Source organism: Streptomyces triticirhizae (assembly GCF_003696235.1).
In the GTDB taxonomy this organism is placed as follows: domain Bacteria; phylum Actinomycetota; class Actinomycetes; order Streptomycetales; family Streptomycetaceae; genus Streptomyces; species Streptomyces triticirhizae.
Genome location: NZ_RFFJ01000004.1, coordinates 56323 through 101280 on the forward strand (window position 1 = coordinate 56323; position 44958 = coordinate 101280).

General features: G+C 72.5%; 41 protein-coding genes (1 of these 41 only partly in view). 14 read left to right on the top strand and 27 right to left on the bottom strand.

Annotation, left to right across the window (positions count from 1 at the left end):
• The 6 genes from EBN88_RS01785 to EBN88_RS01810 all read left to right on the top strand — a co-directional run.
• Positions 1–860, top strand: partial view of a glycoside hydrolase family 5 protein gene (locus EBN88_RS01785; RefSeq protein ID WP_122181993.1) — the 3' portion only. 247 nt of this gene lie to the left of the window's left edge; only the last 860 of its 1107 coding nucleotides appear in the window; its start codon lies off the left edge, out of view; it ends in the stop codon at positions 858–860.
• Between the two features lie 510 nt (positions 861–1370).
• Positions 1371–3245 carry a coagulation factor 5/8 type domain-containing protein gene (locus tag EBN88_RS01790; protein WP_199742218.1) on the top strand — a complete coding sequence of 625 codons (1875 nt, stop codon included), beginning with the start codon at positions 1371–1373 and terminating at the stop codon, positions 3243–3245.
• A 365-nt stretch (positions 3246–3610) separates the two neighbouring features.
• Positions 3611–4405 (top strand): ABC transporter permease, encoded by a 795-nt coding sequence (locus tag EBN88_RS01795; RefSeq protein ID WP_233580382.1) that lies wholly within the window; start codon positions 3611–3613, stop codon positions 4403–4405.
• Positions 4402–5298 (top strand): ABC transporter permease, encoded by an 897-nt coding sequence (locus EBN88_RS01800; RefSeq protein ID WP_233580383.1) that lies wholly within the window; start codon positions 4402–4404, stop codon positions 5296–5298. Before EBN88_RS01795 ends, EBN88_RS01800 begins: the two co-directional genes overlap by 4 nt.
• Positions 5298–6065, top strand: a complete 768-nt coding sequence (locus EBN88_RS01805) for an ABC transporter ATP-binding protein (RefSeq protein ID WP_122181995.1) — start codon at positions 5298–5300, stop codon at positions 6063–6065. Before EBN88_RS01800 ends, EBN88_RS01805 begins: the two co-directional genes overlap by 1 nt.
• Positions 6062–7072 carry an ABC transporter substrate-binding protein gene (locus EBN88_RS01810; RefSeq protein WP_122181996.1) on the top strand — a complete coding sequence of 337 codons (1011 nt, stop codon included), beginning with the start codon at positions 6062–6064 and terminating at the stop codon, positions 7070–7072. The genes EBN88_RS01805 and EBN88_RS01810 overlap by 4 nt, the downstream gene beginning before the upstream one ends.
• 14 nt (positions 7073–7086) lie before the next feature.
• On the opposite strand, the gene EBN88_RS01815 is transcribed toward EBN88_RS01810, so the two are convergent.
• Positions 7087–9972 carry a tetratricopeptide repeat protein gene (locus EBN88_RS01815; protein WP_122181997.1) on the bottom strand — a complete coding sequence of 962 codons (2886 nt, stop codon included), beginning with the start codon at positions 9970–9972 and terminating at the stop codon, positions 7087–7089.
• Between the two features lie 164 nt (positions 9973–10136).
• On the opposite strand from EBN88_RS01815, the gene EBN88_RS01820 reads away from it, so the two are divergent.
• The gene (locus tag EBN88_RS01820) at positions 10137–11525 is read left to right on the top strand and encodes a GntP family permease (protein ID WP_122181998.1); all 1389 of its coding nucleotides are present in this window, start codon (positions 10137–10139) and stop codon (positions 11523–11525) included.
• A 22-nt stretch (positions 11526–11547) separates the two neighbouring features.
• Here the strand turns inward: EBN88_RS01820 and EBN88_RS01825 are convergent, their stop codons facing one another.
• From EBN88_RS01825 to EBN88_RS01840, 4 genes are all read right to left on the bottom strand, one after another.
• Positions 11548–12324 (bottom strand): IclR family transcriptional regulator, encoded by a 777-nt coding sequence (locus tag EBN88_RS01825; RefSeq protein WP_122181999.1) that lies wholly within the window; start codon positions 12322–12324, stop codon positions 11548–11550.
• A gap of 127 nt (positions 12325–12451) precedes the next feature.
• Positions 12452–13336 (bottom strand): fumarylacetoacetate hydrolase family protein, encoded by an 885-nt coding sequence (locus tag EBN88_RS01830; protein ID WP_122182000.1) that lies wholly within the window; start codon positions 13334–13336, stop codon positions 12452–12454.
• An 89-nt stretch (positions 13337–13425) separates the two neighbouring features.
• Positions 13426–14568 carry a cupin domain-containing protein gene (locus EBN88_RS01835; RefSeq protein WP_122182001.1) on the bottom strand — a complete coding sequence of 381 codons (1143 nt, stop codon included), beginning with the start codon at positions 14566–14568 and terminating at the stop codon, positions 13426–13428.
• A 113-nt stretch (positions 14569–14681) separates the two neighbouring features.
• A complete protein-coding gene (locus EBN88_RS01840; protein WP_122182002.1) occupies positions 14682–15947 on the bottom strand; it encodes an FAD-dependent oxidoreductase in 1266 nt (421 codons plus the stop codon).
• Positions 15948–16233: 286 nt separating this feature from the next.
• On the opposite strand from EBN88_RS01840, the gene EBN88_RS01845 reads away from it, so the two are divergent.
• Both EBN88_RS01845 and EBN88_RS01850 read left to right on the top strand, forming a co-directional pair.
• Positions 16234–17262, top strand: a complete 1029-nt coding sequence (locus tag EBN88_RS01845; RefSeq protein WP_122182003.1) for a lactonase family protein — start codon at positions 16234–16236, stop codon at positions 17260–17262.
• A 143-nt stretch (positions 17263–17405) separates the two neighbouring features.
• Entirely contained in the window at positions 17406–18422 is a 1017-nt protein-coding gene (locus EBN88_RS01850) for a hypothetical protein (RefSeq protein WP_147472622.1), read from the top strand.
• Positions 18423–18455: 33 nt separating this feature from the next.
• Here the strand turns inward: EBN88_RS01850 and EBN88_RS01855 are convergent, their stop codons facing one another.
• The 9 genes from EBN88_RS01855 to EBN88_RS01895 all read right to left on the bottom strand — a co-directional run bounded on the left by EBN88_RS01855 (position 18456) and on the right by EBN88_RS01895 (position 26972).
• A complete protein-coding gene (locus EBN88_RS01855; RefSeq protein ID WP_122182005.1) occupies positions 18456–19325 on the bottom strand; it encodes an aldo/keto reductase in 870 nt (289 codons plus the stop codon).
• A 130-nt stretch (positions 19326–19455) separates the two neighbouring features.
• A complete protein-coding gene (locus EBN88_RS01860; RefSeq protein WP_122182006.1) occupies positions 19456–19830 on the bottom strand; it encodes a VOC family protein in 375 nt (124 codons plus the stop codon).
• Positions 19827–20477, bottom strand: a complete 651-nt coding sequence (locus tag EBN88_RS01865) for a TetR/AcrR family transcriptional regulator (protein WP_233580384.1) — start codon at positions 20475–20477, stop codon at positions 19827–19829. The genes EBN88_RS01860 and EBN88_RS01865 overlap by 4 nt, the downstream gene beginning before the upstream one ends.
• 98 nt (positions 20478–20575) lie before the next feature.
• Positions 20576–21376 carry a polysaccharide deacetylase family protein gene (locus EBN88_RS01870; protein WP_407703363.1) on the bottom strand — a complete coding sequence of 267 codons (801 nt, stop codon included), beginning with the start codon at positions 21374–21376 and terminating at the stop codon, positions 20576–20578.
• 213 nt (positions 21377–21589) lie between these two features.
• On the bottom strand, positions 21590–23779 hold the full coding sequence (locus EBN88_RS01875) for a GMC family oxidoreductase (RefSeq protein WP_199742219.1): 2190 nt from the start codon (positions 23777–23779) through the stop codon (positions 21590–21592).
• Between the two features lie 215 nt (positions 23780–23994).
• Positions 23995–24333 carry a YnfA family protein gene (locus EBN88_RS01880; RefSeq protein WP_122182009.1) on the bottom strand — a complete coding sequence of 113 codons (339 nt, stop codon included), beginning with the start codon at positions 24331–24333 and terminating at the stop codon, positions 23995–23997.
• A 45-nt stretch (positions 24334–24378) separates the two neighbouring features.
• Complete coding sequence (locus EBN88_RS01885; protein ID WP_122182010.1) at positions 24379–25137, bottom strand: MerR family transcriptional regulator; 759 nt, start codon at positions 25135–25137, stop codon at positions 24379–24381.
• A 138-nt stretch (positions 25138–25275) separates the two neighbouring features.
• Complete coding sequence (locus EBN88_RS01890) at positions 25276–25791, bottom strand: hypothetical protein (protein WP_147472623.1); 516 nt, start codon at positions 25789–25791, stop codon at positions 25276–25278.
• Positions 25792–26024: 233 nt separating this feature from the next.
• Positions 26025–26972 carry an LLM class flavin-dependent oxidoreductase gene (locus EBN88_RS01895; protein WP_325052710.1) on the bottom strand — a complete coding sequence of 316 codons (948 nt, stop codon included), beginning with the start codon at positions 26970–26972 and terminating at the stop codon, positions 26025–26027.
• A gap of 173 nt (positions 26973–27145) precedes the next feature.
• On the opposite strand from EBN88_RS01895, the gene EBN88_RS01900 reads away from it, so the two are divergent.
• Positions 27146–27739 (top strand): GNAT family N-acetyltransferase, encoded by a 594-nt coding sequence (locus EBN88_RS01900; RefSeq protein ID WP_122182012.1) that lies wholly within the window; start codon positions 27146–27148, stop codon positions 27737–27739.
• A 79-nt stretch (positions 27740–27818) separates the two neighbouring features.
• Here the strand turns inward: EBN88_RS01900 and EBN88_RS01905 are convergent, their stop codons facing one another.
• From EBN88_RS01905 to mgrA, 4 genes are all read right to left on the bottom strand, one after another.
• Positions 27819–28361, bottom strand: coding sequence for a snapalysin family zinc-dependent metalloprotease (locus tag EBN88_RS01905; protein WP_122182013.1), 543 nt, complete (start codon positions 28359–28361; stop codon positions 27819–27821).
• A gap of 161 nt (positions 28362–28522) precedes the next feature.
• Positions 28523–29149: a DJ-1/PfpI family protein gene (locus EBN88_RS01910; RefSeq protein ID WP_122182014.1), complete on the bottom strand. Its 627-nt coding sequence runs from the start codon at positions 29147–29149 to the stop codon at positions 28523–28525.
• 269 nt (positions 29150–29418) lie between these two features.
• On the bottom strand, positions 29419–30396 hold the full coding sequence (locus EBN88_RS01915; protein ID WP_199742220.1) for a GlxA family transcriptional regulator: 978 nt from the start codon (positions 30394–30396) through the stop codon (positions 29419–29421).
• A gap of 184 nt (positions 30397–30580) precedes the next feature.
• Complete coding sequence (mgrA, locus tag EBN88_RS01920) at positions 30581–31570, bottom strand: L-glyceraldehyde 3-phosphate reductase (RefSeq protein WP_122182016.1); 990 nt, start codon at positions 31568–31570, stop codon at positions 30581–30583.
• A gap of 236 nt (positions 31571–31806) precedes the next feature.
• On the opposite strand from mgrA, the gene EBN88_RS01925 reads away from it, so the two are divergent.
• A complete protein-coding gene (locus EBN88_RS01925) occupies positions 31807–32442 on the top strand; it encodes a GNAT family N-acetyltransferase (protein ID WP_233580385.1) in 636 nt (211 codons plus the stop codon).
• Here the strand turns inward: EBN88_RS01925 and EBN88_RS01930 are convergent.
• The 4 genes from EBN88_RS01930 to EBN88_RS01945 form a co-directional block, all read right to left on the bottom strand.
• Complete coding sequence (locus EBN88_RS01930; RefSeq protein WP_199742221.1) at positions 32368–33192, bottom strand: ABC transporter permease; 825 nt, start codon at positions 33190–33192, stop codon at positions 32368–32370. The genes EBN88_RS01925 and EBN88_RS01930 overlap by 75 nt on opposite strands.
• Positions 33189–34196, bottom strand: a complete 1008-nt coding sequence (locus EBN88_RS01935; RefSeq protein ID WP_122182017.1) for an ATP-binding cassette domain-containing protein — start codon at positions 34194–34196, stop codon at positions 33189–33191. The genes EBN88_RS01930 and EBN88_RS01935 overlap by 4 nt, the downstream gene beginning before the upstream one ends.
• Before the next feature lie 61 nt (positions 34197–34257).
• Positions 34258–34902 carry a LysE family translocator gene (locus tag EBN88_RS01940; RefSeq protein ID WP_122182018.1) on the bottom strand — a complete coding sequence of 215 codons (645 nt, stop codon included), beginning with the start codon at positions 34900–34902 and terminating at the stop codon, positions 34258–34260.
• The gene (locus EBN88_RS01945; protein WP_122182034.1) at positions 34899–35642 is read right to left on the bottom strand and encodes a metallophosphoesterase; all 744 of its coding nucleotides are present in this window, start codon (positions 35640–35642) and stop codon (positions 34899–34901) included. Before EBN88_RS01945 ends, EBN88_RS01940 begins: the two co-directional genes overlap by 4 nt.
• Before the next feature lie 180 nt (positions 35643–35822).
• On the opposite strand from EBN88_RS01945, the gene EBN88_RS01950 reads away from it, so the two are divergent.
• Complete coding sequence (locus EBN88_RS01950) at positions 35823–36446, top strand: CGNR zinc finger domain-containing protein (protein ID WP_122182019.1); 624 nt, start codon at positions 35823–35825, stop codon at positions 36444–36446.
• A gap of 134 nt (positions 36447–36580) precedes the next feature.
• Here the strand turns inward: EBN88_RS01950 and EBN88_RS01955 are convergent, their stop codons facing one another.
• The 4 genes from EBN88_RS01955 to EBN88_RS01970 all read right to left on the bottom strand — a co-directional run bounded on the left by EBN88_RS01955 (position 36581) and on the right by EBN88_RS01970 (position 41976).
• Positions 36581–38629 (bottom strand): beta-galactosidase, encoded by a 2049-nt coding sequence (locus EBN88_RS01955; RefSeq protein ID WP_122182020.1) that lies wholly within the window; start codon positions 38627–38629, stop codon positions 36581–36583.
• Between the two features lie 71 nt (positions 38630–38700).
• Positions 38701–40038, bottom strand: coding sequence for an ABC transporter substrate-binding protein (locus EBN88_RS01960; RefSeq protein WP_122182021.1), 1338 nt, complete (start codon positions 40036–40038; stop codon positions 38701–38703).
• Positions 40039–40119: 81 nt separating this feature from the next.
• Positions 40120–41040, bottom strand: coding sequence for a carbohydrate ABC transporter permease (locus EBN88_RS01965; RefSeq protein WP_122182022.1), 921 nt, complete (start codon positions 41038–41040; stop codon positions 40120–40122).
• A gap of 3 nt (positions 41041–41043) precedes the next feature.
• Positions 41044–41976 (bottom strand): carbohydrate ABC transporter permease, encoded by a 933-nt coding sequence (locus tag EBN88_RS01970; protein WP_122182023.1) that lies wholly within the window; start codon positions 41974–41976, stop codon positions 41044–41046.
• Between the two features lie 201 nt (positions 41977–42177).
• Here EBN88_RS01970 and EBN88_RS01975 point away from each other — a divergent pair, with 201 nt between their 5' ends.
• A complete protein-coding gene (locus EBN88_RS01975; protein WP_233580387.1) occupies positions 42178–43257 on the top strand; it encodes a LacI family DNA-binding transcriptional regulator in 1080 nt (359 codons plus the stop codon).
• Between the two features lie 88 nt (positions 43258–43345).
• Here EBN88_RS01975 and EBN88_RS01980 read toward each other — a convergent pair whose 3' ends face one another.
• A complete protein-coding gene (locus tag EBN88_RS01980) occupies positions 43346–44044 on the bottom strand; it encodes a cysteine hydrolase family protein (protein ID WP_199742222.1) in 699 nt (232 codons plus the stop codon).
• Positions 44045–44125: 81 nt separating this feature from the next.
• On the opposite strand from EBN88_RS01980, the gene EBN88_RS01985 reads away from it, so the two are divergent.
• Positions 44126–44743 carry a TetR/AcrR family transcriptional regulator gene (locus EBN88_RS01985; protein WP_158621301.1) on the top strand — a complete coding sequence of 206 codons (618 nt, stop codon included), beginning with the start codon at positions 44126–44128 and terminating at the stop codon, positions 44741–44743.
• Positions 44744–44958: the final 215 nt, after the last annotated feature.

Genomic DNA, 44958 nt, shown 5'->3' on the forward strand with positions numbered 1-44958 from the left:
AGAACGGCGAGCCGGTCCAGCTGCGCGGCATGAGCACCCACGGCACCCAGTGGTTCGAGCACTGCGTCACCGAGGAGTCCCTCGACGTCCTGGCCAACGACTGGGGCGCCGACGTGATCCGGGTCTCGACCTATGTCCAGGAGGACGGCTACGAGACCGACCCGGCCTACTTCACCGACGTGGCCAGCCGGATCATCGACCAGGCGACCGAGCGCGGCATGTACGTGGTGGTCGACTGGCACATGCTGACCCCGGGCGACCCCAACGTCAACACCGAGCTGGCCAAGCGGTTCTTCACCGAGATCACCGCGCGCCACGGCGACCAGGACAACCTGATCTACGAGATCGCCAACGAGCCCAACGGCGTGAGCTGGTCGGCGATCCGGAGCTACGCGGAGGAGGTCATCCCCGTGGTGCGGGCCGGCGACCCGGACTCGGTGGTGATCGTCGGTACCCGGGGCTGGTCCTCGCTGGGGGTCTCGGACGGCTCGGACGAGTCCGAGATCGTCGCCGACCCGGTGAACGCGGAGAACGTGATGTACACCTTCCACTTCTACGCGGCCTCCCACCAGGAGGGCTACATCGACACGTTGGAGCGCGCCGCCGACCAACTGCCGATCTTCGTCACGGAGTTCGGCGCCGAGGAGTACACCGGCGACGGCGGGCACGACTTCGAGTTCGCGGACCGGTACCTCGACCTGCTGGCCGAGAAGAACATCAGCTGGACCAACTGGAACTACTCCGACGACTTCCGCAGCGGTGCCGTCTTCGAGCCGGGCACCTGCGACGCGGGCTCCTGGGCCGATCCGGGCTCGCTGAAGGAGTCCGGCGTCTGGATCAGCGAGCGCATCAGGGGCTGAGCCCCGGGGCCGGTTCCCCGGCCCGCCTCCGGTCCGGCCTCCGGGTCAACCCGGGCCGGCCGCCGCGAGGTTGGCGCGTTCCCAGCGGTGCCGCGTTCCCCTGCCGGGGGGCGCGGCACCGCCGTTTCCGGCGCCCGCCCGTCGTTTCCGAACGGTTCCCGAGCGTCGCCCCTGGGGTCCAACGGGGCGGAGAACGGCCGGCGTTGAGGCCCGACCAGAGAGCGCTCTCTGAGGGAACCCGCGCGTGGGCCGGCCACAACAGCGGTCTTCCGTGGGCACGTTGATCCTGGTCAGCGCGTTGGAATCGGTTCCGGATCACGCGACGTCTTGACATGCCATCCGGGCGCCAAGAGACTCGGCGCGAAGGATCTGAGAGCGCTCTCTGAGATGCCGGGCGCGTGGTGGGACGCCATGGCCCGGGCGACCGCACCAGCCGATGACGCGACCGCGTCGAGCGCCGTCCCCGCCCGTCGCGGTCGCGCCCTCACCTCCCCCCACCAGGAGTTCTTCATGAGAGCAAGCAAGGCGGGGCCGCGCGGACACCGCCGGCTGCCGCTGTCCCGCAGGGGCCTGGCCACCCTCGGTGCCGTCACCCTGGTGTCGGCCGGGCTGTTGGCCGGGCCGCTGCCCGGCGCCCTGGCCGGCGAGGACGACGGCGGCGAGGCCGCCCCGACGGCGGTGCCGGAGACGGACCCGTTCGCCCCCGACCTGGGGCCCAACGTGCACGTCTACGACCCGTCGATGTCGGCCGACCAGATCCAGAGCGAGCTGGACGCGATCTACGAGCAGCAGCACACCAACCAGTTCGGCACCGAGCGCCATGCCGCGCTCTTCAAGCCGGGCGAGTACCCGTTGGACATCAAGGTCGGCTTCTACACCCAGATCGCCGGGCTGGGCCTGATGCCGGACGACGTCAACGTCAACGGCCACGTCCGGGTCGAGGCCGACTGGCTCCAGCAGGGCGACGACCCGAACAACTTGGGCAACGCCACCCAGAACTTCTGGCGCGGGGCCGAGAACCTCTCGGTGACGATCCCCGAGGGCCAGATCGAGCGCTGGGCCGTCTCCCAGGCGGCGCCGTACCGGCGGATGCACCTGGACACGCTGGGAGTTCAGCTGTGGAACGGCTATGACGGCTGGGCCAGCGGCGGGCTCTACGCGGACACCAAGATCAGCGGTTGGGTCCAGTCGGGTTCCCAGCAGCAGTGGTTGACCCGCAACACGGAGCTGGACGGCGGCTGGGACGGCTCCGTCTGGAACATGGTGTTCGTGGGCTCGACCGGCACCCCGGCGGCCAACTTCCCGAACCCCTCGCACACCGTGGTCGACGAGACCCCGGTGATCCGCGAGAAGCCGTTCCTCTACATCGACGACGCGGGCGAGTACCAGGTGTTCGTCCCGGCGCTGCGGGAGAACGCGGTCGGCACCAGCTGGTCCAGCGGCGCGGCGGCGGGCTCGTCGATCTCGCTGGCCGACTTCCTGGTGGTGCACCCCGACACCCCGACCGCCACGATCAACGAGGCGCTGGCGGAGGGCAAGCACCTGCTGTTCACGCCGGGCGTGCACCATCTGGACTCGGCGATCGAGGTGAACAACCCGGACACCGTGGTGCTGGGCCTGGGCCTGGCCACGCTGGTGCCCGACACCGGCGAGGAGGCGATCAGGGTCGCCGACGTGGACGGCGTCAAGCTGGCCGGCATCCTGATCGACGCGGGCGCGGAGAGCAGCCCGACGCTGATCGAGGTGGGCCCGGAGGGCTCCTCGGCCGACCACTCGGAGAACCCGACCTCGCTGCACGACGTGTTCTTCCGGATCGGCGGCTCGCACCTGGGCCGGGCGGACAACAGCCTCACCGTCAACAGCGGCCATGTGATCGGCGACCACCTGTGGGTGTGGCGGGCCGACCACGGCGAGGACGGCACCTGGGGCTGGGACGTGAACACGGCCGCCAACGGCGTGATCGTCAACGGTGACGACGTCACCATGTACGGGCTGTTCGTGGAGCACTACCAGGAGTACCAGGTCATCTGGAACGGCGAGCGGGGCCGGACGTACTTCTTCCAGAACGAGATGCCCTACGACCCGCCGACCCAGGAGGCGTGGGGCAGCAGCGGGGACGGCTCGCTGGGCTGGGCCTCCTACAAGGTGGCCGACGACGTCGCCGAGCACGAGGCGTGGGGCGTGGGCGCCTACTCGTTCTTCAACGTGAACCCGGACATCCACGCCAGCCGGGGCTTCGAGGTCCCGGAGGCGCCGGGGGTGCGGTTCCACAACCTGGTCACGGTCTCGCTGGGCGGGGTCGGCACCATCGACCGGGTCATCAACGACGCGGGCGATCCGGCCCATCTGGACAGTCAGCAGTCGTACCTGACCAACTACCCGTGATCATGCGCCGATCGGCCGCTGATCGCTGACTGATCACCTGCCGATCGGCCTCGATCCACCTCTCGAACCCGGGCCGGCCGGGTGGGGCGCTCTCCCCACCCGGCCGGCCCTTTCGTGTGCCTCCGGACCGCCATGTACCCCGCGCGGACCGGCAGTTTTTCTTATAGAGGGAACTTCCAGCGAATGTATTGCTGTAGGCGGAATGAGGTCGTAGCTTGCAGGACACCCACGTTCAAGCACAAAGGAGTCGCCATGAGCTGGTCCGAACCTACCCCTGTCACATCATGAGCCTCGAAGGGGCCGCAACGGTCACACGCGCTCCGCAGGGGACAGCTCGGGCAAACCTGGCGGACGCTTCCGGTCGTTTGGGGCATCTGCTCGGGCGGCGCTGGGTGCGGGACCTCGGGCTGAAGGTCTCCGGCGTGCTGGTGGTGCTGCTCGCCCTGGAGCTGTGCTCGCGCACCGGGCTGCTCTCCCGTGACTGGTTTCCGCCGGTCACCGAGACCTATGCGGAACTCTTCAAGCTCGCGGCAGGACACCCGCTGTGGACCGAGATAGGCCGCACGCTCAGCGGCTGGGCCCTGGGCATCGCGCTGGCCACCGTGCTGGCCGTGCCCTGCGGCATCCTGCTGGGCTCGAACCAGACCGCGTACCGGATGACCCGGGTCGTCATCGAGTTCTGCCGGCCGGTGCCCTCCGTGGCGCTGATCCCGCTGGCGGTGCTGGTCTACGGCGTCGGCCTGGAGATGAAGGTCTTCCTGATCGTCTTTGTCACCTTCTGGCCGATCCTGCTTCAGGTGATCTACGGCGTGCAGGACGTGGACCCGGTGGTGCGGGACACCGCGCGCGCCTACGGACTGCCGCCGCTGGCCCGCTTCTTCCGGGTCACCCTGCCGAGCGCCGCCCCCTACATCGCCACAGGGCTGCGGATCGCCTCGGCCATCGCGCTGGTGCTGGCGGTCACCGCCGAGCTGGTGGTGGGCGCGCCCGGGCTCGGCCAGTCGATCGTGGTCGCCCAGTCCAACGCCAACCTGCCGCGCATGTACGCGCTGATCATCGTCACCGGGCTGGTCGGCTGGGTGCTCAACCTCGCCTTCCAGGCCATCGAACGCCGGCTGCTGAGGTGGCACCCCTCGCAGCGTCAGGAGGTCGCCCAGTGAGTCGCACGACGAACGGCGCGGCAAGCCGCGGGCTGAACCGCCGTGCTCTCGGGCTTCTGCTGGAACTCGCCCTGCCCGTGGCCGTGTTGGTCGGCTACGGCGTGTGGGCCTCGCGCGCCCAGAGCTTCTACTTCCCGCCGCTCGACGAGATCGGCCGGTACTTCAACGAGCTGTGGCTCTTCGACCGGGTCGGCAGCGACCTGGTGCCCTCGCTGGTGCGGATGGGCGCCGGCTACCTCGCCTCGGTCGTGGTCGGGGTCAGCCTGGGCCTGCTGCTGGGCATGTCCCGGGTGCTGCGCACCGCCGCCGAGCCGGTGGTCGAGTTCCTGCGGGCGCTTCCCGCGCCGGCGCTGATCCCGTTCTCCCTGCTGCTCTTCGGCTCGGGGGACAGCTCCAAGATCTTCGTGATCGTGCTGGGCGCGGTCTGGCCGATCCTGCTCAACTCCATCGACGGCGTGCGTGGCGTGGACGCGCAACAGCTCGACATGGCGCGCGCCTACCGCATCCCGCTGGCCGCCCGCGTCACCCGGATCATCCTGCCGGCGGCCGCGCCCCGGATCTTCGCCGGGATGCGCACCTCGCTGGCCATAGCGATCATCCTGATGGTGGTCTCCGAGATGGTGGCCAGCAGCGACGGCCTGGGCTACTTCGTGCTGGAGCAGCAGCGCTCGTTCGCCATCCCGGAGATGTGGACCGGGATCATCCTGCTCGGCGTGCTCGGCTACGTCCTCAACTGGCTCTTCCTGCGCCTCGAACGCCGGGTGCTCGCCTGGCACTTCGGCCTCAAGGGGCTGGCCGGCCCGGCCGCGCCCCGCAAGCAGTCCGGTCGCGCCGCGCGGCGGTCCGCCCGGGCCTCCTCCCCTTCCGCCCCCTCGTCCGACGGAGAAGTCTGATGCTCGAAGTTTCCCATCTGCGGAAGGTCTACGGCCCCGACCCGACCGCGGCCCCCGCCGTCGCCGACCTCGACTTCACCGTCGCCGACCAGGAGTTCGTCTGCGTCCTCGGCTCCTCGGGCTGCGGCAAGACGACCATGCTGCGCTGTCTGTCCGGCCTGATCCCGTTCACCTCGGGCGAGATCACGCTGCGCGGAAAGCCCGTCACCGGGCCGCCGGAGGACATGGCGTTCGTCTTCCAGGACTACAGCCGCTCACTGCTGCCGTGGATGACGGTCCGCCGCAACATCGCCTTCCCGCTGCGCTACAAGGGCGTGGACCGGAGGGCGGCCAACGAGGCGACCGAGGAGGCGCTCGACGCGGTGGGCCTCGCCGGCCGGGGCGACCGCTACCCGTGGCAGCTCTCCGGCGGGATGCAGCAACGCGTCGCCATCGCCCGGGCGTTGGCCTACCGTCCCAGCATCCTGCTGATGGACGAGCCGTTCGCCTCCGTGGACGCCCAGACCCGGTCGGGCCTGGAGGACCTGCTGCTGTCGGTCAAGCAGCGCTATGGCATCACCGTCCTCTTCGTGACCCACGACATCGACGAGGCCATCTATCTCGGCGACCGCGTGCTGGTGCTGCGCCCGCCGGCCACCGTGGGGCACGCCGTCACGGTGAACCTGCCCCGGCCCAGGGACCAGGTGCTCACCAAGCAGGAGCCGGAGTTCGCCCGGCTGCGCGGCGAGCTGTTCGCCGCGATCGACGGCAGGTCGGTGGCGGCATGAGCGCGCGGCGACCCCTCGCGCGCCGCCGGGCGCGCGCGGGCGCGCTGGCCGGCGCGCTCGCCGGGCTGCTGGTGTTCACCACGGCGGCCTGCACCGACTACGGCGGCGACCTGTCGGGCGCCAACATCTCCGGCGGCGGGGACGGCGACACCCTGGTGGTCTCCGAGACGGCGGGGGTGCCCTCCTCCTTCCTCGCCTACGGGGTGCGCCAGGGGTACTTCGCCGACGAGGGCGTGGACCTCCAGGTCAGCCCGTCCAGCGGCGGCGCCAGCGTGATCCCCGCGCTGCTCAGCGGCGACATCGACGTCGCCGGCTCCAACGTGGTCTCGGCGCTGATCGCGATGGGCCGGCGGATGCCGATCGAGATGGTGGCGGCCGGCACCTCGACCGCCGAGGAACAGGCCGAGGACTTCGCGCAGTTGGTGGTCCCCGAGGACAGCCCGATCACCACGCCCGATGACCTCGACGGGACGCGGATCGCCGTCAACTCGCTCCAGAACATCAACGACGTCGTCGTCAACTCGGTGCTGCGCGAGGCGGGGCTCACCAACGACGACGTGCGGTTCGTGGAGATGCCGCTGCCCGACATGCCGGCGGCCATCCAGCGGGGCGACGTGGACGCGGGCGTGCTCATCGAGCCGTTCGCCACGATCGGGATCTCCCAGGGGCTGCGCCCGCTGGCCGGCCCCTATGTCAACACCAGGCCCGGGCTCCAGATCGGCACCTTCCTGATGACCTCGGAACGCGTCGCCGACGACCCCGAGCTGGTCGCGGCCTTCCGCGCCGGCGTCGAACGGACGGCCCGCTCGATCGCCGACGACCCCGACGCGTTCCGCGAGGCGCTGCCCGAGATCAGCGACCTGGCACCGGAGTTGGCCGGCCGGATGAACCTGCCGGTGTGGCACGGCACCACCGACCGGGAGTCGATCGAGACCATCCACGGCGTGATGCGCGAGATCGGCCTGACCGAGGCCGACCTCGACTACGACGACTGGGTCACGGACTGACCCCCGGGCCAACCTCACGCGCCACCGCCCCCTTCGGACAACCGCGCCCGCAAGGGGCGGGCCAACTCGGCCACCCAGTCGGGATCGAGGTCGAGAATGCGGCGGTAGCGGTCGAGGGCGGCGAGCCACTGCTGTAGGGAGCCCGGCTCCGGCTCGGCGGCGAGGAAGCCCCGGCGCGCGGCGACGGCCGACTCCTCGTCCCGGCGGACGCAGTGGAGGAGGAAGAGGTTCCCCCAGGGTTCGAAGTCCTCGAGGCCCTCGGCGGTCTCCTCGGTCAGACGCGTCAGGGCTCGCGCCCAGTGGGCCTCCGCCTCCGCCGTCCGGCCGGCGAGCCGATGGGCGACGCCGGCGATCACCAACGCCCCGGCATGGCCCGGCTGCCGCGCGAGAGCGCGCTCCACATCGCCCAGCGCTTCCCCGAGATCGCCGGCGATCAGGCGTACCTGGGCGCGACAGGCCAGGGCCCACGCCTCGTCGGGCTCCACCTCAAGCAACCGGTCCAGATCCGCCAGCGCCTCGGCGTCGTCGCCCAACAGCAGGTGGATCTCCGACCGTATGGCCAGGGCACCGGTGTCATGGGGCGTGGCCCGCAGGGCGCGGTCCACATCGGGCAGCGCCTCCCAGGGCCGGCCGAGGGAGAACAACACCATCCCCCGGTACAGGTAGGGCTGTTCCCAGTGGGGATCAAGGCGGATGGCCTGGTCGGTGTCGGCCCTGGCCTCGGACAGCTCCCCCAGCGTCAACCGCGCCAGGGCACGACCGGCCAGCGCCGACGGGTGGTTCGGCCGTGCCTCCAGGGCGCGGTCGAAGTCGTCCACCGCCTCGCGGAGCCGGCCCTTGTGGAGGGAGACGCGTGCCCTGCCTTCCAGAGCGCACGCGTCGTCCGCGCGGATGCTCAGGGCACGCTCGTAGTCCGCCAACGCCTCGTCCACCCGCGCCAGTTCCAGGTGCACATGTCCTCGGTGGGCGTGGGCCCAGCCGAGATCGGGGCGCGCCGCGATGGCCCGCCCATAGTCCGCGAGCGCCATCTCGCGGCGGCCGAGCAGGTGGTTGATGTCGCCGCGCTCGGCGTGGGCGTTCGCGTCGTCGGGCGCCCGGCGGAGCGCCTCGGTGCAGTCCGCCAGCGCGAGGTCGAGCTGCCCGCGCTGTCTCCGGGCCCGCGCCCTGAGCAGAAGCGCCCGGCGGTGGTCGGGACGGACGGCGAGCACGGCCGTCAGGTCCTCCACGGCGCCGGCGGGATCGCCCGCCAGCACCCGGGCCCGGCCTCGCTGCGCCCGGATCTCGGCACGCGTCCCCGCACCGGGATGGGGCGTGTCGAGCAGCACCGTCAACAGCTCGACATCACTGCCAGCGACCGCAAGCAGGCGCTCGCCCAGCCCGGCGATCTCCTGCTCGCCGGCATCGGCACCCGCCCTGGCCAGCAGCCGCGCCCAGCGGCGTCGCGTGTCCACGCCGTGCGCGCAGGCGTGCGCGACGCCCCCGATCGTCCCCGGCAGCTCCTCGTGGGGCACCGCGCACAGCCGGTGGTAGGTCTCCTCGATCCGCAGCTCCTGCCACCGCGCGTGATCCCACCGCCGATGCGAGGGAAGCGTCTCCTCCAACTCCTCCCGCCATCCCCGGTACGCGTCAGCCAGCCGAAGGTGCAGCTCCCGCCATCGGCTGGGCGACTGCGTGCGCAGCAGCCGCAGCATCGGGGAGCGGACGACGTCGTGGTAACGGGCGCGGCCCGCCGACTCGTTGACGAAGGGGAGCGAGCGCAGCCAGGCGTAGTCCCCGGCGTCCTGACCCGCGACCACCCCGTACACGTCCTCGTCCAGGGCGGTGGGCAGCGCGCAGGCCAGCGCCGTCTCGCGGCGGGCGGGGTCGGTCTCCCACCGCAGGAAGAGGTCCACGGCCGTCTCCGAGAGGTCCGCCACCTCCTCCGCGCCGTCCGGGACGCGCTGGGCGAGCAGGGCGACGAGCACCGGCAGCCGCTCGGTCAGCCGGAGAACGGCCCGCACCACGCTCTCCTCGGTGACGCCCCTGGCGGCCAGGAGCGCGCGCGCCTCCTCCTCGGTGAAGACGTCGAGCGCCACCTGGTGCACATGGTCGAGCCCGTCCCGCCAGCGTCGGGCGTCGAGTTGGTCCTGGCCGGCGAGCACCACCAGCACGTTGAGGGGGAGTTCGCCGAACCGGCCGCCGAGGACCAGTTCGCGCACCCAGTCGTCGAGGACCGGCGCGGTCCGTTCGTAGGTGTCGAAGACCAGCACCACCCAGGGGACGTCCTCGGCCACCTCCCCCACCTCCCGCACCAGCACCGGGGTCAACTCCCGCACGGGGTCGAGCACCAGCGCCGCGTCCTCGGCGCCCTTGAGGCGGGCGCCGAGCGCGGCGCGCAGCCGGTCGGTGCGTTGGGCCAGCTCCTCGGCGTCGAGCGCGCCGGCCAGCAGGCCGCCGCCCGGCAGGAGCCCGAGGCCCGCGAGACCGGCCCTGGCCAACACCCCGCTGGCCATGCTGGTCCCGCCGGGCGCGTGGTGGTCGGCGGTCTCCGCCGACGCGGCCACCTCCTGGTAGAGCCGGCGGTAGTGGGCCAGGCGTTTCTCGAAGTCCTTGAGCGGATGGCCCAGTTCGCGCAGCCGCCGGGCCATGGCCTCCATGGCCTCGATCGGGCCGTGCACCTCGTCCTCGACGGTGACGGTCACCGCGCCCCGCTCGACCGCCAGCCTCTCCCACTGCCCCACCAGCGCCGTCTTGCCGACGCCCGCGTTGCCCGAGACATGGAAGACGAACTGGTAGTCGTCGTGCTCGACGCCCCGGGCCAGGTTGTCCCTGAAGGCCGCCAACTCCCCTCTCCGCCCCACGAATCCGGCCTGCCGCCGGCGCCTGATCACCTCGCGCCTGGACCGTCGCTCCCCTGCCATGTGCGGCCCCCTCTTCTCGCTCTCCGCCTCCGGGAGGCTACCCCCCGCCACTGACAACGCGAGGGGACGAGGCGGTCTTTCGGGGCCGGCGGGGCCGCTGGTACGGTCCCCCGACGCCCGCCCTCGGGCGGGTCCCTGGACCCGACCGCAACGGAGCTGTCGCGATGGAGCCGGAGACCGAGTGGGTGCAGACCCTCTCCACGGGTTGGCTGTTGTCCATAGCCGGGGTGGCGGTCGCCGCCCTGCTGTTTCTGATCATCGTCCTTCGGATGCACGCGTTCCTGGCGCTGATCACGATCAGTCTGGGAACGGCCTTTGCCACCGGCATCCCTTCGGAGCAGGTGTTGCCGACTCTCACCGGCGGCTTCGGGGACACCCTGGCCAATGTGGCGCTGCTGGTCGGCCTCGGCGCGATCCTGGGCCGGCTGATCGAAGTCAGCGGCGGCGCCCAGTCGTTGACCGACGCCATGATCCGGCGCTTCGGCGAGGAACGGGCTCCGCTGGCGCTGGGCGTGGCCTCGTTGATCTTCGGCTTTCCCATCTTCTTCGACGCCGGCCTGGTGGTGATGCTGCCGATCGTCTTCGCCGTGGCGCGCCGGCTCGGCGGCGGGGTGCTGCGCTACGGCCTGCCCACGGCCGGCGCGTTCTCGGTGATGCACGCGTTCCTGCCGCCGCACCCTGGCCCGGTGGCCGCCACCGAGCTGCTGGGCGCGGACCTCGGGCTCGTGACGGTGTTCGGACTGCTGATCGCGGTGCCCACGTGGTACGTGACCAGCTATCTCTTCGGGCTGTGGGCGGGGCGGCGGGTGGTCCTCCCGGTGCCCGAACTGCTCACCGGGGGTCCCCGGGCCGAGGACCAGGAGGAGCCGCCGCGCCCCGGCACGGTGATCGCGCTGCTGCTGCTCCCGCTGGTGATGATCTTCGCCAACACGGGCCTGGACGCGGCCCGGGCGGCCGGTTGGGTCAGCGGCGAGGAGGGCTGGTACGCGCCGGCGCGGGCGTTGGGTTCGACGCCGGTGGCGCTGCTGGTGGCGGTGCTGGTGGCCGGCCATGTGCTGGGCACCCGGCGCGGCCGGGGCCGGGAGGTGGTGGAGGAGCTGACCGACTCCGCGCTGGGGCCGGTCTGTTCGATCATTCTGATCACCGGCGCCGGGGGGATGTTCGGCGCGGTGCTGCGGGCCAGCGGAATCGGCGACGCGCTCTCGGAGAGCCTGGCCGACCTGGGGCTGCCGGTGATCGTGGCCGCGTTCGTGATCGCCTCGGCGCTGCGGATCGCGCAGGGCTCGGCGACCGTGGCGCTGACCACGGCGGCCGGGCTGATGCAGCCGGTCGTGGAGGGCGGCGGGTTCTCGGCGGTGGCCCTGGCCGCGCTGGTGCTGGCGCTGGCGGCCGGCTCGGTGATCGCCAGCCATGTCAACGACTCGGGGTTCTGGCTGGTGGGGCGGTTCATGAACATGGATGTGCGCACCACGCTCAGAACGTGGACGGTGCTCCAGACGTTGATCGCCGTGATGGGCTTCGGCCTGGCCTGCGCCCTCTACGCGGTGGCCTGAATCCGGCCCCCGTTCCCTCCGCTCAGGCGGTGAAGTGGCCGCGCAGGGTCTCCTGGAGGTGGTCGCGTGCCGCGAGCAGGTGCTCGGCCAGCTCGCCCGCCTCGGCCCGGGACGGCAGCCGGTGCGCCGGGACGACGGCGGCCAACGAGGCCAGCGGGGTGCCGGCGCGGTCCCGCAGCACGGCGGCCACGGCGGAGATGCCGCGTTCGCCCTCCTCGATGTTGACGGCGTAGCCGGTGCGTCGGATCTCGGCCAACTCGGCGGCGAGGCTGGGCCAGTCGGCGACCGAGGCGGTGGTGCGGGTGGTCAGCTCGGCGCCGTCGTAGCGCCGGGTCAGCTCCGGCTCGGGCATGGCGGCCAGTATCGCCTTGCCGGCGGCGGTGCAGTGGGCCGGCAGGACGACGCCGGTGCGGTTGCCGACGCGGACGGCGCGGGGGCTCTCGACGCAGTCGATGAACCGGACGTTGCGCCCCTCCAACAGCGAGAGGCTGACCGTCTCCTGGGTGCGGTCCCGCACCTCCTCCAGCACCGGCCTGGCCACCTGCCGGATGTCCACCCGGCCGATGGCGGCCAGGCCGATCTCGTTGAGCACCGGCCCTGGACGGTAGGCGGTGTTGGGCTTCTCCTGGATCACGAAGCCCCGCCGGCGCAGGGCGTTGAGCAGCCGGTGCGCGGTCGAGGGCGCGACGCCCAGCTCACCGGCGGCCTCCGAGACGCGCAACGCCTTCCGCTCCCCGATCAGTTCGAGGAGGCGGAGGGCGTTGTCCACCGAGCTGGCCCCCGACACTTCATTCGACATAAAAGAATTCTAGCCCAGTTCTTTTCTGTTGAGGGGTCCCTCGGGGTAGGGAAACCGCTGCCCCGAGGCCCCGCTCCGGTCGCGGTCGGTCGCGGTCGGTCGCGCTCAGCCTCGCTCGACGGCGCGCTCAGCCCCGCCGCACCGACAGGGTCAGCGCGCCCACGCCGGTGATCGAGGCGTGCACGGTGTCGCCCGGCACGATCGCGCCGACGCCGGGGGGCGCCCCGGTGAAGATCAGGTCGCCCGGCAGCAGGGTCATCATGTGCGAGGCATAGGACACGATCGCCGGCACCGGCGTCAACAGGTCGCGGGTGTTGACGTGTTGACGCTTCCCGCCGTTGACGTCCAGCCAGATCTCCAGGCCGCCCGCGTCGCCCACCTCGTCGGCCGTCACCAGCACCGGGCCGAGCGGGCTGAAGGTGTCGTAGCTCTTGCGCCGCGAGCGGTCGGCGGCCGAGCGCACCGTGATGTCCAACCCCAGGGTGTAGCCCAGGACATGGTCCAACGCCCGCTCCTCGGGGATGTCGGTCCCGCCCTCGCCGACGACGATCACCAGCTCCGACTCGTGGTGGATCTCCTGTCCCGCCTCGACGATCTCGCTCGGCAGCACGATGTCCTCGGCGGGCCCGGAGAGGGAGGACGGCGCCTTCAGGAAGACGTCGAAGTTCATCATCCAGGACTCGACCCCGCCCAGGGTCCGCTCCTGCACCCCGTGCATCTCCGCGACATGGTCGGCGTAGTTGCAGGCGCAGGCCACGATCTTGCTCGGGTTGAGGGCGGGGGCGCGCAGCCGCACCGACGCGAGCGGTCGGCCCTCGCCGGCGGCCGCCGCCTCGGCCAGCCGGCCGCGCACCCGCGAGAAGTCCCGGCACAGCCGACGCCACCAGCCGGCGGTCAGCGGGTCGGGGTCGTGCGGCCAGCCCAACGCCTCGGTGACGTCGACCACTCGGGGCGACTCCCCCGTCTCGTCCACCACGCCCAGGCGGTGGTCGTCGAAGAGCGCCAGCTTCATCTCGTCTGCCTTTCGATCTCTCCGGCGGCCGGTTTCGGCGCGGCCGGTTCACGGTGCCGTGCGGTGGTGCGGCGGTCGCCCGTTGCGGGTCAGCCGCCGAAGACGTCGGTGACGGCCTGGGCGTTCGGGAGGGACTCCTCGCGGTAGACGCCCAGGGCCCGCAGCACCGGGTCGTCGCCCAGCGAGAACAGGTCGGCGCCCTCGGCCGAGTGGTGTTCCTCGGCCGCCCAGGACGGGACCACGAACATGTCGCCCGCCGTCCAGTCGAAGCGGCGCCCCTCGATCACGCTGTGGCCCTCGCCCCGGAAGACCACGTAGATCCGGTTGCCGCTGCGCCGCACCGGCAGCGAGGCGCCGCCGGGCCGCACCCGGTGCATCCCGCAGGAGAGGGTGGGCAGCACGCTGGCGCCCGAGCGCGGGTTGGTGAACTCCAGGCTGACCAGCGGCTCGTCCGTGCCAGCGGCCAGCTCGGTCAGCCGGCGGTCGGTCTCCGCCCAGCGGTAGACCAGCAGCCGGGACGGCTCGGGGTCCAGCGGGCCACGCACCGCGCCGGCCACCATGGTGTCGGCGAACGCGCCACCCTCGGCCGCGAACTCCCGCTCGGAGCGGTTGTGTTCGCCCTCGACCGGCTGGCGCGGCTCGGGGTGCTGCTCGAAGAAGACCGCGTCCAACGCCTCGATCATCGGCAGGTCGAGGCCGTCGAACCAGTACATGTGCCCGTCGCCGCCGTTGGCGTGGTCGTGCCAGGCGCCGCCGGGGGTGAGCACCAGGTCGCCGGGGCGCATGTCGCAGGCGTCGCCGTCCACGGTGGTCCACACGCCAGCGCCCTCGGTGACGAAGCGGATGGCGCCCGGCGTGTGCCGGTGCGCGGGCGCGGTCTCCCGGGGGCCCAGGCACTGGAGCGCGCCCCACAGGGTGCCGGCCGCGTAGGGCCGGCCGCCCAGGCCGGGGTTGGTGAGGGACAGCACCCGTCGTTCGCCGCCGCGCTCCACGGGGACCAGGCGGATGGCGCGCTCGGCCAACGGGCGCATCACCGAGCCGCGCCAGAGCCAGGGCACCGCCTTCGGGCGTGGGGTCGGGGTGAGCAGCTGCTCGGTGATGGTCCACAGGGGGCGCAGCCCGGCGGCGTCGATGTCCCGGTAGAGCGCGCTCAGTTCGGGCTCGACGGCCGGCTCGGCGTCCCCGGGCTCCGGGGTCCCGTCGGACGTCCGGATCTCCTCGGCGGTGGACATGGGGGCCTCCTGATCGATCGACATCGGTTGGTGCAACGTTCGATAACGGGCGGCAACGGGTCGCCAACGGTCGGCTGTGATCCGTCTCTTTGAGTGCAGGCCTGGGCGCGCGTTCAGTGGCTGCTCGCGCTGGTGGCGCGCTCCGGCGTGCGCCCGGGCGGCAGGCCGATCCCGAAGCGCCGCACGCTCTCCAGCAGCGAGGCCCGGCGCATATGGGCGCGGGCGCGCTCCGGGTCGGCGGCGATGGCGCGCATCTCCGCGTGCGAGGCGCGGCGGCGCGCCTCGTCGGTCTCCCGGAGCCGGTCGGTGTTGCGCTGGGTGTCGGCCCGCACATACTCCACGGCGATCCGCCGCCTGCGTTCGGCGAAGGTGTCCAACTCCGCGTCCGCGTCGGCGCCTTCGGCGATGCGGGCGAGGCGGCGGGCCAGGTCCACGGCGTCGTGGATGCCGCTGTTGAGCCCGACGCCGCCCATCGGGCTGTTGATGTGCGCGGCGTCGCCGATCAGCGTCACGTCCCCGACCCGGAAGGTCTCGGCGACCCGCTGGTGGACGCGGTAGAGCTGGCGGTCGATGATCGGGTAGCCGCCGGGCCAGGGCGCCACGCCCTGGAACTGGCGCCGCAGGGTCTCCACCGCCAGCGCCTCCTCCTCGCTCTGCCCGGCCGGCACCGGCCAGACCGCGCGCCAGGACTCGGGGGTGCGCAGCAGGAACAGCCACTCGCGCGGGTCGGCGACATAGTTGACCTCGGCGATCCCGGGCAGCGCCTGGGAGAGGTCGACGGAGGTGCTGGCGATCAGGAAGCGCTCGGGGTAGGTGAAGCCGGTGAACTCCACGCCCAGCGCGTTCCGCACCGTGCTGCCGGCGCCGTCCGCGCCGATCGCGTGGGAGCCGGTCAGCTCGCGCGGCCCGTCGGGGGTGTGCAGTTCGACGGTCACCCCGCCGCCGGGGCGCGCGCGCAGCCCGGTCACCCGGCAGCCGAACCGCAGCTCCACGCCCGGGGTGGTGCGCAGCCGCTGGTGCAGCATCCGGACCAGGTGCTGCTGGTTGAGCTGGAGCCGGTAGGGATAGGGGGTCTCGTCGGCGAGGAGCGAGAAGTCGAACGCGGCGACCAGGCCCTCGGCGCGGTCCCTGAAGTGGTAGATCGGCACGCGCAGACCCTCGGCGTGCATCTGCTCGGCGACGCCCAGCTCGTCGAGGAGTTCGAGCGTCGCCGCGTGAAAGGTGGAGGCCCGCCAGTCGGTCTTGGGCTCGTCCTCGGCCTCGATCAGGACGACCGGAACGCCCAGCCGGGCCAGCGAGGCCGCCGCCACCATCCCGACCGGCCCGCCCCCGACGACGAGCACGGGTCCGTCCTTGAGTCCACGCTGTAGTGCTGCCATGCGGCCAATCTCTCACGAGTTCCACTCATGAGAAATAGAGCTTGACAAACTTCTTCTATATAGAAAACAGCCGGGGCCGACGCGGCTGCCGGGTCACCGCCGTCGAGGCGGGCGCACGGATGGCGCCGTCGCCCGCCGCCACCAGACGGACCCCATCCACCCAGCTCCGCCTACCCGGAGCTGCCGCGCGCCTTCTCGGGCCACCACGACCTGACCGGCCCGAACGGGGTCCGACCCGCCCGCCGGTACCGTGTGAGGGCACCAACGGCGCGACGGACGGAGCGAGATGGGTGACCGGCTGATCTGTGTGGGGTCCTACACCGAGGACAGCGGCGGCTCGGGCCCCGGGCTCACCGTGCTCAGGGAGGACGCCGGGGGAACGCTGTCCACCGTCGCCGAACTGGAGGTGTCCGGCTGCTCCTGGCTGGCCTGGCACCCGAGGCTGCCGGTCGGCTACGCGGTCAACGAGCTGGACCTCGGCGGCGTCACCGCGTTCACCCTGGACGCCGACGGCACGCCCCGCGTGCTGGGCACCCTGGACAGCGGCGGGTCAGCGCCCTGCCATCTGACGGTCACCCCGGACGGCCGCCACGCGCTGGCGGCGCACTACGGCAGCGGCAGCGTCGCCGTTCTCGCCCTGGACGAGCGGGGCGTGCCCACCGGGCGCACGGACCTGGCCGAGCTGGAGGGCTCGGGCCCCGACCCGGAACGCCAGGAGGCGCCGCACGCGCACATGGTGGCGCTGGACGCCACCGGCACCCTGGCCACCGTGGTGGACCTGGGAACGGACACCCTCTGGTCCTACCGGCTGACCCCCGAGGGCCGGCTGGTGGACCGCGTCGCCTCCCGGCTCCCGGCCGGCTGCGGGCCCCGGCAGCTGGTCAGGGCCGGCGGGCAACGGGCCTATGTGGTGACCGAGTTGACCAGCGAGCTGATCCCGTTGCGCGAGTCGGCCCCCGGCGTCTTCGAGGCGGGCGAGGGCGTGCCGGCCTCGGGCCGGCCGGAGCGGAACCACTGCGCCCAGCTGGCGTTGACGGCCGACGGCCGGTTCGGCTTCGTCTCCAACCGCGGCCCGGACACGGTCACCGCGTTCGCGCTCGCCGAGGACGCCCCGCCGCGCGCCGTCGCCGAGCAGTCGCCGGGCGCCCCCTGGCCACGACACTTCTCGCTGGACGGCACGCGGATGTACGCGGCGGGACAGACGGGCGACGTGGTGGTCGGCCTCGATCTGGACCCGGCCACCGGGGAGCTGACGGAACGCGCCCGCCACCGGGTGGCCTCCCCCGCCTTCGTCGCCGCGGTGCCCGGGCGCTGACGCGTCCGTCGCCCCGGCCGTCGCCGACCCGGTGCGGGGCCGTGACCTCGTCGGCATCCCGCTGTCAGACCCCCGTGCCACACTGTCGGAGACCGGTTGACCACGGGGGGCGATGGGACGTGGCGGGGCAGGGGGACGAGGACTTGACGCGGAGGGCGATCGGCGCGGTGCGGGGCGCCGTTCCCGGATACGCGGTGCTGCTGGCGCTGCTGGTCGCGGGCACGGTCCTCGCGCACCGGGAGGGGCTGGCCTGGCTGCGGCTGTGCGGGGCGGCGCTGTCGCTGCTCGCACTCTGGCGGCTGGTGTGGCACGCCAGGGCGCGGTTGACGGCGTCCGGGGCGCTGCTGCGGGTCGGCGCGGCCCTCGGTGAGGCCAGGGCCGTGCCCTGGCACCACATACGGCTGATCACGGTGGACGCGAGCGGCTCCGAGGCGCTGCTGCGCGACGGGGAGCGGCTGCGGCTGCCGGCGCCCCGGGGCCATCTGGCCCAGGGGCCGGGGGCGTTCGAGGCGGCGGTGGCGCGGCTGCGCGCCGCGATACCCGAGGCGGAGTCCGGGGCCCCGGCCCTGAGCACTCCGCCGGCCGGCGCGTGGACCGGGCGCCGGCTGCTGATGCGCTGGGCCGTGGTGCTGGTCGCGGTCGCCGTGGCCGCCGGCTGGTCGCTGCGGAGCGACCACCCCTGGGACGCGCCGTGGTGGCCGGGGAGCGCCACGGTGGCGAGCGTGCCCGACCCGTGCGCGGTCGCCGAGGAGAGCCTGGCCGGACTGGACGTCGTCCGCGGCGGACTCCCGGCGGCCGAGCAGCCGACCGTCACCGAAGCCGAGGAGTTCCGGAGTGTGCGGTGCGAACTGGCCCACGACGAGGCCAGGTTCACCCTTGTCTACCGGCTCCATCCCTGGCGGGGCTCCGCCGAGGCCGCGCCGGCTGACGCGGCCGGGGAGTCCTTCGGCTGGACGCCGTACGCCGGCGGCGGCCTGGACGTCGAGGGGACGACCTGGCGACGGGAGGACACCCCCGGCGGCATCGAGCTGAGCCACCGACGGTCCAATGTGGTGATCACCGTGGCCCGGCAGAGCTGGGCGCCGGACGGCCAGCCGGCGGACGCCGTGGCGGAGGCGTCCCTGCTGGCCGCCGACGCCCTGAGCGCGCTCGACGGCTGACCGCCGGCGCCCCCGCCGCTCACCCGGGAGTGGTCACACGGCGGCGGTCAGCGCCTCGAACTCCTCGTCCGTCAGCTCGACTTCGGCGCCCGACACGTTGTCCTCCAGGTGCGCCACGGAGGAGGTGCCGGGGATGGGCAGGATCGCGGGCGAGCGGCGCAGCAACCAGGCGAGGGCCAGCGCCGAGGGAGAGGCCCCGTGCTCGGCCGCCGCGCGGGCCAGCGGCCCGTCGCCCTTCGCCAACGCCCCGGTCGCCAACGGGAACCACGGGATGAACGCGAGGCCGTCGCGCTCCGCGTACTCCAGCACGTCCTCGGCGGCGCGGTCGGCGAGGTTGTAGCGGTTCTGCACGGACACCACGGTGGCGTGCGCTGACGCCTCCTCGATCTCGGCGATGCTCACCTCGCTGAGCCCGATGTGCCGGATCTTGCCCTCCGACTGGAGGGCGGCCAGGGTGCCGAGCTGGTCGGCGAGCGGCACCGTGGGGTCGATCCGGTGCAGCTGCAACAGGTCGATCCGCTCCACGCCCAGGTGCCGCAGGCTCAACTCGACCTGCTGCCGCAGGAACTCGGGGCGCCCCAGCGGCACCCACGCGTTGGGCCCGGTGCGGGCGAAGCCGGCCTTGGTGGCGATGACCAGATCGTCCGGATAGGGGTGGAGGGCGCGGCGCAGCAGCAGATCGGCGGTGAACGGGCCGTAGGCGTCGGCCGTGTCGATCAGCGTGACGCCCAGCTCGACCGCCCGCCGCAGCACCCGCACCGCCTCGTCGGGGTCGGCGGGATCGCCCCACACCCCGGGCCCGGTCAGCTGCATCGTCCCGTAGCCGAGCCGACGCACCGGCAGGTCCCCGCCCAGGTCGAACGTTCCCGAGTGGGAGACCGGGGTGCCATCAGATGCCGTCATGTCATCCTCCTTGAGCGGTGCGGATGAAGTCGCCCCCTCAATCTAGGTCGTGTCCGTAGAGTCTCGTCGGATCAGACCGCGGCGTCAGACGCGGTGGACCGGGGCGTCGGTGCCTCGTGGCCGACGCGGGTCACGCCGGGGACATGACCTCCCACAGGTGCCCGTCCGGGTCGACGAAGTACAGCCCGCGTGCGCACAGCGGGTGCGCGGTGGAGCCGTTGGCCGGGTCCGAGGGGTCGTCGCCGAAGGGGACGCCGGCCGCCGTCAGCCGGGCCAGTATCCCGTCGAAGGTCTCCGGGTCCACGTCGAACGCCAGGTGTTGGGCGGCCGGCCGCTCGTCGGCCACGAACTCCAGGGTCAGGGTGTCGTTGACCCGCACGGGCGCGAAGTGCCCGCCCTGGCCGTCTGGCGGCAGCCGGGGAAGGTCGAGCACCGAGGCCAGGAAGTCGGCGGCGGCGAGGTGGTCGCGGGCGGGGATCAGCGCGTGGTTGAGGGTGATGGTCACGAAGGGCTGCCTTCCGATCGGACGGCGCCGTGGAGCAGCACGGAGACCAACTCCTCGGGGTCCACGGCCGCGTTGGCGGCGCCGGGGGCGAACTGGTTGGAGAGCGAGCCGACGAAGATCGCGGCCAGCCGCTCGGCCGGGAGGCGCAGTCGTTCCCGGTCGGGGCGGATCAGCTCCACGACGGCCTCGACGATGGCGTCGCGCACGGCGGTCATGTCCGACTCGCGCGTCGTTCCGCGCCCGGGCGGGCCGCCGGGCCCGGGGCCGCCGCGTCGCTCCGGCTGGTAGCCGGAGGTCGTCAGGGCGCCCAACATCGTGACCAGCCGGGACAGATGGGCGCGCAGCGCCTCGGCCGCCTCGACCAGCCGCTCGGCCAGCGGGCGCTCCGGCGGGATCGCCGCCAGCTCGCGCAGCACATGGTCGGGGTTGACCACCTCGTTCACGCAGGCGGCCAGCACCTCGTCCTTGTCGCGGAAGACCCGGAAGACGGTGGCCTCACCGATGCCGGCGGCCCGGGCGATGCGGCTGGTGGTGACGGCCGCGCCGTGCTCGACCAGCAGAGGCACGGCCGCCGCCACGATCATCGCGCGCCGCTGCTCGGCGCTCATCCCGGGCGCCCGGCGGCGGGGGCGAGGTTCCTCGCTCATGCCGGAACCCTAAGGAGTGAGTGCTCACTCCGTCAACGCCCGCCCGCCCGGCGGGCGTTGTTCCCGGGAAACGGGACGGCCCCGACGGCCTCGACGGCTCAGCGGTAGACCCGCCCCGGCTCGGCCGCGCCGGGGGCCAGCAGCTGGGTCACGGTGACAAAGGTGTAGTGCTCGGCCTTGAGCTGCTCGATGATCCCGGGCACCGCCGGCACCGTTCCGTCGTAGAGGTCGTGGAGCAGGATGATCCCGTCCCGGTCGGCGCCGTCCAGGACCCGTTCCTCGATCAGCTCGGAGTCGGTGGTCTCGTAGTCCTTGGCGGTGACGCTCCAGAGCACCTGGGCCAGCCCCAGCTCCCGACTGACCTCGCCCACCATGTCGTTGGTCCGCCCCTGGGGCGGGCGCATCAGGGTGGGCGTGACGCCCGTCAGGTCGGCTATCGCCTCCTGGGTCCTGGACAGCTCCTCGCGCACCTCGTCCCGGTCGAGATCGGTGAGACGCGGGTGGGTCCAGGTGTGGTTGGCCACCTCGTGCCCCTCGTCGACCATCCGCCGGACCAGCTCGGGGTAGGTGTCGACGTGGTTCCTTCCCAGCAGGAAGAAGGTCACCGGCACCTCCTCCTCGCGCAGGATCTCCAGCAGTTCGGGGGTGTGCTCGCTGGGCGCGGAGTCGAATGTCAGGGCTATGCACTTCAGTTCGTCGCAGTCCGGCCCCTCCAGGCTCACCGCGCCCTCGGCCGCCGGCTCACCACGGGCGTCGGCGGGAGAGACGGTGGCCATCGAGCACCCGCTCAGCGCCAGCAGCGAGGCCGCCGCCGCGACCGCGCCGCCGACCCTTCCCGTTCCCCGGCGCCGCTTCCGGCCCCGACCTCGCGGACTCTCGCGCACACCGGCTCGCGACACGTCGAACTCCCCCCGTGGTGAAGTGTGATGATCCCCGTGGTCAGCCCTCGGGGGCGGAACGCGGGGCGCTCCGCCCCCGGAGAGGCAATGATCACGTCATCCTATGACCGGTCTGAGCTGCGCCTTCACCGGCCCCCCACGGAACGGAACGCCCGCCCTCCCACGGGCTTCACCGCGGTCCGGGGCGGTCGGTCCCGGGGCGGTCCGGAGGGTTCAGGCCAACTCCTCGGCGGCCCGCCCGGCGACCCGGTAGGCCAGCGCGAGGATGGTCAGCACCGGGTTGACGCCCCCGTTGGTCACATGGAGCGAGGCGTCCACCACCCGCACATTGGCGTGCCCCCACACCCGCCCCCAGGAGTCGGTGACCGAGTTCGCGGGGTCCTCGCCCATCCGGCAGGTACCGGCCTGGTGTTGGCCGCCGCTGGGATGGGTGGCCTGGACGGTGCCGAACGGGAACACCGCCCGCGCCCCGCTGGCCCGCAGCCAGCTCTCGGCCTTCTCGGCCAGCAGCCGCTTCGCGGCCAGGTCCGCCTCGTGCGGCCGACCGGCCAGGCGCACCACGGGTATGCCGAACGAGTCCCTGACGCCGGTCGCCAGGGTCACCCGGGAGGTCGGGCTTGGCACCTCGTGCACCGGCCCCGTCACCATCGCCAGCCGGGGGTACAGCTCCCGCAGCCCCCGGACGGCCGCGCTCCCCCAACTCGGGATCTGCCCCAGCGAGAGCAACGTCTGGTACGCCTGCAACGGGGTCGGCACGAAGTCGTTGGCCAGCATCCCGCCGCCCACGACGCCCGGGTTGTGGTGCCGGAAGTCGTTGCAGGCGATGCTCGGCCCCGGGCCCACGCAGTCCTGGACCACCTCGTCGAAGAGGGCGTGCGCCCCGGCGTAGCCGTGGCCCTGGAGATGGCGCCCCACCTGGTCGTGGTTGTTGCCCAGGCCGTTGGGCTCCCGCGCCGACGGGCTGTTGAGCAGCAGGCGCGCGGTCTCGATCGCGCCGGCGCCCAGCAGAAAGGCGCGCGCCCGCACCTCGCGCCGCAGCACCCGTTCCCCTCGTTCCCCGTCGGGCCCCGGCCGTCGGCCGACGAGCGCGACGGCGACCGCCCGGCCGGCCGAGTCGGTGACCAGCCGCTCGGCCCGCGCCCCGGTGAGCACATCGCAGCGGCCGGTGGCCAGGGCCCGGGGGATCACGGTGTTCCTGGTGTCGTTCTTGAAGTCTCCCGGGCAGCCGAAGCCGACGCAGGCGGCGCAGTTCAGGCAGCCGCCCCGCCCGTTGTAGGCAGTCGAGTTGATCAGCAGCGGCACCGGCGAGGTCGCCAGGCCCAGCTCCCCTGCGCCCCTGGCCAGCGGTCCCGCCACCGCGTTGGGACGCACCGGCGGCATGGGGTAGCCCCGGGCGCGCTCGCCGGCGAACGCGTTCCCGCGCGGGTCCCCGCTCACCCCGATCTCCCACTCGGCGCGGTCGTAGTAGGGCGCCAACTCCTCGTAGTCCAGCGGCCAGTCGGCGAGGCCGCTGCCCTCGGGGACGCCGTAGAGGCTGGCCATCCGGAAGTCCTCGGGGCAGAACCGCCAGGCCTGCGCGCCATAGACGCGGGTTCCGCCGCCGACGGTCATCGCGTTGTTGTTCCAGCGGGCGTCGTCAGGCCAGACGGTCTCGTCGCCGGCCAGGCCGGCCGCCACCCTCGGGTTGCCCTCGGCCGGCGGGCCGGCCGTGGCGTCGTAGGCGCCGTTGACGGCGACGCGGCGCTGGCCGCGCAGGTGGTCGGCGCGCAGTCCGGCCGGGGTGAGCCACTCGCCGCGCTCCACCAGCAGCACCCGGTGGCCGGCCTCGGCCAGCACACAGGCCGCGACGCCGCCGCCCGCCCCCGAGCCCACCACCACGGCGTCGTAGTGGCCCGCGACGGCGTCCCAGTCGACGGTGGGCGGCGGGGCGTCGTCGGGCTCCGGCCACGAGGCCGAACCGGGCCGCTCGCGGTAGCCGATCAGCCGCCAGGAGAGGCCCTCGCGGTTGCCGCCGTTGCCGGGGTCGCCCCAGAAGCCCTGGGCGGCGAGCCGGATCACGGTCCGCAGGAACTCCTCGGGATCGGTCCCGCCCCACTCGGCCCTGGCCTCGCCGTCGAGCAACTCCTCGATCACCACGTCCTGTTCGGCCGGGGCCAGGTCCGCGAAGCGCACACCGCAGCTGGGACCGCCCGCGTTCCGCGCGCACGCCTCGTGGTCCAGCAGGCCGAGGCCGGTCTCGACCAGGGGCGCGAGGCGGCGCGCGTCGCCGGCCAGGATGCGCGGGAGGAAGGTGTCGAGACCCGCCTCCCACCCGGCCGGGTGGTCCTCGGCCGGGATCAGGCGGTTCACCAGGGCCCTGAGGGTGACCATCCGGTGGGGTGGGGCGGGTTGCCACGGCTCCATCGGCACTCCTTCGGATCGCTGCCGAACGGTCGGCGCTCCGTCGGGTCGTTGTCCCCACGGCCACACGGCACGCCCCAGCACATCAAACCCGTCCGAGTGGCGGTGTTCCATGGTCGGACTCCCACCGAAAGTGATCGAAAGCTCCGTGGGGTCACACCAACCGCCGTGCCCCGCAGGGGGCGTCGGCGACCGGGCCGGGGCCTCGGCGACGCGGTTCACTGCCCGCCGCGCGGCGCGTACATGATCACGGCCATGCCGACCAGGCACACGGCGGCGCCGATCACGTCATAGCGGTCGGGTCGATACCCGTCCGCGACCATTCCCCAAGCGATCGAACCGGCCACGAAGATGCCACCGTAGGCCGCCAGGATGCGACCGAAGTTGTCGTCAGGCTGAAAGGTCGCGACCACCCCGTAGAGCCCGAGGGCGATCGCCCCGGCGCCGCCCCAGATCCAGCCCCGGTGTTCGCGCACCCCCTGCCAGACCAGCCAGGCGCCGCCGATCTCGAAGAGCGCGGCGACGACGAAGAGCGCGACGGAACGGGTGACCAGCATGGAGCGTCCTCGGGGAGCGGGAGTTGGGGGCGGGCGGGGGCGCGTTCAACGGGCCGGGCCGGGCGGCCGGTCCTCGGGCGCCTCCGGCGGGCCGAAGAGCCCGTCGAGCAGCTCCGCCGCCTCGGCCGGCCCGCTCACCTCGCAGTGCAGCTCGGGGCCGTCGAAGACGAGGCGGAACGCGAGGAACGGGCAACACCGCTGCTCGGACACGACCAACTCGGCGAGCGCCGCCGCGCGGTCCGCCGGCACGGTCAGCCGCACCCCGCCGGGCAGCGGGGCGCGTCGGGCGCCCTCGGTGAGGCGGCGCCAGGCGGCCGTCCGTTCGGCGAATCCGCCGCCGTCCAACGAGCAGGCCACGGGCGGCTCGGCCACCGGCGGCCCGGGCTCGGGGGCGTCGGGCGGTTCGAGAAAGACACAGCTCGGGTCGCACCGGCCGGAGCGGTCGGGCAGCGCGTCAAGCCGCGCCAGCGCGGCACGGAGGGTCGCGGTGAACGAGGCCAGTTCGGCCGCCCGTTCCTCGGCCGCCGCCAGCCGCGCCAGGACCCGGGGCCGCAGATCGGCCCGGACCGCGCGGCAGTCGGCCGCCTCCCAGACCGCCAGCAGCTCCGCGATCTCCTCCAGCGAGAGGCCCAGGTGCTTCGCCGTGGCGATGAAGGCCAGGCGGTCCACGGCGTCGCGACCGTAGACCCGGTACCCGGCCGGCGTCCGCGCGGCGGGGAGCAGGCCGGCCGACTCGTAGTAGCGGAGCGTGGTCGCGGGAACGCCCGTGCGCGCGGCGAGTTGGGAGATCCGCAGGGTGTCCATGGCGGAAACGGTAAACCTTCCACCCGACTCGAAGGTCAAGCCCGCACGGTTCCCGGCAGGTTCCCGGCAGGTTCCCGGCAGGCCGCCGCCCCGGGCCGGTCCTTCGGCCCGGGGCGGCGCGGGGTCGAGACCCCCGGGTCAGGCGCTCCTCTGGGGCTCGCGCTGCGCGGCCGGCCGGCGCTGCCTCCCGTTGATGGCGCTGACCAGCAGTTCCGTCTCCTCGACGAAGCCGCTGACGCGCAGGGTGCCGCCGCCCTTCAGTTCGCAGCGGCAGACCACGTCACGGCCCAGGAAGCGGGCGAGCGGGTAGCGGTGCCTGGCGGAGGTCACGGAGACGATGTCCGTCCACGGCACCACGGTCAGCCGGCCGGCGGCCCGCCGGGTGAGCCCGTGCTCGCGGACCACGTACACCTCGCCCCGGTCGCGCCGGCAGCGGCGCCAGACGCGCGCCGCGAGCGCCAGGGCGCCCAGCGCGAGCGCGGCGCCCAGGACTCCCACCGCCGGTGGCCCGTCCCCGAACGCCGCCCAGCCCGCCGCAGCGAGCCCCACGACCGCCAGCCCCACCGCACCCCAACCGACCCGAGCGCGCCGGCGGTTGTCCGTGTGGTGCTTGCGCACCAACCTGCCCAGTGACCGTTCAACTCCAGAGGCCACGCCGCATCACTCCCGTCTCTCGTTCCCGTCCTCGGGCGGCTCTCGCCTGGCGTGTGGCACCAGTGTGCGACAGCCCGGGGCGACTCGGCGACACCTCGGACGGCGCCACGCGCGGGAGGTTGACGGAACGGTGGCGGAGCGGCGCGGGAGCGGTCACGGAAAGGGGGCTCGGCGTGGCCGGCCCCGGCCCCGGCGCGGTCCGGCGCGGCGCGGCACGGTCCGGCGCGGCGCGGTCAGTTCAGGCGACCGAGGGACTCGACGGCCGCCAGCGGGTCGGGGCCGGCCGGGATCACCACCAGCCGGTCGGCGCCGGCCTCGTGCAGGGCCCGCACCCTGGACCTGCCGTGCTCCGGGGTGCCGGAGACGGCGAGCTGGTCCACCCAGTCGTCCGGCAGCGCGCGGGCGAACTCCTCGGGCGATCCGCTCTGTTGACGCAGCGCCGCCAGCCCGTCGGCGAACGGCAGGGGCGCGATGTGCGGCGCCCACGCGGGCTCGCCGACCATCTTCAGCCCGTCCCTGGCGTGGTCGCGGGCGACGCCCGGGTCCTCGTCCAGCGCGGCGACGGTGTAGGCCACCAGCAGGTGGTCGCCCTCGGCGGCGATCTGTTCCCTGGCCACCGCCAGATACTCGGCGCTCGCCGGCTCGGCCAGCAGCGTGCCGTCGGCCACGCGCCCGGAGACCGCCAGCGACCTGGGCCCGCGCACCCCGCCGAGCACCAGCGGCGGTCGCTCCGGCGGGGCGGCCAACTCGACCGCGTCCAGCCGCACATACCGGCCGGACACGGTGACCCGCTCCCCCGCCAGCAGCGCCCGGAGCGCCGCCAGATACTCCCCCAGCAGGGTCAGCGGGCTGGCGGGCCACGAGCCGACCTGCCGCATCCAGTCGGGCATCCCGTGTCCGACCGTCACGATCAGGCGGCCGGGGTGGAAGTTCGCCAGGGTGGCCACCTCCATGGCCGCGAACGCGGGGTTGCGCGCGCCGGCGGGCAGCAGGCCGAGGCCGACCGTGATGCGTTCGGTGGCGGCGAGCACGGTGGCGGCCTGGGCGATCCCCCCGTTCAGGAAGCAGTCCTCGACGATCCACAGCGAGTCAAAACCGAGCTGTTCCGCCCGCTGGGCGAACGTGACCATCGTCGACCGGTCCAGCAGGCCGGGCACCAGCACACCCACGGGGCAACTCACGGCGGCTCCTCACCAACGCACGGCATCGCCGACCGCTCCGGACGACGTTCTCCCTGCTCAACGACGGGGCGGCGAAGGAGTTCCAGGCGCTGGACCGCTCGGGCCGGGCGCCCGGGAGGCGGCCGGACGCTTAAGGAGTGGCGGCGCGGCCCGGGGGCGGTGAGGATGCCGCGATGGATGTCTTCCTGGAGACCGCACGCCTCAGACTCCGTCCGTTCACCGAGCGGGACGCCAGCTCGCTGTTGGCGCTGGACAGCGACCCCGAGGTCATGCGCTACCTCACCGGGGGCCGGCCGACCAGCGCCGAGGCGCTTCGGCTGCGCACCCTGCCGCGACTGCTGCACGTTCATCCGGGCTGGGCGGCCGGGCGCGGCTACTGGGCGGCGGAGGAGCGGAACTCGGGCGTCTTCCTGGGGTGGTTCGAGTTCCGGCCGCTGGAGTCGGCGAACGGCGCCGGAGCCGGTGGGACCGGAGCCGCCGGGGTCGAGGTGGAGTTGGGCTATCGGCTGGCGGCGTCGGCCTGGGGTCGCGGCCTCGCGACGGAGGGGGCGTCGGCCCTGGTCGACAGGGGGTTCGCGGAGCTGGGGGTGGCGCGGGTGACCGCCAACACCATGGCGGTCAACGCCCGTTCGCGCCGCGTGATGGAGAAGGTGGGGCTGCGGCTGGTGCGCTCCTTCGCCGGCGACTGGCCTGAGCCGATCCCGGGTTCGGAGCACGGCGAGGTCGAGTACGCGCTGACGCGCGAGGAGTGGGCCGCGCGCCGTTGAGCGCCTCGGCGCACGCGACCGGCGCCCCACCGGGGGTGAGGCGCCGGCGCGCTCGGGGTGCTTCCTCCCGGTTGGGCGGTCAGTCCCGGTAGAGGACGACGTGCGCGGGGACGTCGAGGGCGCCGCCGAAGGCGTTCTCCACGGCCGACGCCTCCGCCGCGTTCGGGTAGGGGTTGGTGCACGCGACGCCGGCGGTCGAGCCGGACATCAGGCTGCTGCACGGGCCGGGCTTGATGTCGGGGAGGCCGAGGATGTGGCCCAGTTCGTGGGAGGCGATCCGGGTGGTGTCATAGCCCTCGTCCACGGCCTGGCGGCCGAACCAGACGATGCCGTTGCCCAGGCTCGTCATGAGCGCGCGTGGCCAGCCGTCGTCGGCGACGATCTCGATGTTGGCGGACTCGCCGGCGCCCGCCGGCTCCAGTTGGACGTTGGCGACGCTCTCGTTCCAGATGGCGGCGCCCGCGTGCACGGCGTCGACGAACTCCTCCGCGCCGCTGACGTCATAGGTGAGCGTCGTCGCCGCGGCGGACTGGCCGTCGGCGACCGCCTGGCCCGAGGTCCAGAGCAGCGCCAGGCTCGCCAGCAGGGTGACCAGCACCCGGGTGGCCTTGTTGAGGGTCACGTCAGCCTCCTGTGGGGGGACGTTAAGAGGTGTGCATGACAAACCTCACCCTGCCCACCGGGGCGCCGAACGAATCCGGTCCCCCGGCCGTCGCCGGTGCGGCCGGCGGCCGGTGCGGCCGGCGGCCGGTGCGGCCGGCGGCCGGTGCCGGATGTCAGCGGTCAGCGACGCCGGCGCTCGGTCACATACGCCATCACCTCGGGCGTGGCCTTGCTGGGCGCGCCGGAGTCGAAGGGCGGCTGCGGGTCGTACTCGACGGACAGTTGGGCGGCCCGGGCCGGCACCGGCCCTGCGAGCCGCTCGGCCAGGGTGAGCGCCATGTCGATGCCGGCGGAGACGCCGGCGGCGGTGATGACACGGTCCCGCACGACCACCCGCTCCTCGGTGTAGCGGGCGCCGTGTGCCTCCAGGTCGGCGACGGCCGACCAGTGGGTGGTGGCGTCCAGGCCGCGCAACAGGCCGGCGGCGCCCAGGATCAGGGAGCCGGTGCAGACCGAGGTGGTCCATCGGCTGCCCGCGTGCATCCGCGCGATCCACGCCAGGAGGACGTCGTCGCTCTGGAGCGGCCTGGCCCCGGGGCCACCGGGAACGACCAGCACATCGGCGCTGTCGAACTCGGCGAACGCCGAGTCGGCCCGCAGCCCCAGGTTGTTCGCGCCGTCGGTGACCACCCCCGGCGTGAGCGCGGGGAAGTGCACCTCGACGCCGGGGAGTTGGCGCAGCACCTCGTAGGGGCCAACGGCGTCGAGGGTGGTGACGCCGGGGAACAGGGGGATCAGGACGCGCATGATGGCCTCACGTTCTCGGGGTGGCGGTCGCCTGGTGGCGTGCACGGGTTGACGGACGTCGGTGGCCGGTCACGTTCGCCGGTCTCGGTGACGGGCTCCGGCCGGTCTCGGTCGCCGGTCACGTTCGCCGGTCACGTTCGCCGGTCTCGGTGACGGGCTCCGGTGCGGGAGCGTCCGCCGGGCGCGGCGGACGAGGGGGCGCGACACCGCCGGACGCGTCGCGGTTCGTCGCGGGTACAGCGCGGGGTCGTCTCGGGTACGGCGCGGGGTCATCTCGGGCCGGGCAGCGCCCCGGGGCGGGCGAAGCGTTCCCGGTAGGCGCCCGGGGTCACGGTCAACAGCCGCTTGAAGCTGCGGTGGAAGGTCTCGGCGGTGCCGAACCCGCACGACCGGGCGATGGCCTCCATGGTCACGTCCGTGGTCTCCAGCGGCCTGCGGGCGGCCTCGACGCGGGCCGTCTCGACATAGCCGGCCGGCGTCCGGCCCACCGCCTCGCGGAAGACACGGGCGAAGTCGCGTTCGCTCATCCCGGCGCGGGCGGCGAGCGCGGCCACGGTCAGGTCCTCGTCCAGATGGTCCACGATCCACTCCCGAACCTCGCGCACGGGCGCGCGGGCCGGACGCTGGGCGGCCAACTGGGTGCTGAACTGCGCCTGGTCGCCGGGGCGTTGCACGAACATCACCAGCTGCCGGGCGATCTCCCGGGAGAGCTGGGCGCCGTGGTCCTGCTCGACCAGGGCCAGCGCGAGGTCCATGCCGGCGGTGACGCCGGCGGAGGTCCAGACATGGCCGTCCCGAACGAAGATCGGCCGGGGGTCGACGGCGACCTCGGGATGGTCGGCGGCGAGCCGGTCACAGGAGGCCCAGCGGGTGACGGCCCGGCGCCCGTCGAGCAGCCCGGCGCTGGCCAGCAGGAAGGCGCCGCTGCACACGGAGGCGACACGGCGGGCGCCCTGGGCGGTGTGCCGGAGCCAGTTCACCAGGCGTTCGTCCTCGCGGGCCCGGTACACGCCTCGGCCCCCGACGGCGATCACGGTGTCGACCGGCCCCTGGAGCTGGTCGGCCGTCAGGGTCGGGGAGACGGAGAGCCCCGAGCTGGCGACCACCGGCCCCCGCTCGGCGGCCACCACCTCGATCTCCACCTCCCCGGTCCGCTGGCCTGCGGCGGTGAACACCTCGTGCGGGCCGGCGAGATCGAGGATCTGGAAGTGCGGGAAGACGACGAAGACGACGCGGCGAGTGGGCACGTCCCGATTCCGCTGCCGGCGACGAACCGGCGGCAATGACACGCTTCTGACGATTCCCGCCAACCACCGCGCCCGGGGCGCGTCCGCCGCCCGGCGGGGCGAACGGGGGCGGACCCGGGCTGGGCGGCGACTCAGCGGGGTGGTTCGGGAGGGACGCCCACGGCCGGCGTCCATGGCCGAGCCGTCACGACAACTGGGCCTCGATCTCGGCCAGTTCGGCCTCGCTGAAGTCCAGGTTGTTGATCGCGGCGACGTTGTCCTCCAACTGCCTGACGCTGCTGGCGCCCACCAGGGCCGAGGTGACCCGGCCGCCGCGCAGCACCCAGGCGATGGCCATCTGGGCGAGGCTCTGGCCGCGCCGCTCGGCGATCGCGTTGAGGCTCCGCACCCGGTCCAGGGTGTCGCCGGTCAGGCCCTCGGGGGTGAGGAACGGGCTGGCGCTGGCGGCCCGCGAGCCCTCCGGGATGCCGTTCAGATAGCGGTCGGTGAGCAGCCCCTGGGCCAGCGGGGAGAACGCGATGGAGCCGACGCCCGTCTCGTCCAGCGCGTCGAGCAGGCCGTCCTCGACCCAGCGGTTGAACATCGAGTAGGACGGCTGGTGGATCAGCAGCGGCGTGCCCAACTCGCCCAGGATGCGGGCGGCTTCGCGGGTCTGCTCGGGCGAGTAGTTGGAGATGCCGACATAGAGCGCCTTCCCCTGGCGCACGGCGGCGTCCAGCGCCCCCATGGTCTCCTCCAGGGGGGTGTCGGGGTCGGGGCGGTGGGAGTAGAAGATGTCCACGTACTCCAGCCCGAGGCGGCTCAGGCTCTGGTCCAGGCTGGAGAGCATGTACTTGCGGGAGCCCCACTCGCCGTAGGGACCGTCCCACATCAGATAGCCGGCCTTGGTGGAGACGACGATCTCGTCGCGGTAGGGGCGCAGGTCCTTCGCGAGGATGCGACCGAAGTTCTCCTCGGCGGCACCGGGCGGGGGGCCGTAGTTGTTGGCCAGGTCGAAGTGGGTCACGCCGAGGTCGAACGCCCGACGAACGATGGCGGTCTGGGTGTCGAGCGCCCTCTCGGCACCGAAGTTGTGCCACAGGCCCAACGAAACGGCCGGCAGCTTCAGGCCGCTGCGGCCCGAGCGCCGGTAGGCCATGTCCTGATAGCGGGTGTCGGCGGCGACATAGGTCACGGTGCGTCCTCGTTCGAATCGTCCGAATCAAGCCAAAGCTCCAGCTCTCGCGAGCCGCCGAGTATCGTCACACGGGCCCGCGTGGGAGGCAACCGAGTCCTCGCCGCGACGACGCCCGCGACCACGCATCTCACCTGGGCTTTCTCCGCCGCGCCCGCCGTGTGGCGGCGGCCGGGGCGGATCGAGTCCCATCGGATGGCCGGCGCGACCGGGCAACCGCTGCCATGATGCGGTCCATGGTCGACCAACCCACCGATCAGACCACCGGGATACGGCGCGCCACCGCGTCGGACTGGCCGGAGCTGACCCGCATCGACCCGATCGCGGCCGCCGGGGACGACTCCCGGCGCGCCCATCTGCGGCGCTGGTGCGATGAGCGACTCGCCCTTGTCGCCGAGGACTCCTCCGGGGTGCTGGGGTACTGCGTGCTGGAGTACACCTTCTTCGAACAGGGCTTTGTGACCCTGCTGATGGTGGCGCCCGGCGCTCGCCGGAGGGGCGTCGGCACCCGTCTCCTGGCCGCCGCCGACGAGGCCCGCACCTCGCCGAAGCTCTTCACCTCAGCCAACCTCTCCAACCGACCGATGCGCCGACTGCTGCGCGCCACCGGCTGGCGCCCCGTCGGGCTGGTGCAGGGCCTGGACGAGGGCGATCCCGAACTCTTCTATCTCAGCCCCGGCTCCCCACCCCCACCCGCCGCGGCGACCACCGACCCCGAAGCCCTCGACGAACCCGACGCTCTCGACGAGGCCGACGCCCTGGACACCGCCGAGCCGGCCGACGCGAAACGGAACGGCTCAGAGCTTCCGCTTGAAGACCCAGACGGACAGCGGAGCGAAGACCACGGCGATGGCCAGGGCCCAGGCGAGTGACTTGAGCACGGGGGTGGCGACCGCTCCCCCGAGCATCAGCCCACGACATGCCTCCGCGAGGATGCTGACGGGGTTGATGTCCACGAAGGCCTGGAGCCAGCCGGGCATGGTGTCGGCGGGCACGAACACGTTGCTGACGAAGGTGATGGGGAACAGCGCGGTGAAGCCGAAGATCTGCACCCGCTCGGCGTCCTTGGCGAGGAGCCCGACCAGCACGGCGACCCACGAGAACGCCAGCGCGAAGACCAGCAGCAGCACCACCGCCCCCAGCATTCCGGGCACCCCCGGCGGTCCCAGCCGGAATCCGAGGATCAGCCCGACCACGAAGACCAGCAGGATCGACCACGCCTGCTTCACCTGGTCGGCCGCGATCCGGCCGGCCAGCGGCGCCCAGCGCGCGATCGGCAACGATCGAAGCCGGTCGAAGAAGCCTCTGGTCAGGTCGGTGTTGAGCCCCTGTCCGACGTAGAGGGTGACGAACAGCATGTTCATCACGATCATCCCCGGGAGCATGAACCTCAGATAGTCGTGCACCGACCCGGCGATGGCGCCGCCGAACACATAGGTGAACAGCAGCACGAACATGATGGGCTGGATGCTGAAGTCGCTCAGCTCGAACGGGTTGTGACGCACCTGCACCAGGGTTCGCCAGGCCAGGGTGAGGCTCTGTCTGACCCCCTCCAGCAGCCCGACGCGGGGCGCCGGCTCGGCCTCGGGGGAACGTCCGCCGGTCGCCGCCTGAGCACTCATCGGGGCACCTCCTCGCTCGGGTCGCCCTGCCGTCCCGCCTCGCCGTCCCCCTCCTCCGAAGCCGCCTCGACCTCCTCGGCCGGGCGGCCGGTGAGGCTGAGGAACACCTCGTTGAGGCTGGCACCCCGCAGCGCCAGCTCGGTGACCCGCACATCGGCCTCGTCCAACCGGCGAACCACCGCCGGCAGCACGGCCGGGTCCGTGATCGGAGCGGTGACCAGGGCCCCCTGCACCTCGGGCTCCACCCGCGCCAGCTCTCCCACGATGCGACGCACCGTGGACAGCCGCTCCGCGTCCTCCGGCCTGACCGCGAGGGTGCTCCCGCCGGCCCTGGCCTTCAACTCCTGCGGGGTGCCGGTGGCGATCACCCGCCCGTGGTCGATCACCACGATGTCGTCGGCCAACTCGTCCGCCTCGTCGAGGTACTGCGTGGTGAGCAGGACCGTGGTGCCGCCCGCGACCAGCTGTCTGGTCAGCTCCCACATCTCGGTGCGGGCGCGCGGGTCGAGACCCGTGGTGGGCTCGTCGAGGAAGAGGACCGGGGGCCTGCCCACCAGGCTGGCCGCCAGATCCAGCCGGCGCCGCATCCCTCCCGAGTAGGCGCCCACGGCCTGGTGGCCCGCGTCGGCGAGCCCGAACTGCTCCAGCAGCTCCTCGCCGCGCCGCCGCGCCTCACCCCTGGCCATGCCCAGCAACCGCCCGATCAGCAGCAGGTTCTCGATGCCGGTGAGCTGCTCGTCCACCGAGGCGTACTGCCCGGTCAGCCCGACCAGGCGGCGCACGCGGTGCGCGTCGGAGCAGACGTCGTAGCCGTGCACGCTGGCCCGCCCGGCGTCCGGCCGCAACAGGGTGGCCAGCACCCGCACCACCGTGGTCTTGCCCGCCCCGTTGGGGCCGAGCAGGCCCAACACGCTGCCCTTCGCGGCCTGGACGTCCACGCCATCCAGCGCGGTGGTCCCGCCGAAGCGCTTGACCAGCCCCTCGGCCCAGATGGCGTGCTCCATGCGCGCTCCTTCCGAGCACTTCCACTATGCAGTTGTTCTCGGAGCGGCCGCGACCGGAGGCTCAGAGGGTCGCGGCCGAGCGTATGCCGAGGAGGAGCAGCGCCACGGCGCTCGCTCTGGCGAGGAGACGGCGCGGCCCCGGCCCGGCGAGCAGCCGTCCCGCCCGGGTGAGCAGGGCCGTCCACAGCCCGAGCCAGCTGGCGACCAGCAGGGCGTGGACGCTGGCCAGCAGCAACAGCTGTCGTCCGAGGGGCCTGGCCGGATCGAGGAACTGTGGCGCGAGGGTCAGATAGATCGCGGCCGCCTTGGGGTTGAGCACGTTGCCCAGCAGGGACTGCGCCCAGGCCGACGACGCCAGGCGCCCGCCGAGCCACCGCCCCGGCGGCGCGGAGGCGCCCCGCCGCCTCTCGCCGCGTGGTCCGGCGGAGCGCCAGGTCCAGACAGCGAGCCCGACCAGATAGGCGGCGCCCAACAGCCGGAGTGCGGTGAAGGCCAGCCCCGAGCCGGCGACCAGCGTGGAGAGCCCCGCCATGGCCATGGCGGCGTGCGCATAGAGCCCGCCGGCCGTGCCGAGGATGACCGGGAGAGCCCGCCGTCGCCCGGCGTCGGCGACATGCCGGACCAGCAGGGCCAGGCTGGCCCCAGGGGTGGCGACCAGGGGCAGCACCGCGAGCGCGAACCCGCCGGCCGCCGCCTGGGGCGTCACGGCACCACCCGGAAGTGCGTCGTCAACCGGTGCTCCCGGTCCAGGAGATGGAAGGCCACTCCCGGGAGCGCGGAGCGGTCCGCGACCGAGGGCCCCTCCCACGGCATCCGCAGCGTCCAGGTGACGGCGGGGGCCACCAGCACCGGGATGCCCGCGAAGAAGGACGCGGCGGCCGTGTGGGCGTGGCCGGTCAACAGGGCCACGATCTGCGGGTGGGCGGCCAGCAGCTCCACCAGCCGCTGCCCGGTCTCCAGCCGCGAGGAGTCCGGGATCGGATGGCCCAGCTCCACGGGCGGCTGATGGAAGGCCAGCAGCGCCGGGACGTCAGGGCCGAGCGCGCCGAGCGTGGCCTCGATCCACTCCAGCGTCTCGGGATCGAACCGGCCCTCGTCCCGCCCCGGGATGGTGGCGTCGCACATCAGCACGGCCGCGCCGCCGACCCGGTGCAGCTGGTTGATCGGGCCGGTCTCGGGCGGCTCACCGAGCAGGACGTCGCGGTAGGTCGCGCGGTCGTCGTGGTTCCCCGGGCAGCACAGGACGGGGAAGGGGGCGGCCAGCAGCTTGGCTGCCTCGCGGTACTCCGACTCCGCCCCGTGGTCCGCGATGTCGCCGGTGACCAGGAGGGCGTCCGGCGGGCGAGGGAGCGCCCGCAGATGGTCCATGACGCGGGTGGTCCGCTCGGAGGCCCGGTCGGTGCCGTCCAGGTGAATGTCGCTGATCTGTGCCAGAAGCAGGGCCATGGCCCACACCCTCCCTTGAGTTCCTCACGGTAAATTCCCTCTTTACCGTGAGAACAATCTAGACTAGAGTCGTCACCGAGCGCAACCGTCAGGCGGCCGAGAATCACGGAACGTCAGCTGACCAGGGCGGAAGCGCCGGCAGGCCACTCGATCGAGGGAAGCGAAGGAGAGGCGGCGAGGATGCGGCGGTTTCTGGCGGTGGAGTTCGCCACCACGATCCGGCACGACGGGCACGGCGGGGTGACCGACGAGTTGGCCACCCCCGAGGCCCTCGCCGGATGGCTGGCGGAGCGGGCCGACCTCTTCTCCCCGCCGCTCGACGTCGAGGCGGCACACTGCGACGAGGCGTTGCTGGCCGAGGTGGTCGGGCTGCGCCAGGCGGTGCGCGCGCTCTTCGCGCGGGCCGTCCGCCCCGGCCCGCCCAGCCCGGCCGACGCGCATCGGCTGCTGCCGATGGAGGAGGCCATGGCCCGGCTCAACGCGGCGGTCGCCCGGGAGCCGATAACGCTCCGGCTGGAGTGGCCCGACGGGCAGCCGCCCAGCACCAGCCCGGAGTCGAGGACCGAGGACCAGCGGATCAGGCTCATCGCATCCCTGGCCAGATCCACGACGGCCTTTCTCACCGGCCCCTTCCGGGAGCGGCTGCGTGCCTGCACCGCGCCGCGCTGCGTGCGGTACTTCGTGCAGGGACACGGCCGCCAGGAGTGGTGCAAGCCCAGCTGCGCCAACCGCGCGCGGGCCGCGCGCTACTACGAGCGGCAGCGCTCGGTGCGCGCCGAGCGGGACGGGGCGGCGGACTCATGAGGGCCTGCTCGCCGCGTCCGGGCCCGCCCGCCAGCATCCCCGCTCCCACCGCCAGGCCCCCGGCGGCGCTCCAGAAAAGAAGGACGGCCACCGCGCCCCGCGCGATGGCCGCCCCTGAGTGTCGGTCCTTCGGATCAGTCGGCCCGCTGGTCGCGGCGCAGCACCGCGACGCCGCGCGGCGCGAGCAGCCCCGGCCGCTCCCCCGCCACGGGAGCCAGCGGCTCGCCCGCCAGCCCGGCGATGTCGACCGGCTCGTCCGTGCGGTTGACCAGGAACCAGTAGTCGCTCCCCGCGCCCGACCGCACCGTCAACTCGACGCGCCCCCGGGCGGGTTCGGGCAGCTCACTGTCGACGCCGGCCGCCCCGAGCAGCCGGTCAAGCAGCGCCGGCAGCCCCTCGGTCCCCAGTCGGGTCGAGACATAGGCGGCGGAGCCCTCGCCCAGCGCCCTGCGCGTGATGGCAGGACCACCGGCCAGCTGGCCGTCCTCGTAGCGCGCCCACACCTCGACGTCCGGATCGGTCACGGCGATCCGATCCGTCCAGAGCGTGCCCACGGCCCCGTTGTCGAGGGTGACCGTCTGCTCGGGCAGCAGCGGGGCGAACTCCTCGATCCGGATGCCCAGCAGGTCGCGCAGCGCGCCGGGGTACCCCCCCAGCCAGGCGTGGTCGTTCTCGTCCACGACACCGGAGAAGTAGGTGGTGACCAGGTGCCCGCCCCGCTCGACGAACCGCGTCAGCTCCTTCGCCAGCGGCTGCGGCACCACGTGCAGGATCGGCGCCACCACCAGGTCGTAGGAGTCCAGGGAGGCCCCCGTGTGGATCACGTCGGCCCGCACCCCGAGCGCCAGGAAGGCGGAGTACCAGTCCAGTGCCTCCTGCCGGTAGTTCAGCAGCTCGGTGGGGTGGGAGTCCTGCTCGCTCGCCCACCACGACTCCCAGTCGAACAGGATCGCGGCCCGCGCCGGCTTCCGCTCGCTGCCCACGACCTCGGCCAACGAGCCCAGGCGCGCGCCCAGTTCGACCACCGAGCGGAAGACCTCGGAGTCGGCGCCGGCGTGCGGCACCATCGCCGAGTGGTACTTCTCTGCGCCCGCCGCCGACTGCCGCCACTGGAAGAAGCAGACGGCGTCCGCGCCGTGGGCCACGTGCAGCAGCGAGTCGCGGGCCAGTTCCCCGTCCCGCTTGGCGACGTTCACCGACTGCCAGTTGACGGCGCTGGTGGAGTGCTCCATCAGGAACCAGGGCCGCCCACCCGCGATGTTCCCCGTCAGGTTGGCGGAGAAGGACAGCTCGTCACGGGACTGCGCACCCGGGCGCACATAGTGGTCGTTGGAGACGAAGTCGATCTCACCGGCCCAGTCGGCGTAGTGCATCCCCTTCGTCTCGCCCATCACCATGAAGTTGGTGGTCACGGGCACATCGGGGGTGACGCGCAGCAGCACGTCGCGCTCGGCGCGCAGGTAGTCCTTCAGCGCGTCCGAGGAGAAGCGCTTGAAGTCCAGCTGCTGGGTCGGGTTGGGGTGCGAGGCGGCCAGCCTCGGCGGCAGCACCTGGTCGAAGGCGCCGTACCGCTGGGACCAGAAGTCCGTTCCCCAGGCGGCGTTCAGGGCGTCGACGGTGCCGTAGCGGGCGCGCAGCCAGTCCCGGAAGGCCCGGGCCGCGTCCTCGGAGTAGTCGTAGACGTTGTGGCAGCCCAGCTCGTTGCTCACATGCCAGGCGGCCAACGCCGGGTGGTCGCGGTAGCGCTCGGCCATCGCCGTGGTCAGCCGGAGGGCGTGCTCCCGGAAGACCGGCGAGGTGGGCCGCCAGTGCTGCCTGGCGCCCGGCCAGACGGTCTCGCCCCGCTCGTTCACCGGCAGGATCTCCGGGTGCAGGGTGCTCAGCCAGGGCGGCGGGGAGGCGGTGGCCGTGGCCAGGTCAACGGCTATCCCGCCGCTGTGCAGCAGATCCATGGCCTCGTCAAGCCAGGCGAAGTCCCAGGCGTCGGGGGCCGGTTGGATGCGAGCCCAGGAGAAGATCGCGAGTGAGACGATGTTCACGCCCGCCTCGCGCATCAGGCGGATGTCCTCCTGCCACACCTCGCGCGGCCACTGCTCGGGGTTGTAGTCGGCGCCGTAGGCGAACCTGGGCCTTGACTCATCGGTCGGCCAGCGCAGCCAGCGCGGCGACGGGTCGCGGGTCATCGTGCTCCTCGGGTGGTTCGAACGGCGCGGGGACGGTGGTGTCCCCGCGCCGTCAGGGGGTGCGACCTGGGTCAGTCGGTGATGGTGAAGCCCTGCTCCTCGCCGTAGCGGCGGGACGCGTCCTGCCACTGGGCCAAGCCTTCGGCGAGCGTGGTGTTGGACACATAGGCCTTGCCCGCCGTGTCGTTGAAGATCGAGTTGGCGTACACCTGGAACGGCAGGTACGACCAGTCGTCGGCGACGTTGGCGGCGGACTCGGCGAACACCTCGTTGGCGCGCTGACCACCGAAGTACTCGAACTCGGTGCTGAGGAACTCCTCGGAGTTCAGGTCGGCGGTGGTGGCGGGGAAGGCGCCGTTCTCCAGTCGGGTCGCCACGCCGTCACCGGCGTTGGCGTACTGGAGGAAGCCGTAGGCGAGTTCCTTCTTGCTGCTGGCGTCGGGGATGGTCAGGGCGCTGCCGCCGTTCTCGGCGCTGGCCGGAGCGTTCTCGTCCCACTGGGGCAGCGGGGCGACCCGCCAGGAGCCGGCGCCGTCGGGCAGGCTGGACTCCAGGTTGGCCGGCATCCAGGCGCCGGTGGCCAGGCTGGCGATGGTGCCGTCGCCCATGCCCTGGAACCACTCGTCGCTCCAGGAGGTGATCGGCGCCAGCAGGTCCTCGTCGAGCATCTGCTGCCACAGGTCGATGAAGCGGGTGCTGCCCTCGTCCGAGAAGTCGATCCCGACCTCGGTGCCGTCCACCTGGTAGGGGCGGCCCCCGGCCTGCCAGATCATGCTGGTGGCGAAGCCACCGTCGCCGGTGTCGTTCGTCATGTAGGCGTTGGGGTTGGCCTCGTGGAGGTCGCGGGCGGCCTGGAGGTACTCGTCCCAGGTGGTGGGCACCTCGATGCCGTACTCGTCGAAGAGGTCCTTGTTGTAGTAGAGCGCCATCGGACCGGAGTCCATCGGCAGGCCGTAGATGCCGTCGTTGGCCTGCACCGCGCTCCACGGGCCGGGCGAGTAGCTGTCGGCCAGCTCCCCGGCGCCGAAGCCGGACAGGTCCGTGATGGACTCGTTCAGGGAGAACTGCCCCATCGCGTAGTACTCGATCTGCGCCACGTCAGGGACGCCGGAGCCGGCCTGCATCGCGTTCTGGAGGGCGGTGTACTGGTCGTTGGCGGTGCCCGCGTTGACCAGGTTGACCTTCACGTTCGGATACTCGGCCTGGAAGTCCTCGACGACCTGGCCGAGGGTCGGCTCCCACGCCCAGACGGTGATCTCGCCACCCTCCTCCAGAGCCTGGGTCACCTCGTCGGCCGAGGCGCCGGCATCGCCGGAGCCCCCGTCGTCGGAGCCACATGCCGTCAGGCCCAGGGCCACCACGGTGGCCAGCCCGACTCCGCGCAGAGCGCGGCGCGCTGTCTTGGTCATCACAGTCAACTCACTTCGCTGTCAGAACTGTTGTCAGGAGGAGGAAAGAGAAGAAGGAACGGATGGAGGGGCCGTGGCCGGTCACTCCTTGACGCTCCCGGCGGCCAGCCCCGACTGCCAGTAGCGCTGGAGCAGGAGGAAGGCGACGATCAGGGGAAGGATGGTGAGCAGCGAACCGGTGATCACCAGGTTGAAGATGGCCTCGCCGCCGGCCGTGGAGGCCTGGGCGTTCCAGGCGTTGAGGCCCAGGGTCAGCGGGTACCAGTCCGGGTCCTTGATCATGATCAGCGGCAGGAAGTAGTTGTTCCAGGTGGCGACCATGGTGAACAGGAGCACCGTGACGATGCCCGGCGCCATCAGCGGGAGGCTCACCCGGAAGAAGGTGCGCAGCTCGCTGGCCCCGTCGATCCGCGCCGCCTCCAGCAGTTCGCCGGGGATCGCGTCCGCCGCGAAGACCCACATCAGATAGAGCCCGAACGGCGAGATCAGCGAGGGGATGATCACCGCCCAGGGCGTGTTGGTGAGGCCCATCTCGCTGAACATGAGGAACGTGGGCACCGCCAGCGCCGTCCCCGGCACGGCCACCGCGCCGATCACGACGGCGAACACGGCGCGCTTCCCCGGGAACTGGAACTTGGCGAGCGCGTAGCCGCCGAGGACCGCGAGGAAGGTCGCCCCACCGGCGCCCGCCACCACATAGAGCAGGGTGTTGAGCAGCCAGCGCACGAAGACGCCGTCGTCATAGGTGAGGGTGTCGGTGATGTTGCTCCACAGCGCGAAGTCGCTGTCGAACCACAGGCCGAAGGAGTCGAAGAGGCCGGGCTGGGTCTTGGTGGCGTTGATCGCCAGCCAGGCCAGCGGCACCAGTGAGTAGACGAGGACCAGCCCGGTGAGGACGGTCAGCAGGGTGCTGCGCCGAGGGTGGTTGACCGAGTGCGGCCGGCGGCGGCGCTGCCTGAGAGCAGGCCCCGGGCGCCGGGTGCGGGTCGTCGTGGCTGCCATCGGTCACGCTTCCTTTCGCATACCGCGGAGCTGCACGACATAGGCGACGACCATGGTCAGCAGGCCCATGAGGATGGCCACGGTGGCGGCGTAGTTGTGCTGCTGGCCGGAGAAGGACAGCGAGTAGGTGAAGAGGTTGGGCGTGAAGTAGGTCGTGATCGCGTTCGGCGCCAGGTTCTGGAGGATGCTGGGCTCGTTGAACAGCTGGAAGCTTCCGATGATCGAGAAGATCGTGGCGATCACCAGCGCGCCCCGGATGGCCGGCAGCTTGATCGCGGTGATCATCCGCAGCTGGCTGGCCCCGTCGATCTCGGCCGCCTCGTAGAGCGAGTGCGGGATCACCCGCAGCGCGGCATAGAAGATCAACATGTTGTAGCCGACGAACTCCCAGGTCACGATGTTGCCGATGGAGGCCAGCACCAGGTCGGGAGAGAGCGGGTTGGGCAGCGAGACGTTGAACGTGTCGTTGATGTTGCCCACCAGGCCGAAGCGGCTGCCGTAGATGAATCCCCACATCAGGGTGGCCACGACGGCCGGCACCGCGTAGGGCATGAAGATCGCGATGCGGAAGAAGTTCTTGCCGTAGAGCCGGCCGCTGTCGATGGCCAGCGCGACCAGCAGCGCGATGCCCAGCATGATCGGCACCTGGATCACCAGGAAGAGGCTGACCCTCCCCAGCGCCTCCCAGAACTTCGGGTCGTCGAAGGCGCGTTGGTAGTTGTCCAGGCCCACGAAGGAGGTGCCGCCGACCATCTGCTCGCGGAAGAGGCTCAGATAGATCGAATAGGCGATGGGAGCGAGGAAGACCAACGCGAAGACGACCATGAACGGAGCGATGAAGCCCCACCCGACCCAGGATCGGCGGCGCGTCGACCTCTTCCTGGGAGGTGGTGCGGCCGGGCGCCCCGCCATCGTGGGCGGTGACAACGTCGTCATGGGATACCTCGCTGCTCTGACCCGAATGTTCACGCAAACAGGATCTTGCCGCCGAGGGCGCCCACCAGAGTGTTTACGTAAACATTGATTGATGTGATGCTTACACTGCTCCCTGGGGAGCGTCAAGCGCCGGACGGCAGGACCGAGCGGTGACGAGCAGGCTCACAAGGCACAACGCGGGAGAGCGGACCGGTGGACAAGATCGTGGACGGCGCGGACGCGGACCGTTCCCCAACGCCGGCCACCGAGCCGACATCCCGGCCCGCGCGCCGGCAACGACGGGTGTCCATGGCGGATGTCGCGCGGCTGGCCGGGGTCTCCTCGCAGACCGTCTCCCGCGTCTCCAACGGGCATCCCGGCGTCGTGGAGGACACCCGCCAACAGGTGCTGGCCGCGATGAAACAGCTGGGCTATCGGCCCAACAGCGCGGCTCGGGCGCTCAAGAGCGGAGAGTTCCGAACGATAGGCGTCATTCTCTTTACGCTGTCCACCACGGGCAATGTGCGCACGCTGGAGGCCATCGCCAACTCGGCGGCGGAGCAGGGCTACGCGATCACGCTGCTGCCGGTGGCCGCCCCCACCCAGGACCAGGTGCGGGGGGCCTTCACCCGGCTCGGCGAGCTGGCCGTGGACGCGATCATCGTGATCATGGAGGTCCACCTGCTGGACGCGGCGACGTTCACGCTGCCCCCCAACGTCAGCGTGGTGGTGATGGACTCCGACGCCGGGGACCGCTACAGCGTGGTCGACACCGACCAGGCCGGCGGCGCGCGCGACGCGGTGCGGCATCTGCTGGACCTGGGGCACGAGACCGTGTGGCATGTGACCGGGCCCCAGGACTCGTTCTCGGCCCAGCGCCGAACCGACGCCTGGCGGGCCGCCCTGGAGGAGGCCGGTCGGCCGGTGCCGCCTCCGCTCCCCGGGGACTGGACGGCCGAGTCCGGCTACCGGGCGGGGCTGCGGCTGGCCCGGGAGCCGGAGTGCACCGCCGTGTTCGCCGCCAACGACCAGATGGCGCTGGGGGTGTTGCGGGCCCTGCACGAGCACGGGCGCGCCGTGCCCGACGAGGTGAGCGTGATCGGCTTCGACGACATCCCCGACTCCAACTCCTTCATCCCGCCGCTCACCACGATCCACCAGGACTTCGCCGAGGTCGGGCGACGCTGCGTGGAGGGGGTGCTGCGCCAGCTGCGCACCGACACCATGGAACGGGGCACCACGCTGGTGCCGACCTGGATGGTGCGGCGCGAGAGCACCGCGCCCCCGCCCTCCGGGCGCTGAACGCCGCCGATCATCGGTCCCGCCTCGACCATCGGGGGCGGGACCGTTCCACCTTCGACAACGCCCGTTTGGTCCCGGTCAGTTGTGGTCAGGAGTTCTCAACCATGGCGTCGAGCAGGGCGGTCGACTCGGCGGTCCAGCCCAGGCTGCTCTCCACCAGTCCGACGGTCGCGTCGTGGTAGTTCCGCCCCTGGGGTTCGGCCACGCAGTCGGTGAGCAACAGCGGCCGGTAGTCACGGAACATGGCGTCCCTGATCGTTGACTCCACACAGATGCTCGTCGTACATCCCGTCATGATCAGGTCCTCGATGCCGAGTTGGCGCAGCTGGTCATCGAGCGTCGTGTTGTGAAAGCCGCTGAACCGGCTCTTACGCACCACCAGGTCCCCCGCCAGGGGCGCCAACCGGTCCACGATCCGGGTGTTCCAGGTGTCGTGCACCAGCACCCTGCCCTCCGTTCCGTCGGGGGCACTCACCGGCTGACCCACCCGGGCGGCGAGGTGGATCAGTCGGTTCTTCGACAACTCCGATCCGAGGTCGGACAGGTCCGGTCGGTAGCCATGCTGAAGGTAGACCACACGAAGCCCCTGGCGCCGTGCGGCCGTCAGCACCCGGGCGATCGGCTCGACGGTCGCGGCGACGGCCGACACATCGGCCCCTGACGCCTCGACCGCTCCCCCCGGGCTGACGAAGTCGTTCTGCATGTCCACCACCACGACGGCGGCCCGGGAGGGGCGCAGCACGAAGGGCTCCGGCCGCCCCACCACGGTCAGTTGATCCACGGCCATCGCTCCCGCTCCTTAGAAGTATCCAGCATGTGCACTTTTTGAAAGTACACAGGGCGCGCACTTCTGTGCAAGGCTGGGCCCGTGAGCCGATCCATCGAGCAGCCCCTGAACGCCAGGAGTCGCCGCACGCGACAGGCGATCCTCGCGGCCACCCGCGCCCTGCTGGAGGAACGCGGCCTGGACGCGCTCACCATGGCGGCGGTGGCCGAGCGCGTCGGTGTCTCGCGCCGTGGGCTCTACCTCCACTTCGCCTCGCGCGGCGAGCTGGTCGCGGCACTCTTCGACTATGTGGCCGGGGTCGAGGGCCTGGAACGGTCGCTCGAACATGTCTGGGCAGCGCCCGACTCCCCTGCGGCTCTGACCGAATGGGCACACCATCTGGCGCGTTACCACCCCAACGTGCTCGCGGTCGATCGAGCCGTGCAGCAGGTGCGCACCCACGACCCGGACGCCCGACGCCACTACGAGCGCGCCAACGCCGCGCAGTTGGCCAACTGCCGTCGGCTGACGCGGTGGTTGGCCAGGGAGGGCCGGCTGGCCGAGCCCTGGACCGAGGAGAGCGGAGCCGCCCTGCTGTGGTCGCTCGTCTCCAGCGAGGTGATCGGCGGCCTGCTGGAGGAACAGGGCTGGTCGCGCGAGGAGTTGGGCGAGCGACTGGCGCTACTCTACCGGCGCACCCTGGTGGCCGGCGACGGCTGAGCGCGGTCACACCCCGGCCGCTCCGGCAGGCCCGAGCGGCACCGAGGGTCGATTGTCAGTGACTCCTGGTAGACATGACTCCGCAGGTTCGCTACGGAAAGTCATCGGATCGGGAGCGGAGAGAGATCATGCGCGGCACCACACCAACTCGGGGCGGAAGCCTTATCGGTCGGCTCGTTCACGCGGGGCGGAGCCGGCTCCGCCGCGCGCTCGCG

Bases quoted from the DNA above. Each gene is read 5' to 3' on its own strand.
- EBN88_RS01900 (WP_122182012.1), top strand. From the start codon at position 27,146: ATGGATGTCTTCCTGGAGACCGCACGCCTCAGACTCCGTCCGTTCACC.
- EBN88_RS01845 (WP_122182003.1), top strand. From the start codon at position 16,234: ATGGGTGACCGGCTGATCTGTGTGGGGTCCTACACCGAGGACAGCGGC.
- EBN88_RS01970 (WP_122182023.1), bottom strand. From the start codon at position 41,976: ATGACGACGTTGTCACCGCCCACGATGGCGGGGCGCCCGGCCGCACCA.
- EBN88_RS01910 (WP_122182014.1), bottom strand. From the start codon at position 29,149: ATGCGCGTCCTGATCCCCCTGTTCCCCGGCGTCACCACCCTCGACGCC.
- EBN88_RS01980 (WP_199742222.1), bottom strand. From the start codon at position 44,044: ATGGCCGTGGATCAACTGACCGTGGTGGGGCGGCCGGAGCCCTTCGTG.
- EBN88_RS01820 (WP_122181998.1), top strand. From the start codon at position 10,137: ATGGAGCCGGAGACCGAGTGGGTGCAGACCCTCTCCACGGGTTGGCTG.
- EBN88_RS01810 (WP_122181996.1), top strand. From the start codon at position 6,062: ATGAGCGCGCGGCGACCCCTCGCGCGCCGCCGGGCGCGCGCGGGCGCG.
- EBN88_RS01945 (WP_122182034.1), bottom strand. From the start codon at position 35,642: ATGGCCCTGCTTCTGGCACAGATCAGCGACATTCACCTGGACGGCACC.
- EBN88_RS01805 (WP_122181995.1), top strand. From the start codon at position 5,298: ATGCTCGAAGTTTCCCATCTGCGGAAGGTCTACGGCCCCGACCCGACC.
- EBN88_RS01925 (WP_233580385.1), top strand. From the start codon at position 31,807: ATGGTCGACCAACCCACCGATCAGACCACCGGGATACGGCGCGCCACC.
- EBN88_RS01880 (WP_122182009.1), bottom strand. From the start codon at position 24,333: ATGCTGGTCACCCGTTCCGTCGCGCTCTTCGTCGTCGCCGCGCTCTTC.
- EBN88_RS01875 (WP_199742219.1), bottom strand. From the start codon at position 23,779: ATGGAGCCGTGGCAACCCGCCCCACCCCACCGGATGGTCACCCTCAGG.
- EBN88_RS01930 (WP_199742221.1), bottom strand. From the start codon at position 33,192: ATGAGTGCTCAGGCGGCGACCGGCGGACGTTCCCCCGAGGCCGAGCCG.
- EBN88_RS01815 (WP_122181997.1), bottom strand. From the start codon at position 9,972: ATGGCAGGGGAGCGACGGTCCAGGCGCGAGGTGATCAGGCGCCGGCGG.
- EBN88_RS01950 (WP_122182019.1), top strand. From the start codon at position 35,823: ATGCGGCGGTTTCTGGCGGTGGAGTTCGCCACCACGATCCGGCACGAC.
- EBN88_RS01790 (WP_199742218.1), top strand. From the start codon at position 1,371: ATGAGAGCAAGCAAGGCGGGGCCGCGCGGACACCGCCGGCTGCCGCTG.
- EBN88_RS01835 (WP_122182001.1), bottom strand. From the start codon at position 14,568: ATGTCCACCGCCGAGGAGATCCGGACGTCCGACGGGACCCCGGAGCCC.
- EBN88_RS01840 (WP_122182002.1), bottom strand. From the start codon at position 15,947: ATGGCAGCACTACAGCGTGGACTCAAGGACGGACCCGTGCTCGTCGTC.
- EBN88_RS01830 (WP_122182000.1), bottom strand. From the start codon at position 13,336: ATGAAGCTGGCGCTCTTCGACGACCACCGCCTGGGCGTGGTGGACGAG.
- EBN88_RS01955 (WP_122182020.1), bottom strand. From the start codon at position 38,629: ATGACCCGCGACCCGTCGCCGCGCTGGCTGCGCTGGCCGACCGATGAG.
- EBN88_RS01865 (WP_233580384.1), bottom strand. From the start codon at position 20,477: ATGAGCGAGGAACCTCGCCCCCGCCGCCGGGCGCCCGGGATGAGCGCC.
- EBN88_RS01960 (WP_122182021.1), bottom strand. From the start codon at position 40,038: ATGACCAAGACAGCGCGCCGCGCTCTGCGCGGAGTCGGGCTGGCCACC.
- EBN88_RS01935 (WP_122182017.1), bottom strand. From the start codon at position 34,196: ATGGAGCACGCCATCTGGGCCGAGGGGCTGGTCAAGCGCTTCGGCGGG.
- EBN88_RS01885 (WP_122182010.1), bottom strand. From the start codon at position 25,137: ATGGACACCCTGCGGATCTCCCAACTCGCCGCGCGCACGGGCGTTCCC.
- EBN88_RS01825 (WP_122181999.1), bottom strand. From the start codon at position 12,324: ATGTCGAATGAAGTGTCGGGGGCCAGCTCGGTGGACAACGCCCTCCGC.
- EBN88_RS01855 (WP_122182005.1), bottom strand. From the start codon at position 19,325: ATGACGGCATCTGATGGCACCCCGGTCTCCCACTCGGGAACGTTCGAC.
- EBN88_RS01965 (WP_122182022.1), bottom strand. From the start codon at position 41,040: ATGGCAGCCACGACGACCCGCACCCGGCGCCCGGGGCCTGCTCTCAGG.